At 36.7% G+C, this 57,671-nt stretch carries 56 protein-coding genes and 2 pseudogenes (2 of these 58 cut by a window edge); 11 read left to right on the top strand and 47 right to left on the bottom strand.

What is annotated here, in order from left to right; translation table 11 throughout:
- Positions 1-199, bottom strand: the 5' portion of a protein-coding gene (locus LDX58_RS04150; protein ID WP_227935595.1) for a glycosyl hydrolase family 18 protein. It extends 1,094 nt beyond the left edge of the window; 199 of the gene's 1,293 nt are visible here — the first part of the coding sequence; it begins with the start codon at positions 197-199; its stop codon lies beyond the left edge, outside the window.
- 157 nt (positions 200-356) lie between these two features.
- Between LDX58_RS04150 and LDX58_RS26375 the strand changes: the two genes are divergently transcribed.
- Positions 357-1,268: a CAP domain-containing protein gene (locus LDX58_RS26375; RefSeq protein ID WP_308017448.1), complete on the top strand. Its 912-nt coding sequence runs from the start codon at positions 357-359 to the stop codon at positions 1,266-1,268.
- Positions 1,269-1,382: 114 nt separating this feature from the next.
- On the opposite strand, the gene hpf is transcribed toward LDX58_RS26375, so the two are convergent.
- Both hpf and LDX58_RS04135 read right to left on the bottom strand, forming a co-directional pair.
- Positions 1,383-1,940, bottom strand: a complete 558-nt coding sequence (gene hpf / locus LDX58_RS04140) for a ribosome hibernation-promoting factor, HPF/YfiA family (protein ID WP_227935594.1) — start codon at positions 1,938-1,940, stop codon at positions 1,383-1,385.
- A 193-nt stretch (positions 1,941-2,133) separates the two neighbouring features.
- Complete coding sequence (locus tag LDX58_RS04135; protein WP_227935593.1) at positions 2,134-3,189, bottom strand: TRAP transporter substrate-binding protein; 1,056 nt, start codon at positions 3,187-3,189, stop codon at positions 2,134-2,136.
- A gap of 596 nt (positions 3,190-3,785) precedes the next feature.
- Between LDX58_RS04135 and LDX58_RS04130 the strand changes: the two genes are divergently transcribed.
- From LDX58_RS04130 to LDX58_RS04105, 6 genes are all read left to right on the top strand, one after another.
- Positions 3,786-5,357 (top strand): spore germination protein, encoded by a 1,572-nt coding sequence (locus tag LDX58_RS04130; RefSeq protein WP_227935592.1) that lies wholly within the window; start codon positions 3,786-3,788, stop codon positions 5,355-5,357.
- Complete coding sequence (locus LDX58_RS04125) at positions 5,350-6,453, top strand: GerAB/ArcD/ProY family transporter (protein WP_227935591.1); 1,104 nt, start codon at positions 5,350-5,352, stop codon at positions 6,451-6,453. Before LDX58_RS04130 ends, LDX58_RS04125 begins: the two co-directional genes overlap by 8 nt.
- Positions 6,450-7,598 carry a Ger(x)C family spore germination protein gene (locus tag LDX58_RS04120; protein WP_227935590.1) on the top strand — a complete coding sequence of 383 codons (1,149 nt, stop codon included), beginning with the start codon at positions 6,450-6,452 and terminating at the stop codon, positions 7,596-7,598. The genes LDX58_RS04125 and LDX58_RS04120 overlap by 4 nt, the downstream gene beginning before the upstream one ends.
- Before the next feature lie 12 nt (positions 7,599-7,610).
- A complete protein-coding gene (locus LDX58_RS04115; protein WP_227935589.1) occupies positions 7,611-7,835 on the top strand; it encodes a hypothetical protein in 225 nt (74 codons plus the stop codon).
- Between the two features lie 349 nt (positions 7,836-8,184).
- The gene (locus LDX58_RS04110) at positions 8,185-8,742 is read left to right on the top strand and encodes a tyrosine-type recombinase/integrase (RefSeq protein ID WP_227935588.1); all 558 of its coding nucleotides are present in this window, start codon (positions 8,185-8,187) and stop codon (positions 8,740-8,742) included.
- Positions 8,743-8,786: 44 nt separating this feature from the next.
- The gene (locus LDX58_RS04105) at positions 8,787-10,292 is read left to right on the top strand and encodes a potassium/proton antiporter (protein WP_227935587.1); all 1,506 of its coding nucleotides are present in this window, start codon (positions 8,787-8,789) and stop codon (positions 10,290-10,292) included.
- Between the two features lie 111 nt (positions 10,293-10,403).
- Here the strand turns inward: LDX58_RS04105 and LDX58_RS04100 are convergent, their stop codons facing one another.
- From LDX58_RS04100 to LDX58_RS04055, 11 genes are all read right to left on the bottom strand, one after another.
- Entirely contained in the window at positions 10,404-11,558 is a 1,155-nt protein-coding gene (locus tag LDX58_RS04100; RefSeq protein WP_227935586.1) for a F510_1955 family glycosylhydrolase, read from the bottom strand.
- A gap of 393 nt (positions 11,559-11,951) precedes the next feature.
- On the bottom strand, positions 11,952-12,098 hold the full coding sequence (locus LDX58_RS04095) for a hypothetical protein (RefSeq protein ID WP_227935585.1): 147 nt from the start codon (positions 12,096-12,098) through the stop codon (positions 11,952-11,954).
- Between the two features lie 189 nt (positions 12,099-12,287).
- The gene (locus LDX58_RS04090) at positions 12,288-12,833 is read right to left on the bottom strand and encodes an Hsp20 family protein (RefSeq protein WP_227935584.1); all 546 of its coding nucleotides are present in this window, start codon (positions 12,831-12,833) and stop codon (positions 12,288-12,290) included.
- Positions 12,834-13,323: 490 nt separating this feature from the next.
- Positions 13,324-14,712 carry a sensor histidine kinase gene (locus LDX58_RS04085; protein ID WP_227935583.1) on the bottom strand — a complete coding sequence of 463 codons (1,389 nt, stop codon included), beginning with the start codon at positions 14,710-14,712 and terminating at the stop codon, positions 13,324-13,326.
- The gene (locus tag LDX58_RS26370) at positions 14,712-15,407 is read right to left on the bottom strand and encodes a response regulator transcription factor (protein WP_227935582.1); all 696 of its coding nucleotides are present in this window, start codon (positions 15,405-15,407) and stop codon (positions 14,712-14,714) included. The genes LDX58_RS04085 and LDX58_RS26370 overlap by 1 nt, the downstream gene beginning before the upstream one ends.
- 206 nt (positions 15,408-15,613) lie before the next feature.
- Positions 15,614-16,939 (bottom strand): cell wall-binding repeat-containing protein, encoded by a 1,326-nt coding sequence (locus tag LDX58_RS04075; RefSeq protein WP_227935977.1) that lies wholly within the window; start codon positions 16,937-16,939, stop codon positions 15,614-15,616.
- A gap of 523 nt (positions 16,940-17,462) precedes the next feature.
- Complete coding sequence (locus LDX58_RS04070; protein WP_227935976.1) at positions 17,463-19,910, bottom strand: heavy metal translocating P-type ATPase; 2,448 nt, start codon at positions 19,908-19,910, stop codon at positions 17,463-17,465.
- 672 nt (positions 19,911-20,582) lie between these two features.
- Positions 20,583-20,705, bottom strand: a complete 123-nt coding sequence (locus LDX58_RS25810) for a hypothetical protein (RefSeq protein ID WP_265416562.1) — start codon at positions 20,703-20,705, stop codon at positions 20,583-20,585.
- 273 nt (positions 20,706-20,978) lie between these two features.
- Entirely contained in the window at positions 20,979-21,794 is an 816-nt protein-coding gene (locus tag LDX58_RS04065) for a ZIP family metal transporter (RefSeq protein ID WP_227935581.1), read from the bottom strand.
- A gap of 582 nt (positions 21,795-22,376) precedes the next feature.
- On the bottom strand, positions 22,377-24,521 hold the full coding sequence (locus LDX58_RS04060) for a heavy metal translocating P-type ATPase (protein WP_227935580.1): 2,145 nt from the start codon (positions 24,519-24,521) through the stop codon (positions 22,377-22,379).
- Entirely contained in the window at positions 24,514-24,897 is a 384-nt protein-coding gene (locus tag LDX58_RS04055; protein ID WP_227935579.1) for an ArsR/SmtB family transcription factor, read from the bottom strand. The genes LDX58_RS04060 and LDX58_RS04055 overlap by 8 nt, the downstream gene beginning before the upstream one ends.
- A 520-nt stretch (positions 24,898-25,417) precedes the next feature.
- Here LDX58_RS04055 and LDX58_RS04050 point away from each other — a divergent pair.
- Positions 25,418-25,684 (top strand): Fic family protein, encoded by a 267-nt coding sequence (locus LDX58_RS04050; RefSeq protein ID WP_227935578.1) that lies wholly within the window; start codon positions 25,418-25,420, stop codon positions 25,682-25,684.
- A 15-nt stretch (positions 25,685-25,699) separates the two neighbouring features.
- Positions 25,700-25,798 (top strand): DUF6241 domain-containing protein, encoded by a 99-nt coding sequence (locus tag LDX58_RS26605; RefSeq protein ID WP_227935577.1) that lies wholly within the window; start codon positions 25,700-25,702, stop codon positions 25,796-25,798.
- 164 nt (positions 25,799-25,962) lie between these two features.
- On the opposite strand, the gene LDX58_RS04040 is transcribed toward LDX58_RS26605, so the two are convergent.
- The 28 genes and pseudogenes from LDX58_RS04040 to nikA form a co-directional block, all read right to left on the bottom strand.
- The gene (locus LDX58_RS04040) at positions 25,963-26,112 is read right to left on the bottom strand and encodes a sporulation histidine kinase inhibitor Sda (protein ID WP_227935576.1); all 150 of its coding nucleotides are present in this window, start codon (positions 26,110-26,112) and stop codon (positions 25,963-25,965) included.
- Between the two features lie 430 nt (positions 26,113-26,542).
- On the bottom strand, positions 26,543-27,277 hold the full coding sequence (gene nagB / locus LDX58_RS04035) for a glucosamine-6-phosphate deaminase (RefSeq protein WP_227935575.1): 735 nt from the start codon (positions 27,275-27,277) through the stop codon (positions 26,543-26,545).
- Positions 27,274-28,473, bottom strand: coding sequence for an N-acetylglucosamine-6-phosphate deacetylase (nagA, locus tag LDX58_RS04030; RefSeq protein WP_227935574.1), 1,200 nt, complete (start codon positions 28,471-28,473; stop codon positions 27,274-27,276). Before nagA ends, nagB begins: the two co-directional genes overlap by 4 nt.
- A gap of 138 nt (positions 28,474-28,611) precedes the next feature.
- Entirely contained in the window at positions 28,612-29,478 is an 867-nt protein-coding gene (locus LDX58_RS04025; RefSeq protein WP_227935573.1) for an N-acetylneuraminate lyase, read from the bottom strand.
- A 15-nt stretch (positions 29,479-29,493) separates the two neighbouring features.
- Positions 29,494-30,198, bottom strand: a complete 705-nt coding sequence (locus LDX58_RS04020; protein WP_227935572.1) for an N-acetylmannosamine-6-phosphate 2-epimerase — start codon at positions 30,196-30,198, stop codon at positions 29,494-29,496.
- A 176-nt stretch (positions 30,199-30,374) separates the two neighbouring features.
- Entirely contained in the window at positions 30,375-31,220 is an 846-nt protein-coding gene (locus LDX58_RS04015; RefSeq protein WP_308017446.1) for a MurR/RpiR family transcriptional regulator, read from the bottom strand.
- Positions 31,221-31,247: 27 nt separating this feature from the next.
- Positions 31,248-32,144, bottom strand: a complete 897-nt coding sequence (locus tag LDX58_RS04010) for an ROK family protein (protein ID WP_227935571.1) — start codon at positions 32,142-32,144, stop codon at positions 31,248-31,250.
- Between the two features lie 69 nt (positions 32,145-32,213).
- Entirely contained in the window at positions 32,214-33,494 is a 1,281-nt protein-coding gene (locus tag LDX58_RS04005) for a TRAP transporter large permease (RefSeq protein ID WP_227935570.1), read from the bottom strand.
- On the bottom strand, positions 33,495-33,965 hold the full coding sequence (locus tag LDX58_RS04000; RefSeq protein WP_227935569.1) for a TRAP transporter small permease: 471 nt from the start codon (positions 33,963-33,965) through the stop codon (positions 33,495-33,497).
- A gap of 23 nt (positions 33,966-33,988) precedes the next feature.
- Complete coding sequence (locus tag LDX58_RS03995; RefSeq protein WP_227935568.1) at positions 33,989-35,008, bottom strand: sialic acid TRAP transporter substrate-binding protein SiaP; 1,020 nt, start codon at positions 35,006-35,008, stop codon at positions 33,989-33,991.
- Between the two features lie 621 nt (positions 35,009-35,629).
- On the bottom strand, positions 35,630-35,875 hold the full coding sequence (locus LDX58_RS03990; protein ID WP_227935567.1) for a transcriptional regulator GutM: 246 nt from the start codon (positions 35,873-35,875) through the stop codon (positions 35,630-35,632).
- 91 nt (positions 35,876-35,966) lie between these two features.
- Positions 35,967-36,668: pseudogene (locus tag LDX58_RS26365) on the bottom strand (sugar-binding domain-containing protein).
- Positions 36,669-36,676: 8 nt separating this feature from the next.
- Positions 36,677-36,901: a sigma factor-like helix-turn-helix DNA-binding protein gene (locus LDX58_RS03980; RefSeq protein WP_227935566.1), complete on the bottom strand. Its 225-nt coding sequence runs from the start codon at positions 36,899-36,901 to the stop codon at positions 36,677-36,679.
- 380 nt (positions 36,902-37,281) lie between these two features.
- The gene (locus LDX58_RS03975) at positions 37,282-38,115 is read right to left on the bottom strand and encodes a MetQ/NlpA family ABC transporter substrate-binding protein (protein WP_227935565.1); all 834 of its coding nucleotides are present in this window, start codon (positions 38,113-38,115) and stop codon (positions 37,282-37,284) included.
- 22 nt (positions 38,116-38,137) lie between these two features.
- Positions 38,138-38,803: a methionine ABC transporter permease gene (locus LDX58_RS03970; RefSeq protein WP_227935564.1), complete on the bottom strand. Its 666-nt coding sequence runs from the start codon at positions 38,801-38,803 to the stop codon at positions 38,138-38,140.
- A complete protein-coding gene (locus LDX58_RS03965) occupies positions 38,793-39,806 on the bottom strand; it encodes a methionine ABC transporter ATP-binding protein (protein ID WP_227935563.1) in 1,014 nt (337 codons plus the stop codon). The genes LDX58_RS03970 and LDX58_RS03965 overlap by 11 nt, the downstream gene beginning before the upstream one ends.
- Positions 39,807-40,393: 587 nt before the next feature.
- Positions 40,394-40,489 (bottom strand): annotated as a pseudogene (locus LDX58_RS03960) (hypothetical protein); the annotation flags it as partial.
- Positions 40,490-40,730: 241 nt separating this feature from the next.
- The gene (locus LDX58_RS03955; protein ID WP_227935562.1) at positions 40,731-40,898 is read right to left on the bottom strand and encodes a hypothetical protein; all 168 of its coding nucleotides are present in this window, start codon (positions 40,896-40,898) and stop codon (positions 40,731-40,733) included.
- 740 nt (positions 40,899-41,638) lie between these two features.
- Positions 41,639-42,577: a metal ABC transporter substrate-binding protein gene (locus tag LDX58_RS03950; RefSeq protein ID WP_227935561.1), complete on the bottom strand. Its 939-nt coding sequence runs from the start codon at positions 42,575-42,577 to the stop codon at positions 41,639-41,641.
- 37 nt (positions 42,578-42,614) lie between these two features.
- On the bottom strand, positions 42,615-43,481 hold the full coding sequence (locus tag LDX58_RS03945) for a metal ABC transporter permease (protein WP_227935560.1): 867 nt from the start codon (positions 43,479-43,481) through the stop codon (positions 42,615-42,617).
- Positions 43,478-44,227, bottom strand: a complete 750-nt coding sequence (locus LDX58_RS03940) for a metal ABC transporter ATP-binding protein (RefSeq protein ID WP_372459092.1) — start codon at positions 44,225-44,227, stop codon at positions 43,478-43,480. The genes LDX58_RS03945 and LDX58_RS03940 overlap by 4 nt, the downstream gene beginning before the upstream one ends.
- Before the next feature lie 493 nt (positions 44,228-44,720).
- Complete coding sequence (locus LDX58_RS03935) at positions 44,721-46,067, bottom strand: MATE family efflux transporter (protein WP_227935558.1); 1,347 nt, start codon at positions 46,065-46,067, stop codon at positions 44,721-44,723.
- Positions 46,068-46,194: 127 nt separating this feature from the next.
- Positions 46,195-46,701, bottom strand: coding sequence for a GNAT family N-acetyltransferase (locus LDX58_RS03930; RefSeq protein ID WP_227935557.1), 507 nt, complete (start codon positions 46,699-46,701; stop codon positions 46,195-46,197).
- Positions 46,702-46,882: 181 nt separating this feature from the next.
- Positions 46,883-47,653 (bottom strand): ABC transporter ATP-binding protein, encoded by a 771-nt coding sequence (locus tag LDX58_RS03925; protein WP_227935556.1) that lies wholly within the window; start codon positions 47,651-47,653, stop codon positions 46,883-46,885.
- Positions 47,650-48,468: an ABC transporter ATP-binding protein gene (locus tag LDX58_RS03920; protein ID WP_227935555.1), complete on the bottom strand. Its 819-nt coding sequence runs from the start codon at positions 48,466-48,468 to the stop codon at positions 47,650-47,652. Before LDX58_RS03920 ends, LDX58_RS03925 begins: the two co-directional genes overlap by 4 nt.
- Positions 48,465-49,313 carry a nickel transporter permease gene (nikC, locus tag LDX58_RS03915; RefSeq protein ID WP_308017444.1) on the bottom strand — a complete coding sequence of 283 codons (849 nt, stop codon included), beginning with the start codon at positions 49,311-49,313 and terminating at the stop codon, positions 48,465-48,467. The genes LDX58_RS03920 and nikC overlap by 4 nt, the downstream gene beginning before the upstream one ends.
- The gene (gene nikB / locus LDX58_RS03910) at positions 49,313-50,263 is read right to left on the bottom strand and encodes a nickel ABC transporter permease (protein WP_227935554.1); all 951 of its coding nucleotides are present in this window, start codon (positions 50,261-50,263) and stop codon (positions 49,313-49,315) included. The genes nikC and nikB overlap by 1 nt, the downstream gene beginning before the upstream one ends.
- 79 nt (positions 50,264-50,342) lie before the next feature.
- Positions 50,343-51,905: a nickel ABC transporter substrate-binding protein gene (nikA, locus tag LDX58_RS03905; protein WP_227935553.1), complete on the bottom strand. Its 1,563-nt coding sequence runs from the start codon at positions 51,903-51,905 to the stop codon at positions 50,343-50,345.
- A gap of 216 nt (positions 51,906-52,121) precedes the next feature.
- Here nikA and rpsN point away from each other — a divergent pair, with 216 nt between their 5' ends.
- Both rpsN and LDX58_RS03895 read left to right on the top strand, forming a co-directional pair.
- Positions 52,122-52,391 (top strand): 30S ribosomal protein S14, encoded by a 270-nt coding sequence (rpsN, locus tag LDX58_RS03900; protein WP_227935552.1) that lies wholly within the window; start codon positions 52,122-52,124, stop codon positions 52,389-52,391.
- A gap of 16 nt (positions 52,392-52,407) precedes the next feature.
- Positions 52,408-53,445, top strand: a complete 1,038-nt coding sequence (locus LDX58_RS03895) for a GTP-binding protein (protein WP_227935551.1) — start codon at positions 52,408-52,410, stop codon at positions 53,443-53,445.
- Positions 53,446-53,562: 117 nt separating this feature from the next.
- On the opposite strand, the gene LDX58_RS03890 is transcribed toward LDX58_RS03895, so the two are convergent.
- From LDX58_RS03890 to LDX58_RS03870, 5 genes are all read right to left on the bottom strand, one after another.
- Positions 53,563-54,351: a TIGR03943 family putative permease subunit gene (locus tag LDX58_RS03890; protein ID WP_227935550.1), complete on the bottom strand. Its 789-nt coding sequence runs from the start codon at positions 54,349-54,351 to the stop codon at positions 53,563-53,565.
- 39 nt (positions 54,352-54,390) lie between these two features.
- Positions 54,391-55,386 carry a permease gene (locus LDX58_RS03885; protein ID WP_372459091.1) on the bottom strand — a complete coding sequence of 332 codons (996 nt, stop codon included), beginning with the start codon at positions 55,384-55,386 and terminating at the stop codon, positions 54,391-54,393.
- Between the two features lie 145 nt (positions 55,387-55,531).
- Entirely contained in the window at positions 55,532-56,506 is a 975-nt protein-coding gene (locus LDX58_RS03880) for a CobW family GTP-binding protein (protein WP_227935549.1), read from the bottom strand.
- Positions 56,507-56,627: 121 nt separating this feature from the next.
- Positions 56,628-57,035, bottom strand: a complete 408-nt coding sequence (gene dcd / locus LDX58_RS03875; RefSeq protein ID WP_308017460.1) for a dCTP deaminase — start codon at positions 57,033-57,035, stop codon at positions 56,628-56,630.
- Positions 57,036-57,179: 144 nt separating this feature from the next.
- Positions 57,180-57,671, bottom strand: partial view of a GTP-binding protein gene (locus tag LDX58_RS03870; RefSeq protein ID WP_227935548.1) — the 3' end only. It continues 708 nt past the right edge of the window; 492 of the gene's 1,200 nt are visible here — the last part of the coding sequence; its start codon lies beyond the right edge, outside the window; it ends in the stop codon at positions 57,180-57,182.

The following is a 57,671-nucleotide window of genomic DNA, read 5'->3' as shown; positions in this document are numbered from 1 at the left end:
TCTCGCTCACCTGACGTAAATTTTCTCCTTGAGCAAGCCAGTGTAATCGGCCTGCTATTGGAATAACAATTGCCTGCCCAACGACTAGTTGATCAGGATTAGGCAACTGATTAGCCTCAATAATGCCTTGATAAGGAACTCCATAAGTTTGAGCGATCCCCCATAGCGATTCCCCTTGTGCGACAACATGAATTTGCAAAAACTCGTCCTCCTCTTATTGACTTTTTATCCTTACAACAGTATTCAACTAAAGGTAAGGGAGTGCCTGACCTATGTAAAAAGATTAAATTTTTTTGTATGTTTTGAAACGAAATGAACAAGAATAAGAAAAAATGATTTCAAAAAGGAGCATCTATATGACAAATAAAAATATTACGTTTATGTTGATGATTTTATTTCTACTGTTAATTGTTGGTTGTAACAATGATAACAATGCTATGGAACAAGCAAATGTTGGAGAAGGGCAAATTTCAAGTGATTTCACAACCAACTCTAGCGAAGAATTCCCTCACACAAAACCAATTACCGTACAACATGCCAAATATGATTTCGAGGTTGTTCAATCCGCTCAGTTAACACGAAATGAAATCGAACGATTATTGCCACCAGAAATTATTAATCACCTTCCTCAAGGAATCGAACAGTTCTCTCCCGAAGAAGTTGCTCGACAACTACCAGAGGGCGTAACGCAACTAACACCAGAGGAAATTTCTCAAAAACTAAGAGCTGGTACTCCAGTGCAACAACAACCAGGCGCTCCTGCTGAAACGCCTACACAGCAACAGCCTGAAGTAACAGAGCAACCGCAACAACCTGCTCCTAAACAGCAACAACCTGAACCTCAGCCACATAAAGAAGAAAAACCTGCTCAGCCTGAAGAAACTGCGGATATAAGTGACATAGAGGCACAAGTAATTGAATTAACAAATGTAGAAAGAAGAAACAATGGCTTATCAGATTTACAAGCAGATGCTTCTTTAAGTAATGTTGCAAGGGCAAAATCAAATGATATGCAGCAAAATAACTACTTCTCGCACACAAGTCCAACCTACGGATCTCCCTTTGACATGATCCGTGATTTCGATATATCATATAATTCAGCTGGTGAAAACATTGCTCAAGGACAACGTTCAGCTCAAGAAGTTGTTCAAGCATGGATGGATAGTGAAGGGCATCGCGCTAACATTCTTAATGGAGATTTCACGCATATTGGTGTGGGATACCAACAAAATGGTCATTACTGGACGCAAATGTTTATTAGTAAATAATTTTCTATTGCTCAGGAAATAATTTGTCGAGCTTAATCGAAAGTCCTAGTCCTAAATGAAAAGTCAGCTCCCAAAGGAGCTGACTTTTCTATGAGTAAAGAGTATACTTAACGATTATTCTGTTTCAATAACAGCATATTTCCCATCATTTCTTTGATAGACAATATTAGTCAGAGACGTTTCAGCCTCAGTATAAACAAAGAACTGATGACCCAACATATTCATTTGCAAAATCGCTTCCTCAGCATCCATCGGTTTCAAATAAAACCGTTTCGTTCTCACAATATGATCAGTATTTTCTTCTGCTAGTGTTTCCGCTTCAGGTTCCATAATCATAATGGCATTAGCGGTATTCTTTCTCACAGCTTTTTCTTGACGAGGTTTGCGATTTACTTTTGTTTTATATTTACGAACTTGGCGTTCTAATTTATCAATAATTAAATCAATCGTAGCATACATGTTCTCATGCTGTTCTTCGGCACGAAGGAGTAAGGTTTTTAATGGAATAGTGATTTCTACTTTCGTATTTCTTTCATACACTTTTAATTTCACTTGTACTTCGGCATGAATAGAATCATCAAAATACTTGTCTAGTTTTTCAACCTTTTTAATAATGTATTTCCTGATTGCATCTGTAACTTGTAAATTTTCACCACGAATGTTAAATCTCATAAAAGATCTCCTCCTGAATCCTTACAAACTTTATTTGAACAGTTCTGAATACCTCTTACTGTTCCTATTTTTAGAATACTATTTAATTTCATTCACTTCTGTGATTAACATAACATCACATTTAACAATGATTCCTCTAAAGAAATAAAAAGTCTCAACTATCATAAATAATAGTTGAGACTTTTTATTGAAATTAATTACTATTTTGAATTCTCTCGATATAATCACCAAAGCGCTCTTCATGCTTTTCATAAACGGGTTGCACTTTCGCACGAAATGCTTCGATATCAACCTCGTCCATAGTAATGATCTGAACGCCATTATCGAGCAGATTTTGTTTTTGTTCCGCCTCTAACTCTTGAGATATATCTCTTTGGATTTGAGCATATTCCTTTCCAAGACTTACAATAACCTCTTGTACGTTTTCAGGCAATGATTCCAAAAGATCTTCATTGATGACAAGTGTTGCTGAAGAATAATAGAGTCCTGTCTCTGATAAATACTCAGTCTGCTCATACACATTTGTACTCCAAATCACCCCATATGAAAAATCCGATCCATCAATAACTCCTTGTTGCAAAGCTCCATACACTTCGGGAAATGCCATCGGAGTTGCGTTTGTTCCTAAAGCACTGTAAGTGTCTAGTAAAATTTCGCTCTCAATGGTTCGCATCTTTAATCCCTTTAGATCATTAGGCGATTGAATCGGATGTTTGCTATTAGCTATATGACGCTGCCCATTTTCCCAAAATGCAATTCCTTTAAAACCGGCATCCGACATCTTTTCTAATATTTCCTGACCTACTTCACCATCTAATGTTTTATAAACATGTTCTAAATCTCTAAATAAAAAAGGAAATTCAAGAGCAGTTACTTCTGGAACAAAGTTACTGACTACCCCAGTTGTGACGAGACTCATATCCAAAGTTCCTAATTGGATTCCTTCTAATAACTCTCTTTCCCCTCCCAAAGTCCCATTACCGAAGATCTCAAATTGAACTTGTCCATTAGTTGCTTCTTCAACGGCATCAGCATATGCTTCAAACCCTAACGCATAAGCTTCTCCATCTGGAGCGATATGACCTACTTTTATGGTGACGACTTCCTCACTCACTTTTGTTGATGTACCGTTATTTTCTTGGTCTGATGCTTTACTTTTAGTTGTGACTTCCTCTTGTCCCCCACATGCTGTTAGCCATAAAAGACAAATTCCTATAGATAGGATAGTTAATACCTTATTCATTTGCATCTTACTTCCCCCTAAAACTTTTTTCTACCTGTTTCACTTTAATGCATAAAAGCGTTTAAGTATTGACGTATTTTTATATTGTATACTATATTTACATGATTTTCAAAAAAAATATATTTTTTTGATAGTTGCAGTGAAGAAAGATTAAAAAATCCTATAAGCACTGGGCTCTTTAAGGAAGAAAAACTTTAAAATGAAGTAGTACATGAAGGAATAAGTCTCAATATTCCCCTTAAGGAAGAAGTTAGATCAAATATTTGCATCAGCTTCTTCCTTACCTTCTATCATTGTCAATGTTCCTCCAGCGTGTAATCTTCTGTTTTCTAGTAACTGTCTAGTTTTATTGACAAAAAACATAATTTCCACTTTATAATTCTACTTCTTATAAAAATTTAATTTCGTCCCTATTAGACTAACCACCTACGTTTTTTTAGTATATAACATTCCACAATATAAGCGCGATTACCAAATGACTGATTCATAAAACAGAAATCTGGGCAAAATCTGTATATTTCTAGTAATTAATGGACCAACTAAGAATGGAATTAGCCTAGAGAAGTACTATCGTATAGAAACGTTAGTAGGAGGGGGAAATTATGTTTTTTCGTCGGCACAAATTTATAGAAAAACAGCGCCAAAAAGAGGAACAAATGAAAAGTCAATTCGATAATCTCTCTCCCATACTAACTGAAAATTTAGAAACACTCCGTTTAATATATAGTGATTGTTCAGATGTCGTTTTTCGCCCTTTTTCTATTGGTGAACAATTTGAAGCGTATATCATCTATGTTGAAGGTTTATCCAACATTGAGGAACTGGATACAAATGTTCTTGGCCCCCTTATGCGGGAATCTGCAGATGCAGATAATGATAAAGATTTGAACTTTAGTGAATTAGTGACCAAAAAAATTTCTGTTTCAAAGATACAAGAAGTTCACACTTTTGCCGACTGTATTGAGCACCTAGCAAACGGGTTTCCAGTCATGCTAGTAGAAGGAGAAAACAGTGGATTTGCTTTAGGGTTGGCCAAATGGGAAAAGCGTTCCATAGAAGAACCTGCTACTGAATCTGTGGTACGAGGGCCAAGAGAAGGGTTTGTCGAAACATTAGGCGTAAATACGTCACTGCTGCGAAGAAAACTAAAAAGCCCTCATTTCAAACTAAAGTCAATGAAAGTCGGCCGTTACACACAAACAGAGATTAGCCTCGCTTATATTGAAGGAATTACAGATAAGACTCTTATTAAAGAAGTTGAAGAGCGTATACAGAAAATTGACATCGACGGGATCCTAGAATCTGAGTATATTGAGGAACTGATTGAGGATAACTCTTATTCTCCTTTCCCGCAATTGATGACAACGGAGCGACCAGATGTGGCTGTTTCAAGCTTACTTGAAGGACGTGTTGTCATCCTTGTCGATGGCACACCTTTTGTGTTAATCGCTCCGACTACTTTATTTTCTCTTCTACAATCTAGTGAAGATTATTATAAGCGGTTTATGGTTGGTTCAGTCATTCGCTGGTTACGGTATGTCCTTGTATTTATTTCACTTGTTTTTCCTTCACTTTATGTATCCGTCTTGAGTTATCATCAGGAAATGGTTCCGACTAATCTTATCGTGAGTATTGCTGCTTCCCGGGAAGGGATTCCTTTTCCAGCACTCGTCGAAGCGTTGCTAATGGAATTCACTTTTGAAGCGATCCGTGAAGCAGGGATTAGACTACCTAAGCAGGTGGGTGCTGCGGTAAGCATTGTGGGAGCACTCGTTATTGGTCAAGCTGCGATTGAGGCTGGTTTGACATCAGCCCCAATGGTTATGGTGGTGGCTCTTACAGGTATTGCTTCCTTTACGATTCCTAACTATGATTTTGGATTTGCGATCAGATTATTACGCTTTCCTTTAACGATTCTTGGCGGAATATTAGGACTACTTGGAGTTATGTTTGGTTTGCTTTTTATTATTATCCATCTCTGTAAATTACGTTCCTTTGGTGAGCCTTATCTGTCTCCTCTCGCGCCAATGGGAAGAGGATTGAGAGATGTACTTGTAAGGGAACCTTTATGGAAAATGAACACACGTCCTCATTTAAGCGGAGTATATAACAAATACCGGCAAGCACCTCATCAGAAGCCAGAACCAAAACGCGGAGGTGAAACAAGTGATTGAAAAAGGAAAAATATCTGCCCGACAAATGGCTATTGTCATGTATTTAACGATGTTGGCGACTAGTATTCTTTTTGCCCCGGCTATAACGAATAGAGAAGCAGGACGTGATATGTGGATTTCACCAATTTGGTCCTCTATCGTACTGTTTCTCATGCTCTACGTTGTTATGAAGCTCTATCAACTATACCCGAAAGGATCGATCATTGAACAAGGCAAACTTATTTTTGGCTCGGTACTTGGGAGAGTCCTTACCTTGCCGATTTTGCTTCATTTTTTCCATGCAAATAGTCTTATCACTTGGTCATATGGGGAGTTCTTGAGTGCTACCGTTCTTCCACAAACACCACTAGTTGTTATCATTGGAGGAATGGTTTTTTTGTGTGGGTTTGCTATAAATGGAGGGCTAGAGGTATTGACAAGGGTAGGAGAAGTGGTCATTCCTATTTTCTTAGTATTTATTATCGTGATGATTATCCTTCTCCTACCTGATATTGATGTTATGCAGATGCAGCCTATTTTCGGGAAAGGGATTGTTCCATCAATCAAGGGGGCTATTCCTCTTTTAACTTGGTTCAGTCAATTTTTTGTCCTCTCCTTTCTCTTGCCGTTTATTTCTGACCAAAAAAACAGTAAAAAATGGGGTGTCATTTCGATAGTAATGATCACAATGACAATGGTTGCAACGAATTTCATTGTTCTGCTCGTGTTTGGCAACGTAGTAGATAGTTTTACCTTTCCATTAATGAGTGTTGTTCGATATATTGCTGTTGCTGATTTCCTCTCCCATCTTGAGTCAATTGTTATGGCCATTTGGGTCGCTAGTGCGTTTATGAAAATAGGTATATTTTATTATGTAGTTGTATTGGGAACTGCTGAGTGGCTTAACCTTTCAGACTATCGTCTCCTCGTTTGGCCAATTGGTTTTCTGTTAGTAGTATTGACCATTTGGCAAGTGCCTAATGTGACCGAATACTATGCTTATATAGAATCATCAGAGCCCTTTTTAAGTCTCATTTTCAATACGCTGATTCCAATGTTCTTTCTATTTGTTGCTTACATACTAAGTAAAAGGAATAGAAAGGAGACCGAGGGGTGAAGAAGGTTCTATTAATTTTCCTTATTTTTGCGAGTAGCTTTGTTTTTCCTGGTTGTTGGGACCGACATGAAATTAATGATATTGCTCTTATCACGGGAGTGGCTTTAGATAAAAAGGAAAATAATTCAATTGAAGTTACGGTAGAAATCATTAGTCCGGGGATGGAGGCTGGAGCGACAGGCGGAGAAGGCGGTGGTGTTGGGAAAACAGTGACTAGGAGTGGAGTGGGAGTAAACATCGCTGAGGCATTAGAAAAGCTTCAAGAAAGACTTCCACGAAAAGTATTCTGGGGTCACTCGGAAGTATTTGTTATCGGAGAAGAACTAGCCAAAGAAGGGATTTCCGATGAAATCGAGTACTTTCTTCGACACCGAGAGCCACGAGTTAGAGCATACGTATTTGTCGCAAAAAATCGTGCAAAGGAAGTAATGGCATTACTTCCTCCTATTGAACCTACTTCAGCAGAAGTACTACGTGAAATGGCCATTTATGAGACATTTTTTAGTGTTACGTTATTAGAATTGATGCAAATGTTACAAAGTGACTCAGGAGTAGCTAATCTTTCAATGATACAAGTATTACCACCAGCAGAGGGAGGAAGCGACTTGGAGACGATTGCGTATATTTCTGGATCGGCTATCCTAAAAGAGGATAAAATGATTGGAACGCTAGATGATAGAGTTACAAGAGGTGTCAACTGGATAAAAGATGAGATCGAACATGGCAATATTTCCATTAAACCAAAAGAAGGAGAAGGATATATATCTGGGGCAATCCTTGAAGCCAATACGGAGCTCATCCCGGAAAAGGCAAATGGCCCGTGGAAAATGACCATTAAATCAGATGTTGTGCTTGAAGTGACTATTAACGAAACTAGTTTAGATCTGGGGATCCCTGAAGATATGGAAATCGCACAGAAAGAGGTCAACGAGCATTTGGAGCAACGAATGAAAGAAGCAGTTGAGGAGGTTCAAAAAGGAATGAAAGCAGATATTTTTGATTTTGCGAGGGTGATTGAAACAACATATCCTAAGGAATGGGAGAAAATGAAAGGAGATTGGGAGGAAATATTTCCAACTGTTCAGGTTACATTCGATATCAATACGGATATTATTAGAAGAGGTCAAGTCCAAGGGTTTAAGTGAGGTGGATAAGAAATGGAATGGCTTTACACAGTAGGTATCATCGTTGTCTTATCTCTGATCGTTTACTTTCAGTGGCCAATAATCAATCCAGACCAGAAAAAAGAAAAAATGACGTTTATGACACTACTCATTATTAGTTTGTTCCTGGCTGTCTTTCTTGTGTTCTTCCCAGATACGACAAGTCCAATGCAAGTATTAGAAAAGATCTTTAGGCCTTTAGGTAAGTTACTAAGTTAAACATTTTGAACCTTGTCAGTCGCTATAACACCAAAACCGTTAGTTTGACCAACCTTAAACAAAAGCCTCCATTCATAGTTAAAATGGCCATCAGAAAAACAAAGCTACACTGCTTTGTTTTTCTGATGAAACAGCCTTACTATCATGCCTATTAGAAAACTTGGTCTCCTTTCCTGTTCAGCCTCCTCGAATTATTGCTAATTCTTTCTTTTCACTTACATAACAGTAACTATGTAGAACCCACATTTACTTATAGTGATTATAATTATCTGAATTAAATATCAAATCCTATACGTTACATAAATCTATGTTATAATAGCTATATGTAACTCTATCAGGAGGTTGTATGATGGAATTTGTAGAGCCTATTCGTCAAGTTGAGAAAATTCTCATGATGAAACGCTATTTACGAAAACGTTCGAAACGGGACTTTTTACTATTCGTTCTTGGAATTAACACCGGTTTACGTATTAGTCAAATGTTAGAACTTTTGTACAGTGATGTCATAGACGAGAGTTCTCCCCGTGATTTCCTAGTCATTAACAACAAATCTCAAACGGAAAAAATTCATTTAAATAAAAATGTGAAACAAGCCATTCATAGTTATGTAAAACAAATGAATTACAGTAAGGACGATTATTTGTTCTTATCTTCGAATAAAAAAGGACCTATCACTCGACAGCAGGCTTATCGAATCATAAATCAGGCTGCCTTAGAAGCTGGCATTTTCGATAAGGTTGGTACGCATACATTACGGAAAACATTTGGCTATCACGGGTATAAACAAGGAGTAGCTATTTCTCTCTTACAACGACGTTTTAATCATGAAACACGTGGAGCTACTTTACGCTATATTGGAATTAGTGATGAGAAAAGTGAACCACCTCAAATAAATGTGAATCTTTAAGAAAGTAATTAGTAAAATAGAAAGGAAAAGGAGAGGATCACCTTATGCTGGATGGGATATTTAATACGGATTACTTTATTTTAATGGCTGCCCTCCTTTTAATTGCAGGTGTAGTGACAGCAAAATTCTCAACACGTCTTGGCGTACCAGCCCTTGTATTATTTATGTTGGTTGGGATGGTAGCTGGTAGTGATGGTATTGGTTTTATTTATTTTGATAATGCTAAATACGCTCAGTTAGTCGGTATATTAGCACTAGTGATTATCTTATTTGAGGGTGGTTTGCAAACAAAGTGGTCCTCCGTAAAACCTGTCACGGTCCCGGCATTATCACTTGCTACATTTGGTGTGTTAATTACATCATCTGTCGTCGCAGTTGCTGCTAAATTTATTTTAGATGTCACATGGCTAGAAGGATTTTTATTTGGTGCCATAGTTGGTTCAACAGATGCAGCTGCTGTCTTTGCTGTACTAAAAGGGGTAAATCTTCGTGAACGGCTTGGCTCTACATTAGAAGCAGAATCAGGAACGAACGACCCGATGGCTGTTTTCTTAACGATCTCTTTTATACAGTTACTACTGACAGACCAGCCTAATTATTTTCTTCTCGTTGGCTCATTTTTTTGGCAAATGGGGATGGGACTTTTGATCGGGTTAGTGCTTGGAAAAATCGCTACCTATGCCATTAATCGAATAAACCTGGATTCGAGTGGCTTATATCCTATTTTTGCAATGGCTTTTGCCTTATTAACCTATAGTGTAACTGGCCTAATCGGAGCAAGTGGCTTACTTGCAGTTTATGTAGCAGCACTTGTATTAGGAAATGCAGATTTGACTTACCGCCACTCGATCTTTCGTTTTAATGAAGGATTTGCATGGATGATGCAAATCTTAATGTTTGTCATTCTTGGATTGCTCGTATTCCCGGTACAGTTGTTCCAATTAGATATCATTGTAAAAGGCTTAATACTTTCCTTTATCTTAATCCTTATTGCCAGACCGATTGCCGTGTTCTTATCAACGATTGGAATGAAATTTGATTTAAGGGAAAAGATTTTTCTATCATGGGCCGGTTTACGAGGAGCGGTTCCAATTGTTTTAGCTACGTTTCCCATGATCTCTGGTCTTGCCAATAGCCAGTTATTTTTCAATGTTGTCTTTTTCGTTGTGTTAACTTCAGCTTTAATACAAGGGTCTACGATTACTCTTATTGCTGAAAAACTTAAATTAACCGGTACGAAAAAGGATACTCCCATTCATTCATTAGAACTTGTTTCCATCGGCAAAGCAAATGCAGAAGTTATTGAAGTCGAAATAAATGAAGATAATGCGTTAGTCTATCAATCTTTAGCTGAAATAATGTTTCCAAAAGACGTTCTAGTAAATGCCATTATCAGGAATGGTGATCTAATTACGCCTTATGGAGAAACAAGAATTCAAGCTGGCGACATGCTGTATATCCTTGTATCAAAACAAAGTAAAAAAGAATTGAAACGAATGCTTGATCAAAAGCATTCTTTAGATACCCATTTACAAGATGTTGCAAAATAATGATTAAGCCCATACGCAGATGGGTATGGGCTTAATTAAGCTTGCAGGAATTAGAAAACGCTCGGATTCTAGATCCAAGCGTATTTCTGTTAGAATTTAGTTGAGTTGCTCTTATTTTGCAGTCCCCTGATCAACAATCTCCATCCACGTTTCACCGCTATCTTTCGTAATAAATATATCTTTATTAAAAGTGGCAAAAACATATTCGTTCGCTTCTTGTGGATTTTGCCTTACATAAGCAATAACATCATCACTATTTAATTGAGGGATGTTTAGATCCGTTTGTTTTGTACCATCTAAACTAATAGACAATAACTTTCCTGGTACAGTGACCAATAGAGAATTACTGTGATCAAAAGATACTGCCACAGCACTCACATTTTCAAGTAAAGACTCAAATGAATTTCCATAGTCCGTAGATAAAAACACTCCACTATCTGTGCCAATCGCTACTACTCCATTTTCGGTTGGGTGAGCAGCTAGCGTAGAAGCTTGTCCAACTAACCCTTCTAGTTTACTTTGATTCCACGTCTTCGTTTCATCCGTTGAATAATAAAAACCTGGTTTATCCATTCTTGAGTTTGGTGCTGGATTAAATACATAGATGTCTTTTGTCTTATATCCGACAGTCATGCCGTGGAAATCTATTTCTTCGTATAAGTCTAGGATTTCTAAAGTCTTCCCTTTGTCTATACTCTTTACGATCCCAAATGGATCTGCCATTTTTGAGCCAGGAGCTGGGTGCCCACTGCTATAGAAGCCATCTTCCACCATCGAAAAGCCCATATAATCATGAAGCTCACCTTCTGTTTGATTAGACCACATACCCTCAGAGTAGATCTTTAATCCATCATGAGCAGGAACATAAATCTCTTGTCCATCAGCAGTATAATCTAACCCGTGGATATGCATAAAAGTAACTGCATCTTCAGTACTCTCGTTATTCTGCATAAATCCAAGAATAACGGCTGCTAATAACGGAATAACACTAATGAAAAGCACTGATTTTGATAATGTATTTAATCTATTTCTCTTAACACTTTCTTCTTTCTTTTTCATGTTTAAACTATTCATTTTCTTTTTCAAAAAGTACCACACGGCAATAAGCGCGGCGAATAAAACTATCGATGAAATGAGTCCATTTTTCAGCATTGAATTTAATAAAAGCTCTTGTTGATGTTCATCTTCCGTTCCGTGCGCTAAAACATTAATAGGAATATTTAACAAAGTTAAAAGCGCACCAATGCTGTATAGTAATTGTTTCATTTCTTCTTCCTCCTATAAATTAGTCATCATCATTTTTCTTCCAAATAAATAAACAATAAGTATGTGGGGCTACAACAATAGAATTCCTGCCCACATGCAGATGTTACCTTACCATTATTGCACACTAAATGGTATGTCAACACTAAATCAAATTTATAAGACGAGTGATCCGCACCAATGTTTTGTGAATACCTAAAAGATATTGCAGCTTTTCTTCCCTCCCTCTATTTTACTTATTATCTATCTAACTATACAAAACAAATATGATGAAAGTGTGAAAATAAGGAACTTAAAATTAACGAAGGAAAGCGGCCTTAGTAAAGTTACCATTTAGCAATTATTTAGAACGAAGAAACCCTTTAATTCAAATAGAATTAAAGGGTTGATTTCCTATTATTCGTTTTGTCCTTCTTCAATTTCTTCAGTTTGTTCCGACGGTTCTTCATCTAAATCAGGTTCTTCTGAATCGATGGCACTGCAACCTATAACCATACTAAAAGATAGGAGAGCTGTAGACACCTTAAGAAGATTTTTATTCATTCTTTATCCCTCCACTTTTATTTGACTACTTAGATCGCTTATATAGTGGTAGAATAAGGCATTAAAATACTTGGGGTAATCTACTATTGGTAATATTAAATGATCATAGAGAATTTTTTTGTTCTGAGCTCAAATCCTTTTGGGGCATTTCTTTCTTATGTTAACAGATTAGGAATAACACTCCTCCTTTTATAAGTCAAACGGGATCTCCAGTTCGTTTTTACTTTTACTACGCTGATTCCAACTATCCTTCGCTTTTTCAAACGTATAGGTTAGTATGCCGTTATCGTAACTTGACGAATAATCAGATGTGTTCACAGGCTTCTCAAGAAAAATTTCTCTTTCATAAATTTGCTGGGGCAACTCACTTTTTATTAATGATTCTCCTCCAGCTGGTTTTATAGAAGATGATTTAATTTTAAGTAAAAGTACTTGACCATTTTGGAAAACTATTTTGGCATGACTTAACCTAGATAAACCTGGTACAACAATGGACAGATAAATAGATTCACTACTTTCCCAAATTTCAATTGGAAGTATTTGTTTTGTTGCTTCTTTCTTTTGATTTTCATTAAATCCGTTAAAAGTTCCCCAAAAATCATCGGTCATGACTGAATTGTACTGCTTCACCATATTCTTAATCTGATGCAAATACTCGGGAGAAAATTGAGTTCCGTGCACTTGATTAAATGGAAATCCAGCCTTTTTTTGATTGAAAAAGTCCATTGGATTCATGATACTTCCCCTTTCTAACCTGTTATTTATTTAGTTTATTCAGGTTGATGCCCAGGAGTTCGTAGGTTTTCGTATCCAGTGTACTTCTTTAGAAATCTAATTACCGCCCCCCACTTCCATGAATAAAAGATATATTATGTGGCATACAGCTTATTAGATATGGATGGTGATAAAGTGTCAATTGGACATTTTCATTCACTATCCAAAAATACAGAGGTAAATCAGTTGAACTTAGAAATCATATGGAAAGTCTTTTAAAGAGATTGAAGGTAGAAGAGACCGAGGGTTGTGTTTTCTTCCTCGGCCTTTTCGTAAAGTTTCTCTTTGTGTAATTCGTTCTTTCGATTTGGTTAGTAAATGAGAATTTCCATAAAAGTTTACTATTGCGTTCAACTCTTCCTCAGAAAGTCCTTAGAGGATGAGTCTGACTGTAAAAAAAACTTTTCGCCAAAGAAAATAGCCATAATTACTATAGCTGAAATCACAATAATTAGTATATCCGTGGTAGCATAATTGTAAAAATTGTTCCTACATTTACTGTACTACTAATATTAATAGTTCCACCATGATGTTCAATGATTTGCTTTGTAATAGCTAACCCCAGCCCACTACCTCCACTCATTGAAGAGCGGGATTTATCAACTCGATAAAATCGATCCCATATATAAGGAAGAGCTTCTTCTGGAATTCCTTCACCATTGTCCTCGATTTCGATCTTTATATCGTTTAGCTGTTTAGTTATTCTAATCTTAATCTGACCAAACGGTTTTGTATGACGAACCCCATTATTCAAAAGGTTTAATAAAGCTCGTTCAAACAGATCGATATTAACGTTCGCTACAATTTCAGATTGTGATGATGAAACAAGTAAATCTATTTTTCTCTTATCTGAGGCTGATTTTACTTTTTTAGTGACAGTACGAATGAAGTCAACTAGGTCAATTCCCTGCATAGTCATCGTGACTTTTCCTTCTTCCAGCTTCATAAGCTGAAAGAGGTCTATCACTAGTCTTTCCATTCTAGTCGCTTCTAGATAGATGACAGCTGATTGATCTTTGATTAGTTCAGGATCTAACTCTTTATCTTTTAATAGAGCTGAATATGCTTTAATATACGTCAACGGGGTACGAAGGTCATGGGAAATGTTTGTTAAAAACTGTTGTCTACTATCACGGTATTCCTTAAGCTGTCTTGCCATTGAGGTGATATCCTTCATTAGATCTGCCAGTTCATCTTTTCCTTTGCTTATCAATTCAACATCAAAATCTCCTTTTGCAATTCTCTTTGTTAAATTTCGTGCATTGGTTAAAGGTAATGTGATCTTTTTTGAAAAGAAAATGATGAGAATCCCTGAAAATAAAAGTGTGATCATTCCCATTACGGTTGCAATGACGAAAAGCTTCCATCTGGCTTCCTCAAAACTTCCAGTATCTTGGTCAATAAACAAATACCCTGCTACTTCCTCATCTTCCATAAACGGTTCAAAAGACCAGATATGTGGAATGTGATGAACCATTGTTTCAATAAAGTCCGTTCTTCTCGTTTTGAATTCTGTAGCCTCCATCAACCAGTCGCGGTAACGCTCAAGCATGTCACGAGATATCTGCTGATTACTTGCTTGTACATTGAACTCTGTGTCATAAATAATAAATGAATTCTCTCGTTCTTTCTGTTCCATTATAACCACGTGCCAAAACGTTTCTGGGTTCATGTGTGCCTCAATGACCTCACGATGAGCTTCAAGTCGATATTCAATGTCTTTTTGAAGTTGATCTTTATAAAAAGACTTTGAAAGAAAATAAAATGACGTTCCCATTGCGATAATAATTAAAACTGTTGACAAAAAAAACAAAGATGCCAATTTAGTAGATAATTTCATTATTTTACTTCCTCATGCTGTGGTGTTCGGTAACCAACACCCCAAACCGTTTCAATTACTGGGTTCTTAACACCTGCTTGTTTCAACTTCTCCCGAATATTCTTAATATGAGCATCGACGTTTCGATAGTCTTTGTCATCAAAATCCTCCCATTCTAAAGAAAAAAGAAGCTCTCTCGTATACACTCTTCCTGGTTGGGCAAAAAGGCGTGAGAATAATTGATATTCTTTTTTCGTAAAAGTAATTATTTTTCTGTTGTATGTAACTGTGTGATTAAGTTGATCAAGAGTTAGGCCGTACATACTCCTAATCTTCGTTTTATCGACTAAAGGTTGGACCCGTCGTAAGACAGAATTAACTCTTGCAACAAGCTCCTTTGGTTCAAACGGTTTTGTGATGTAATCATACGCACCAAGATTTAACCCTTCGACAATAGAGTCTGTTTCTCCAACTGCCGAAAGTATGATAACTGGGACAGCAACATTACTCTGATTTAGGATCTTTAGTACTTGAAATCCGTCCATTTCAGGCATCATAATATCAAGTAGCATCAGATCAAAGTGCTTCTCCTCAAGCAAGTTGATTGCATCCTGCCCCGAGGATGCTGTATTCACATCAAAATCTGAGGATTTTATACAAAAGGAAATTAACGCTTGCATTTGTCTCTCATCATCTACAATAAGAATTTTTTTCACACTTACACCTCATTAATTAATACATACTAAGTAACATAGGAAGATCAATCGTTACTTTTTATGTGATAGATCCACTTGTATTATTTTTAGATAAATACGTGTCCAATGTCAACATCAACAATCCAAAAAGGCCTAACTAGAATGTTCGTTATTTGCACCTTTTAAGAAGAAAGAAGGTTAGCTCTATGCTAACCTTCCTCACTTAATTAATGTCCACCATGGTCATCTCCACCTAGTGATACAATTTCCATCTTTTCATCTAAGATGCCTTGTGTAGCGAATGATACATGGTTGAAAGATCCAACTACATATCCGTGGTTATATGGACCCTCCGTCGGTTCTTCAATGAATGCAGGTTTTACGCTAGCCATGTATTCATATAATTCGCTTGTTACTTCCCCTTCATCTAGCCAAATTAATGGTGCATGCTTACCTAAATGAGCAAAAGGAGCAGCAGCGATGGCCAGTTCAGGTGTTCCTGTAGAAGAAAATACGAAGCCGTGTCCTGGATTAGTAATCCCCCAACCAAAGCCTGTTTCAGCGTCTTTAAAAGAGGCAAACTCGATTGATTGAGCAACTGGATCCTTACCTTCAATACGATGTACAGTTCCATAAGTCTCTAGTTCATCGGCAACATCTTCAGAAATAACTTCTTCTGGGCCGATAATATATATCGTTACACCATCATCTCTACTTTTTAAAGCATCGATCGTTTCTTGAGGAATTCCTTCATTATTCACATACAACAGTGATTCATTCATATGGGTAATCCAGTTTGCTACCGTTATCGTATATTCTTTAGCGTTTTCTTCCGAAGAGCCAATGATGACATTCGGTTGAATCCCTGAAATTGTCTCTGAAAAGCGTTCTTCTACCTTTTTAGCGAAGTCAGCAGGATTTTCACCCTTTATTTGTTCAACGTTATAGTCGTCTAGTTTGTTCAGTTCTTTGTCATCAATATCACCTAAAACAAGAACTTGTACGCCTTCATTATTCCCTTTTGGTTGAAGACGGCTAAGTTCAGTTAACACATCGTCTGAAATCTCCTTTTCCCAATAAAGCATTGGACCATCATTCGGGTGATGCACTAATGTTAAGGAAGCCAATGCATATTGCCATTGATTTAAAGGTGCAAGAATAATCGTTCCAGGTTGGTTTGTTTCATGCGTCGCAGGCCATACCGTTTGAGAAGCTTGGATCGATAGAGCAACGGGGTCATCCTCATTTAAGCGAGTGACATTTTTTGTATTTGTTACGCTTAATCCGATTGTTGCATTTTCGTTTAACGATTCAGGAGGAGTTGCAGCAATCTGTTCTAAATGCACTCTATTCTCTTGCTTATCCATCTCCACCTCACCTGATTCATATTCGCCATGATGATCTTCACCATCCTTTCCATCACCGTGGTCCATCCCCTCTCCATTTCCATGATGAACCTCTTCCGTGTTGTCTGAATCCTCTGGAGAACATGCAGTAAGAACTAGACTCAACACGAGAAAGCTTATTAATAAGAAGCGCTTGTTTACGATCATCGCCTTCAATGAAAATCAATCCTCTCTTTTACTTTTTTACTTTTCTTCTGGAATATTATCACTTGTTTATGAAAAAAGTATGAAGATTCATTAAGTTCACATTTGCGTCCCTTTTCCTTCTTTCAAAGAAGAAGTAACATCTCTATCATTAATAAGAAATCTCACTTCTAGAGCTTGTTCAAAAAGGGAAGACCACCCTTTTTGAACCTTTAGTATCCTCTCTCCTAATGGGAGTTGCAATGGCTTCACTCACTGCGCGTCTATCCGAGAAAACCACTCGGATCGACTTAAAACATTGCAGTGGCTTCGCTCATTGCTTCGAGCTTGTTCAAAAAGGGAAGACCGCCCTTTTTGAACCTTTAGTATCCTCTCTCCTAATGCGGAGTTGCAATGGCTTCACTCACTGCGCGTCTATCCGAGAAAACCACTCGAATCGACTTAAAACATTGCAGTAGCTTCGCTCATTGCTTCGAGCTTGTTCAAAAAGGGAAGACCACCCTTTTTGAACAAGCTCTTCTAATCATTAAATAGTCGATTTAAATTTTCTAAGTCTTAACGTGTTTAAAATAACAGATACCGAGCTAAATGCCATTGCAGCACCCGCTATCATCGGGTTTAAAAGGATCCCGAATAACGGATAAAGTAGACCAGCTGCCACTGGAATAAGGACAATATTATAACCGAATGCCCATCCAAGGTTTTGCCAAATCATTCTCATTGTTGCTTTTGATAATTGTAAGGCCGTCACTACACTTTTAATATCGCCACGTATCAACGTAATATCCGCTGTTTCCATCGCTATGTCAGTTCCTGTTCCTATTGCAATACCTACGTCTGCTTGAGCAAGTGCTGGAGCATCATTAATTCCATCTCCCACCATTGCAACAACTTTTCCTGATAATTGTAACTTCTTCACTTCTTCTGCCTTGTGTTCAGGCAATACCTCAGCAATGTAATGTTCAATACCTGCTTCTTCTGCAATCGCTTTAGCTGTTCGCTCGTGATCTCCTGTTAACATGATCACTTCAATCCCCATTGATTGTAATGCTTTTATTGCTACAGTCGTTTCTTTTTTTAACGTATCTGCAACGGCAATCACACCAGCAAATTGTCCATCTACTCCCACATACATAGGGGTTTTTCCTTGATCAGCTAAGGCAATCGCCTTTTTTTCATATGTTTTAAGATCAATATTGTATTTATTCATTAATTTAATATTACCAATTAAGACTTCTCTATTATTTAATTTAGCTAATAACCCATGACCGACAATTGCTTCAAAAGAGTCCGGAGCATCAATCGTGAGTTCTTTTTCTTTTGCCGCTTCAACAATCGCTTCTCCAAGCGGATGCTCTGATACCGTTTCCACTGAAGCAGCTACTTGTAACAACTGTTCCTCAGTAAACGTTTCAGTCGGTAGCAAATCAGTCAGCTTAGGCTTACCCTCTGTAATCGTACCTGTTTTATCTAATACAACCGTTTTAATTTTATGGGCACGCTCTAAACTTGTTGCGTTTTTAATAAGGATGCCATTTTCAGCACCCTTTTCTGTTCCAACCATGATCGCAGTTGGTGTTGCTAAACCTAATGCACAAGGACAAGCTATAATAAGAATGGCAATAAATGTTGTTAAAGCGAAGATAAGACTAGGGTCTGGTCCGACAAAAAACCAAATAACAAAGGAAATGACGGCAGTCAAAAGGACGGCAGGAACAAAATAAGCAGAAATTACATCAACTATACGTTGGATCGGAGCTTTTGATCCTTGGGCTTCATTCACCATTCGTATAATTTGAGCGAGTGCTGTCTCTTTCCCTACTTTTGTAGCACGAAAACGAAAACTGCCTGATTTATTAATGGTTGCACCAATGACTTCATCACCCGTTGTTTTTTCAACTGGAATGGATTCACCCGTTAACATCGATTCATCTATTGTTGATCTTCCCTTAATTACTACTCCATCTACAGGGATTCGCTCCCCAGGTCGAACTATGATTTCATCATCGATTTTAACTTCATCTACTGCTACTTCAAGCTCGGTCCCATCTCTAACGACTCTCGCTGTTTTAGCTTGCAGGCTTAACAACTTCTTGATCGCTGTTGAGGTTTGACCTTTAGCCTTCGCTTCGAAATAGCGCCCGAGGAGGATAAGTGTCGTAATAACTGTCGTCACATCATAATAGAGTTGATATGGAAATCCCATATCTGTTAGTTGAGTCGGAAATAACGTCATCGCTCCACTATACAGCCACGCTGCACTTGTTCCCATTGCTACAAGCACGTTCATATCAGCTGAACCATTTTTCAAAACCTTGTAGCTATTCTTATAAAATCTCCAACCAGGCACAAGTTGTATGTAGCTCGTTAAAATAAGTAAAAAAAACGGGTTAGATAAAAAAGAGGGTACCCATGCTCCCCAACCGTGCATCATATGTGGGATACTCCCCAATAAAACAACTGAAGACAAAATAGCTGCAATGGTAAAGTCTTTTAACAGTTTTTTTGTTTCTTCCTCTTGATCGTTTGTTACTTCTTGATCACTTTCATTGATAATAGAAGCTTCATACCCTATTTTTTCAATTCTCCTGATAACTTCTTCTGGCTGTAAGATTCCTTTTTCACCTTCAACTTGAGCTTGATTGGCTGCCAAGTTAACCGTAACGGAACGAACGCCTTCCGCTTTTGAGATGGTCTTTTCTACCCGATTGACACATGAAGCACAGGTCATCCCTTTAACAGAAAACAATACTTTACTGTGGTCGTCCTCATCCATTCGTTTTGCTTCATACCCAGCTTGCTCAATTGCTTCTGTAATTTGTTCTGAGGTTACCGAACTGTCCTCGACTTCAACTTGAGCTTGGTTTGATGCTAAATTCACTGAAACAGATGCTACGCCTTCTATCTTAGAGATTTTTTTCTCAACCCTGTTCACACAAGAAGCACAGGTCATTCCTTTTATCGCAAAAATCATTTTATTACTCAATTTTGTTCCCCCTCCTTTTATCCTTTTTTGCTATTATTCTTTACATTATCAAAGAAATGTGAAGAAATTATGTGAATCACATCATAGTAAAACATATTTTTCCAACAGCATGAAATTGTCCTGAATGGCAAATGAGGCCGGACTACCATGAGTACGACCTTTCTTCGCTCGGCGTTTCATTCTTACTGAATTAACTCCATCTAATTTTCCTAAAAGCGCCTTTTATTGCGCTGACACAGTAACATTTAATGTTATCTTTCCCATTATTAATACCTCCCTAAGAAGTTTTTAAACCTTATCAAACTTTCTTTATTTTAGAGCTTATTCAAAAAGGGTGGTCTTCCCTTTTTGAACAAGCTCTAAGCAATGAGCGAAGCCACTGCCATGTTTTAAGTCGGTCCGAGTGGTTTTCTCGGATAGATGCGCAGTGAGTGAAGCCATTGCAACTCCGCATTAGGAGAAAGATACTAAAGGTTCAAAAAGGGTGGTTTTGGCTTTTTGAACAAGCTCTTTTAGTCAGAATTGTCTGCTGTAAATGGGCTACGATTTATGAGTTTATAATGAAATAAGTTCTACTCATGCTTTTATATGTGCGGATCAATAATGTAGAAAACTGTTTGATTAAATTCGGAAGGAAGCCATGATCAAATCATTCCAGCTTTATTTTTTTTCTTTATTACCTACTTCATCCTTACGTCCATTACAAAGAGGACTTACTTTATCACCAGTCTTAATTTCAGCCACCCGACTTCGGTCTGTCCAATTTCTTAATAGCTTATCCAATCATAAGTATCCCTTCTTAATTTTGATTACATAAAAACAGACCACGGAGGTCGCCTGCTTATGTTCGTATTACATTACCATTTTACGGCACTCTTTTGCACACTTACAGCAGAAAATAGCCTATTCTTGGCAATGAGCGTCTTGGAATTTTGCACACATACTGTCTCGTGACATCCATTGAGTTGTGTTTTTAAAAGAATTACTAACCGCTGTCCAAACAGATACCATTATCTTCACTTAACTTTTCATTTATTACAACTTTTTTGATGTTTTTTACCCAAGTGCTACATCAAGTATCATCATTATTGTAAAACCTATCATTAAACTTATAGATGCTAGATCACCATTACCCTTCTCATGTGACCCAGGAATTACTTCCTCAGCAACAACAAAGATCATTGCACCTGCCGCAAAGCTCAATGCATAAGGGAGAAGAGGTTCCATAAAAACCACTGCCATGGCTCCAATCACTGCAGCAATTGGCTCAACCATTCCAGAAAATTGACCATAGACGAAACTCTTACGTCGTGACATTCCATCCCTTCTTAAAGGCATTGAGACAGCAACGCCTTCAGGAAAATTTTGAATACCAATCCCAATCGCAAGGGTAATAGCCCCCATCAATGTGGCAGAAGGAAATCCTGCCGCCACAGCACCAAAAGCTACTCCAATAGCTAGCCCTTCCGGTATATTGTGTAAAGTAATAGCAAGCACGAGGAGAGTGCTTCGCTTTTTCTGTTTCGATTGAATTCCCTCTGCTTTCTCCACCGGAGAATTAGGATGAAGATGGGGCAATAGTTTATCTGCTAAGTATAAGAAAAGACCTCCTAGTAGGAATCCAACAGCAGCGGGAATCCAACTAGGTATGCCATCACTTTCTGCCATTTCTAATGCAGGAGCAAGGAGTGACCAAAAACTCGCAGCAATCATTACTCCACCCGCAAAACCCAACATACTGTCTAGAAATTTTTGATTAACATTTTTTGTAGTAAAAACTAATGCAGCGCCAAGTGCTGTCATTCCCCAAGTAAATAGAGTACCAATAAGTGCCTGAACCACAGGATCAAAACTCATGAAAATTTCGATCATCTTTTATCCCCCCATTAAATTGGATTTTAAGACTACAGCTAAAAGTTTGCTCTAGGAAACTTCCCTCTTACTATATGGAATAATGTTACAGAATGTGCCATTCACCTAGAACAATGTGCAATTTGTCTAACAAAATATAGGGCTTTTTATTATTTGAATACTTGATCGAAAACTCTAATAATAGCTTGGCACTTATGTAATTTCACCTAAAGTCTAAAAAAATTGAAAAAAAGGGGAAAACAGGCATTCAATCAGGTGTGCTCCTACTTTTTTGTCATTTATAATATAGCATTATTATTTGAACTACATCACAAGAAAATTCCCGGTCTATTTTCGTACTGCACGAGCACTCCTTTTACCTTTCTTTCTATGTATTGTGTATCTTCCCCTAGTTCCTGAAATAGTGCTACTTTTTTAACTTACTCCAATAAATAGACCTTTAAAACACCATGTGTGTGATTGGTAATTCTAAATGCTCTGCTAGCTTTGTAAATACAGCTATTTCATCTTGTAGGATATCCGTCTGGATCATCTTTTAATGCAGAAAAGAGAGTTTAGATTATCCTAAACTCTCTTTGATATTTATTTATCCTTCAATCGTAAAAGCCGTAATCCATTAAGTGTGACAAGTAAAGTTGCCCCCATATCCGCTAAGATGGCAATCCAAAGAGTTAACCAACCCGGAATTACTAACAATAAGGCTAGTAGTTTAATTCCTAAGGAAAAGGTAATATTTTGCTTAATAATGTTCAAAGCTTTTCGACTGAGCTTAACCGTGTACGGAAGTTTTGTTAAATCATCACCCATTAACGCCACATCTGCTGTTTCTAACGCAGTATCTGTACCTGCTCCCCCCATCGCAATCCCGACAGTAGAAGCTGCTAAAGCTGGAGCATCATTCACTCCATCCCCAACCATGGCGACATTTCCATATTCAGAGCGTAATTTTTTAATATAGCCTAGTTTATCTTGCGGCATGAGTTCCGCCTGAACATCCGTTACTCCTACATGACTACCAATTGCCGTAGCCGTTCTTTTATTATCACCCGTGAGCATAATTGTTTTTCTAATCCCTAAGTCATGTAATTTCTTAATGACTTCTTGGCTTGTTTCTCTCACCTCGTCGGCTACTGCAATGATCGCTAAAATCTCATTTTCTGCTCCAATAATCATGACGGTTTTCCCTTGTTCTTGAAGGATTTGAACGTCCTCTTCCACTTGAGAAGATAGTTCACCGTTTAGTAATTCGGTAAATAAAGAAGGGCTACCAATGTAAAACTCTGTTCGGTTCACTGTCCCTTTTATGCCTTGACCTGTTATGGAAGAGAAATCATCTATCGCAAGATCCATGTATGGGACCTTTTCTTGCTCAGCTTTTATCATAATCGCTGAAGCAAGAGGATGTTGTGAACGGTATTCTAAAGCAGCAATGATCGATAGTAATTCCTGCTCGTTTGCTTTTTCCTGATAGGTGATAAAGTTAGTTACAACCGGTTTACCTTTTGTTAAAGTACCTGTTTTATCAAAGGCAATTGCTTTTAAGGCACCGGCTTCTTCTAAATAAATTCCACCTTTAATCAATATCCCATTTTTGGCGGCATTTCCAATGGCTGTAACAATTGCTACAGGTGTCGATATGACGAGGGCACAAGGGCATCCGACAACAAGAACCGCTAAACCTTGATACACCCATAACTCCCAACTTGCTTGTAATAATAGTGGTGGTAATATAGCTACAAGAGCTGCCATCAACATAATTGCCGGTGTATAATATTTTGCGAATTTATCTACAAATGCTTGGGAAGGGGCACGCTCTCCTTGCGCTTCCTCGACAAGATGAATGATTTTAGCAATGGTTGTATCGTCTACGTGTTTTGTTACCTCCACTTCAAGTAACCCTTCTTCGTTTAATGTTCCTGCAAATATGTCATCATTTACCAGCTTTTCAACAGGCACTGACTCCCCTGTTATTGCTGCTTGGTTGACCGATGAGTGTCCTTTTCTCACTATGCCATCCATGGCAATTTTCTGACCAGGTTTCACGATCATGATATCACCAATTTCAATCTCATCGACTTTAATCATCATTTCCTGACCATCTCTTCTAATAAGTGCTTCTTTTGGAGCAATGTCCATTAAAGAACGAATCGACTGCCTTGCTTTATCCATTGAAAATCGCTCAAGTGCTTCGCTGATCGCAAATAGAATGACCACAATAGCTCCTTCTGTCCATTCACCAATAATTGCAGCACCGATCACTGCAACCGTCATTAATGTTTTCATATCAAATTGCAGTCGGAATAAATTTTTAAAACCAACTTTAAAGAGCGAAAACCCACCGGTTACGATAGAAGCAACAAATAAGAGAATAGAGAAAATATGTCCTTCTCCATATATCGATTGCGAAATATATCCAAAGATAACAAATAGAGATGCCGCGATGACATTAAGATATTTTAGAACAAATGGTTCCTTTTTTTCTTTAAATCCATCCAGGTCATTCTCCGGTAACACTTTTATACTTTCAAAAGCTCCTGCTTTTTCTAAATCCTTTATCGTTGTCTCACCTACAACCGTTAGCTTGGAAGCTCCAAAGTTCACTTTTGCATCTAAAACACCATCCAGGTGTTTCACGTTCTTTTCGAACGTGGTTGCACAGCCTGCTCAAGTAAAACCTTTAACCCGGTAGACCTTTTTTTCTGTTTCTAATGCTTTTGCTTCAGTCACGACCCTTCACCTCCTTGCTATGAATGACAGCTGTTTGTACGAGCATTCTGACATGTTCATCTTCTAAAGAGTAAAATACCAATTTCCCTTCTTTTCGACTCTTAGCAATTCCTAAGTTTCGAAGATGGCGTAAATGATGAGAGACCGTCGCCATTGTCGCACCAATAATATTAGCGACATCACAAACACATAACTCACCTTCTTGCAATAAGGAATAGGCAATTTTCAACCTCGTTTCATCGGATAACGCCTTAAATATGCTTGCGACTGGAGCGAAATTTTCCGCTTCTACAATGGATGATATGCGCTTTACTTTTTCTTCGTCATAACAAAAAATTTCACATGTATCATGTTCTTGCTTTACCTTTTGGCTCACACCGTCACCCTCATTCAAATAATCATTTGATTATAGTCTATGTTTCTTTTCTGAATATGTCAATATTATATTCAAATGAGTGTTTAATTGATATCAAAACCAGGCACCGTTTTTAGAAATGAAGAACAATAAGCAAAATGTTGAAGGTAACGATCCTTCTAAGCATTAATTTCTAAAATATAAAAATTAGTATAACCGCTAGAATAACACCTAGCCGTAATTACCCTTTTCTAGAAAATACACATGGATGAAACAAAGATAAAAATAGAAATGGACAACTGACAACTTTACTCGATATCGTTTTCAGTATTTTAAAAAACTATTAATAATTCTCAAGTTTAATCATAAAGTTTACGTAGTAATTTCTATGTGCAACTTTAAAACAATAGTTATCATTTCCGTTTACTACATTAAAAGGGGAGAATATATGTTGAATAAAAGAGTAAATTCATCATCAAACACTTGATAGAAAAGCTATAGACGATGCATGGAAGCTATTTTTGATGAAAAAGAAGGTAGAATGGCTCGCTTACTAACCTTGCTGACTCTTTATCATTCTGGTTTTGAAGTCGGTAGATATATTAGTTTAGAAAAAGTGACCGAAGAAAGGAAGGAGAGTTATTATGAAACACAACAACGATCTTCTATCGGTTGGCACGAGAATAACAACGATATATTTCCTTGGATTAATTACATCTTAGGTACAATCGTAAAAGTCTATAAAGAGTTAGAAATCATTTTGCAGTACGATAAATCGATGTACATGGAATTACTTAACTATCAGTAGTTTTCTTGGGGACCCTTGGCCGTCGACTGCTTTTTCAGTCAGGAGGATGTTGACCATAACAAAATTTGGAGTATCCAAAATGGATATATCGGAGAAGCCACTGGATTGCTGTAACCGTCCAGTAGAAATCCACAGTGTTTCACATATAAGATTCAACAGTTTTCAAAAATTAAGACTCAACACTTACTAAAGTAATTCTAATTAACTCTAGAAAACTATATTACTTAAGTCTGTAATCAAATGGTGATCACAGACTTTTTTTCAAATTAGACTCAAGGCTATTTCTTATATTGATATTTTCTTAGTTCGTTATCTATCCCTCTCCTGTTTATTTCCATAATTAGCAACATTATGAAGTCTTGGTCAATATTTAATTCAACTGCCTTATGGTATGCATCTATCAATAAGTCATTTTTAAGCTTGAACATTTTCTTTTACTCCAATCTTAATTATCAATCTTGTCCCCTCTTCAGTGCAGACCACAAATTTTATAAGTTACCTAACTGATACATCAAAATGTCACGGTTAAATTAATTTAAAACTTTTGCTAATGTATTTACTAGAAGCACATAACAGAAGAAACTGTTACGGAAAGATCCAATAGGTAATTACTTTTCTCAATTAACCTGCCCTGACCGTCCCGCATTTCAACAACTTGTGATACTGTATTTTCATGGTCGTAATTAGTGAAGGTAATTTTAAATTTGTTAGGAAAATGGGAAATTCAGACAACCAATAGTGTACCTGGTATACATATAGATGTATACTTTCTGTAATATATATTCTTTCAATAATTCTTTAAGAGCGTGTTCGAGTCTGTTCAAAAAGGGAAAAAACCTCCCTTTTTGAACAGACTCCTTAATGAACTTTACTTTCTGCAATTGCAGCTTTATCTACAATAACTGTAACAGCAGGATGGTTTCTCAAAATAGAAGCTGGGAAACCTTCATGAATTTCTCCGAACATCAAGTTAGCAAGAGCTTCTTTCTTACTCTCACCTGAAATTAGAAGCAGAATTTCTTTACTTTTCATAATCGTTGCTATTCCCATCGTAATGGCTCTTGTAGGAACTTCCTCTAAATTGTTAAAAAACCTTGCGTTTGCTTCTCTTGTAGATGTTGCTAATTCAACGATATGTGTTTTTGAGTCAAACGAAGTTCCTGGTTCATTAAATCCAATATGACCATTGCTGCCAATCCCAAGAATTTGAATGTCCACACCCCCAGAGCGTTCAATCAATTGTTCATAATCTAAAGCTTCCCTTTCAACATCATCCACATCTCCACGAGGAATGTTTGTCTTGGATTTATCAATATTAATATGATTAAAGAATATATCATTCATATAGTAGCGGTAACTATTAGGGTTAGTTTGCGCAAGTCCAACATATTCATCTAAATTAAACGTCTTTACTTTTTGGTAAGAAGTATGATTTTCCTTATAATCTTCTATTAGATTTTTATATAGTCCTAAAGGTGTTCCTCCAGTAGAAAGTCCAAGCGTTAAACTTGGAAGCTTTCGAACTCTATTACTAATGTAATCAGCTGCTTGTTTGCTCATTTCTTGATAATCATTTACTTCGATAATCTTCATATCGTTAATCCTCCTTGATCAAAAGCACGTTCCCCTCTGCAAAAGGTCATAATAACCTCTAAACTTTCATCTAAAATCACAATGTCAGCATCTTTTCCTTCTGCAAGACTTCCTTTTTTATCAAATATATTTATTTGTTTTGCGGGATTAGCAGAAGCCATTACAATAGCATCTTCAAGTGAACATCCCGTAAACGTCTGTATATTTTTTACGGCTTCTCCTAGTTTTAAAATACTGCCCGCAAGTGTGCCGTCTTCTAAAACAGCCTTTCCTTCCTTGACAGTTACTTCTTGACCCCCAAGATCATACTGGCCATTAGCCAACCATTTTGCTCGCATTGAATCTGTTATTAAAATTAAACCTTCTTTTCCTTTTTGTTGGAATGCAAGCTTCACCATTTCTGGTCGTACATGAATCCCGTCGACAATTATCTCAGCTTTTAATTCACCATGTAAAAAGGCAGCTCCCACTACTCCTGGCTCACGATGATGAATTCCCCTCATCTGATTGAAAAGGTGAGTAACTTGATTTGCTCCAGCGTTAATCGCTTCGATCACTTGTTCATAGGTTGCATCACTATGACCAATTGAAGAAATGATGGCATTATCTCTTAAATAACGAATCATCTCCATACCACGAGATTGCTCAGGAGCTAAGGTGACCAACCTAATATTGTGTCCGGATAATTCAATCCACTTTTTTAAATTCTCTACATTAGGATCAACAATATACTCTAACGGTTGTGCTCCTGCTTTTGTGGGGTTAACAAACGGACCCTCTAAATGGATTCCAATTACCTCAGCCTTTCCAGGTGGTTGTTGAGTCTGTATAAATTCATTAACATTTACTAAAGCTTCCTCAATCGCCTTGGTATTCTGAGTAATCGTTGTTGCTAAAAAGCTAGTGGTTCCTTCTCTAGGGAGTGCCTTTGCCATTTGATGTAAGGCATCCTTTGTTGCGTCCATTGTATCGGCACTATTAACACCGTGAATATGAATATCAATAAACCCAGGAATGACTTTATAGTGGGAGGGAATATCAACTACTTCAAATCCTTCCTCCATTGTTAAGTGATTCACTGCTCCCAGCTCTATAATTTTTTGGTCTTTTATTTTCATGTAACCATTTAAAATTATTTTGTCTTCTGTATACAATTGACCGCCCTTAATTAAAATAGGATTTCCATTTGAAATCATGAAAATACTTCCTCTCTAAACAGTCTATTTCCACAAGCTTATTAAAATAAATTAAAGAAAAAGGCCGTGTCAAAAGCGAACAAGCACACTTTTTTCCAACAGCCTAAAGATTTCTTGAAATTAGTAAAAGGTTATTGATTACAAGTATTTATTTGATAGTTCTTTTGCAAATGCCGTCTTTTCCTCAGAAAGGACTTTCATCGGCTGGCGGCAATATCCAGCGTCAACACCTTTATCTTTTAAAATTTCTTTAATCGTTTGATAAAGTCCATTATCAAGAATATCTGAAATCAGATCATTGGTAACATGCTGAATTTCTCTCGCTTCTTCGACTTTTCCTTCTTTCGCAAGGTCATAGATTTGTTTTGCTCTTTGACCGTTGACATTGAACGTACTACCGATTGCCCCATCAATACCAAGAACCGAAGCAGAAAGAAGCATTTCATCAAATCCAGCATAAATAAGCTTATTAGGGAATGTTTTTCTCATTCTCTCAAGTAAATAAAAGTCTCCTGCAGTAAATTTAACCCCAATAATTTTTTCGTTTTCAAATAGCTCAGCAAACTGGTCCAGGCTTATGTTGACACCGGTTAAAAAAGGAATTGAATAAATAATCATTTTGTTATCAACAGCATTAATGATGCTGTTATAATAATGCTTGATTTCTTCAAAATCGAACTTGTAGTAAAAAGGAGTCACAGCTGAAAGAGCTCCGTATCCTAGCTCCGTTGCATATTTAGCAAGATCGATTGACTCTCTTAAATTAATAGAACCTACTTGAGCGATTAATTGGGTTTCTTCTTTCGCTTCATCCTTAACAATGCGGAAAACTTCTTTCTTTTCTTCAGTAGAAAGCATAAAGTTCTCACCTGTACTCCCATTGACATAAAGCCCATCAACTTTACAAACATCCAGATTGTATCTGATTATTTCTCTTAAACCCTTTTCATTTATATTTCCATCTTGATCAAATGACACCATTAACGCTGTGATGATTCCATTCATTACTATATCTCTCCTTTATTGCGATGATTTCGCATAGTTTAAGCTGTTTACGAAGTGTTTAGTAATCTCCATTGGTCTAGTAATAGCAGAACCAACGATACAACCATGTGCTCCTGAAATGATCGCTTTTTCTGTTTCCTCAGTAGTTTTATATCCACCTTCAGCCATGACAGGTATATCCAATTTATCAGAGAGTGCTTTTAACAGCTCGATATTAGGCAGTTCAACGTCTTTCGTATAACTTGTGTATCCAGAAAGGGTGGTCGCAACTAAATCAAATCCAAGTTCAGCTGCTATTATTCCTTCTTCATAAGTTGAAATATCAGCCATTAAAATGACATCTGGATACTTTTCTTTTATTTCCGTAAAAAAACTCTTTAATGTTTGTTGATTAGGTCTTAAACGATCGGTGGCATCTAGCGCAATAATTTCTGCACCAGCACGAACGACTTCATCTACTTCTTTTATCGTTGCTGTAATAAACACATCACTATCTTCAAAATCTCTTTTTACAATCCCAATAACCGGAAGATCTACCTCTTTTTTTATAGCAACGATATCTTCGTAGCTATTAGCTCTTATGCCTACTGCTCCCCCCATTTTAGCTGCAAGCGCCATTTTAGACATAATGTATGAACTATGCAATGGTTCTTCAACTAAAGCTTGGCAAGAAACAACAAGGCCTCCTTTCAATTTTGCAAATAGTGTCTTCTTATTCATTGCTATTCTCTCCTAATTTAACACCTTTATAATTGGTGTTTTCTATTGGACACATTGTTAGGTTTAATGAATATTTCATAATACAATAACCCTCAGACTGGTCCTTCTCTATTTAATCTTCCAAAGTACAAATTTAAGCGTACAGTTCCATCTCCACTAATGTATAAGGAGACCTTCTAATAAAGTTTACTAGCTATTTTTTCGGTAATTTTCATCTTAATTGCTTTAGCTTCTTCATAATTTTTTATCGTTAAACCAGTGCATATTAGATCAATTAAATATAATTGAGATATTTTAGACACCAGTGATCCACTATCTAGAGGACTTTCTTTAGCTGAAGATAATAACACCAAATCAGCAAACTTCGTTAAGGGTGACTTAGCATAATTTGATAAAGCTATAACCGTCGCTTTGTTTTCTTTTGATATTTTCACTGCATCAACAATGTCTTTAGTACTCCCTGTTAGACTAATCGCAATGACCACAGAGTTCTCCGTCATGGAAGATGCTCGCATAATTTGAACATGAGAGTCTGTTACCACATTCGTTTGTTTACCAATACGCATTAATCGATTCTGCATATCTAACCCCGCTATACCAGAAGAACCTATACCAAAGATAACCACATCGCTAGAAGCATCGATCGTATCAATTACAGCTTTTAGTTCTTCTGAATGTACGATCTCAGACGAATCATTAATAGCTTCTATTATATTGTTCTTTATTTTTTCTATATAGGTTTCCTCACCATCATGCTGTGTCGCTTTTGATACCTCTTGAGCTAACATGAATTTAAAATCCTGGAAACCTTTAAACTCTAGTTTTCTAAAGAATCGTAAGACAGTTGCTTCTGCTACACCGCATGCCTCAGACAATTCTGTTAAAGAGTGATATATAACACTTTGACTATTATCCCGGATGTAATGGTATATTTTATTTTCTGATTTGGTAAAAGTATGCTTTAATTGTTCCATGATTATGGAAGGCTTGGTTCCACTCATTTCACCCATATGATTTGCCAATTTTATTTCACCTCATCTCTTATATATTTATTCCATCAAGAAGATTTTAGCTGCCCCTAATAGATTTGCCTTATTTCCATTCATCGCCATCTTGATTTCTAAGTTTCTTGCATGATTTGGCATAATCTTCGGATAAACGGAATCCTTAATTGAATTTAGTAAAAAGTCTCCTTGCGCGGATATTCCTCCACCTAATACGATTAGTCTAGGATTAAGGAAGTGTATCATTGTCTTCAATCCAGTAGTAAGGTCATCAAGCCATTGATCATAACAAGCTAAAGCTTTCATATCACCTGATTTAAGTAATTGAAAAAAATCGATTAACTGTAACGTCTCACCAAATTCAGTAGATACGAGTTTTTCCAAGGCTTGGCTTGATGCATATTGTTCGTAGCATCCCGCACTGCCGCATGTACAAGCCTGGCCTTTAGGATACAGCGTGATATGGCCAACCTCTCCCGCTGAAAAACTTTGACCCGTGTAGAGTTTTCCGTTCAAAAACAAAGCCCCACCTATGCCTGTACCGATGGTTAAACAAAGAAAGTCCTCCACACCTTGCGCAGATCCCTTCCAATGTTCACCAATAGCTGTACAATTCACATCATTCTCAACTTTCACTGGTAACTCAGTTTGAATCTGAACAATTTCAACTATATTTAAACCGGTATAATTTGGAATAGTATCTGTTGCATGCACAACAATGCCATTTACATTATCAATTTGACCTGCTGTACTTATCGAAATTCCATTTATATCCCATTTTCGTTTTAGCTCTTTGGAGATTGAAACAACCTTTTGAATGATAGTCTCTCCGCCTAAATGAGCTTCTGTAGGGGTGGACGCATCATATAATATTTCCCCTTCAACACTTACAATGCCATATTTAATAGATGTTCCTCCGATATCAAAACAGGCTAAAAACATATTTATTTCTCCTATCACTAAAGTAAGATACAAAGAGAAAGGCTCTATATCGAGCTTTCTCTCTGTGACTTAAGGACTTAAAAGATTTGGTAAGAATAATACAATCTGCGGGAAAATAGTTATTAATACCAATGAAATTACTAAAGGGATTATGAAAGGAATAACTCCTCTCGTAATAACTTCAACAGGTATATTACCTACTCGTGATACTACAAATAGTGCCATCCCCATTGGTGGTGTTAATATTCCAATCATCAAGTTAAGAATAACTATAATACCGAAGTGGACTGGGTCAATACCTGCACTGACTATAACAGGAACCAATATCGGAATTAATAATATTAATAACGCTAGAGACTCGATGAACATTCCTAAGAAGATTAATAATACATTTATTAACATTAATAACAAAATAGCATTATCAGAGATCGATAAGAAAAACGTTGCTACAGTTTGTGCTACTTGCTCATATGCGATCATTTGACCAAAAAATTCTACTCCCATAATCATTAGAACGGCAACACCAGTTAATTTCATTGAATCTACCACATTCACAAAAAACTTTTTCAGCGTAAGCTCTTTGTATACGAAAAAACCTAGGACCATCGCATACAATGTTGCAATTACTGCCGCCTCTGTTGGTGTAAAAAACCCAGAGAATATCCCACCGATAATAATCACAGGCGTCAGCAATGCCCATATTGCTTTTTTGAAATAAACCCATCGTTCTTGAGGAGTTGCCTTTTTTGCTTTAGGATACCCTCTTTTCTTAGCGAAAGTATAAGCTACTACCATTAAAGAAACTGTCATTATTAATCCTGGAAGTACACCTGCAAGAAACAATCTAGCAATCGATTGATCCGAGATCACCCCGTAAATGATTAACGGAATACTTGGTGGAATAATTGGACCGATAATAGCTGATGCAGCAGTCAGTCCCCCAGCATAATCATCGTCATATTTTTCGTCTCGCATTGATTTAATTTCTAATTGACCAAGTCCACCCGCATCTGCTAATGCAGAACCAGACATCCCGGAAAACATGAGACTTGCCATGATATTCACATGGCCAAGTCCTCCTGTATGATGACCTACCAATGATTTTGCAAACGCAAAAATACGATGTGTAATCCCCGAAGAGTTCATCAATGTCCCTGTTAAGATGAAGAATGGGACCGCCAATAATGCAAAACTATCAATACTGTCAATCAACTTAGCCCCTGCGAAATAGACTAACGACCAATCAGCCAAGGCGAAATAAGAGAATGCAGCGACAATTAGTGTAAATCCAACTGGCATTCCAAGAAATAACAGTAATAACCAACCGATGAATATGATTGCTACATCCATCTATTTCACCTCACTTTTACTACTTCTAAATTCTTTTACGTTTCGTTCGATTAATCTGTATATCATTAAAATCGAAAACAAAGGCAACGCCATATACATATAGACGTAAGAGATATCCAGCGAAACAATTTGTACCGGTACTTTACGCATAGACAATTCATAACCGATATAACCCATAAAAATAATCGCGACAAGGATGATGAATTGAAATACATAGTTGATTATTGTTTGTACTGTAGTTGGAAATTTCTTCACGAAATAATCAATAAAGACATGACCATTCTCTTTAATTCCAACCGAAACAGCTAAATAGGCTACATAAATAAAGATGAATTTAGCTAATCCTTCTGACCATGTTAACGGGTTATCAAATACCTGACGAGAAAATATCTGAATGGTTAATACGATTAACATCATGATAAACAGCATTCCACCAATAGTTTCCTCTAAGTTCGCAAAAAACTTTTTCATCATTTTCACCTAATTTTTTGTGATTAATTATTCGCGTTTTGAATTTCCTCCAAATATGCCTCCGCTGTTTCACCAATCTTTTCAAGGTACTTTGGATAAGCTTCTGATACAGCCGTTTTAAACTCCTCTAAATCTGGTTCACTGACTGTCATTCCAGCTTCCTTGAATTTAGCAATCAAACTTGCTTCTTCATCTGTAAATAACTGTGTGTGATAATCAGCAGCTTGTTTAATACCATCTTCTAAAATAACTTGTAAATCTTCAGGTAATTCTTCCCATGTTTGTTTACTAACAACATAGTTTACATCATTGACTACGTGATTGGTTAATGCTAAATAATCTTGAACTTCATAAAACTTCTGTGCATCAATCGTTGATAATGGATTTTCTTGACCATCAACAGCATTCGTTTGGAGTGCTAAATATACTTCCGTAAAAGCCATTGGTGTAGCTGATGCCCCAGTATAATTAGCATAATCCAATAATGTATCCGCTTCAGGAACTCGTAATTTTAAACCTTTCATATCACTTAAAGTTTCAATTGCACGATTTGAAGTTGTTTGACGAGTACCATTATAAGCATTAGCTACAATTTTCCAATTATGCTCATTTAATAATTCTTCTTGTAAGCCTTTTCCGTATTCTGTATCATAAAGTACCTTTTGAATATGATCATATCCATCTACTACATAAGGCAATCCAAGTAATGAAGCTCGTGGCACCCAAATTCCAAAGCGGCCAGTTTCAGCAAGTGTAATATCTAACGATCCTTCACCAACCTGATCAAGCATGGCTCTGTCATCACCTAATTGAGCACTAGGATAAATTTTCAAAGTCAACCTTCCATCACTTTCAGTATTAACATATTCTGCAAGTTGCTCTGCAGCTTTGAATTCATTTTGTTGATTACCTGCTACCATTCCGAATTTTAATTCAAAGCTTTCTTCCGATTTTCCTTCTGAAGGACTCCCCTCATTTGAACAACCAATAAGCCCCAAAACAACAACTAGCAAAATACCAAAGTGAAGTAACCCCTTTTTCATCTTTAACCTCTCCTTTTTTGAGCGTTTTTTGGTACAGAAATGTCGAGCATGTTATCGCATTTTCTACAACCACAAGTTTAATGAAACTGTCAAAATGAGTTATTTAGTTACCTTTTCTTTTATCATTAACGAACAAGCGCTATACAACTCTATTAAATAGTTATCAATAACTTTATTTTCATTGATATACCTGCTAACTCAAATTGACAGTTGTTTTTCATTTCCTTTGCGACTTTTGAAAAAGCGCTTTCAATAACACAAGTTCATTGTATTATTTTGATTGTTAGATGTCAACATTTTATTTAAAATTGAATGCCAGTTGTCATATTGTGACTTTTTAATCTAAATTAACATTTTCAGTAATAGCTTATTTTAGCTATCTACATAGCTTAAAAGCGTTATATCTCCCTAGTTCATACAACACAGTTGTTTTCGATAATACGTATACAAGTTGCAAGTTCTCATATTCTTCCCAAAAAATAAAAAACCACAGCATGACCACTGTGGCAACCAATATTTATTTTCAAAACTTAGGTATTAAGCTAAAAAACGTCTTCCATAATAATCGGGATGGTGAAGAATGCTAAGCAACGCTATCAGATTGATGGAAGAGTGGTTTCATTAATAGAACTCTATCGATTGCGTCGCCCATTCATGGAAAAAAAGGTCTTCTCCGTTGATCACAGCGACTATGGCAATAAGGATGACTGTACTAGCTTTAAAGAGTCCTCTCTTTCTTCCAATAGCAACTCTTTCTTTTTGTCTTAAAAAGCTGAAATATTTATTAAAGTTTTTAATTTGGAAAAAGCCTAGAAAGCTCTGAACAAGCCATACTATCCCAACTAAAATTATTAAGTAGATAAACATCTTAGTCTGACCTCCCTATCTCAATGTAGTAGAGCAATAGCTTCCGAGTAATGTTTACGTTTTCATATATCTCAAAAAAATCATACTCGTTTCAAAAGTTCTTCTGCCGTTTTTCATTGGTAATTAGTACATTGACGTACTTTCCTCTTAAAGCTCCTAAAATAGATGGAACTTTATTTTCAGATTCAGCAACTCCAATTGAATACTCAAGTTCTTTTAACCTTTCTAATTCAATTGCTACAGTTCTTTCTGCCACTTCTGACTCTATTACGTGACCATTAATATCATAAAATCTCGAACATATATCACCAACTGTATTTAGGTTGTTAAGTTCGTCTATTTCTTTATCTCCATAATCCTGTCCAAATCATATTTAATGAAGCGAGCGGAGCACCAATTCCAACTACTGCAATATTTAAGTTGTTCCACATATCCAGTATTTTTTTAAAGAAATTAGAAGTAACAATATCGTTTTTGGTTTCTTTTTTTCAACAACTGCAGCAGCGTTAACAAAATGAGATGAGCCACCAAATGTATTTGCGACATTATAAACAATTGTATTTACATGATATTTACTATCTAATGTTCCAGGACCTCCAACTAACGGGACAAAATCTACCTTTCTTGCCTTGTATTCCACAGGTTGATCAATCATGCTTCCCATGGTTCTCCCCCATGCAAAACCAATTGTATCTTCATCTTTAAAAATTCGATTCAACAGCTCTAATGTTGCATAACCAAGCGTAGTTTTTCTTTTCTCATCTAAATCGGAATTATTATTTGGAACTACAATTACGTCCTTTAGTTGAAAAGTTGTTTGATTTTTGTCTCTAACTCGAACGTTTCATACGATGTGCTATCTACATGGATTTGTACAATGCCTTCTCTCCTTGCTTTTTTCAGCATTCTTCCAATTGTTGTACGATATATTCCAAGTTCGTTAGATATTTCATTTTGAGTCATATCTTCTTCGTAATACATTTGTGCAACTTTTACAAGTAAACGTCTTTCCTCCCAGCTAGACATCATCAAACCTCCAATCTAACCTTTTTATTTTATTATTCCTGCACTTCCGCACAACAGCAAGTACGTGTCATCTGTGCTTGTGTTTGGTATAGACTTATCTGATATTTGAGTCAATACATTTTTATAATTTACCCTTTTTACCTGTAATTCAAAAAGGAGAAGGCGAATTTGCAAAGGCGATCGCGTACTCGTTTAAAGGCAAGATGATATAGAGTTCGGAGAAAGTGCAGTTGTTGCTATTAATGGAGAAGTGCATGTCTAAGGCGTGTCAATAAAACAGAAACTGGAGAAATAATTCTTTATCCCTATAATGAACAGCAAATCTTGTAATTAAACGAAAACAACGCCGAATAATCGACGTTGTTTTTCTCAAATTCATATTATTTACTTTCCATCCATTCAGGTTTACCAAACCCTTTGAATTGTTCATCAATTGTTTTTTCAAATTCTTCTGATTCAATTGCCTCTTGTATATCTTTTACCCAGCTTGTTTCTAAATCTTTTGTATTAACAACAACTCGGTTTCGGTATTGATCAGGCATATTTTCTAATTGAATTGCGTCTAACAAATTCATTTTTGCAGCAATCGCAAAGTTTCCTGGAACCGCTGATAAATCGACACTGTCAACTGCACGTGGAAGTTGGGCAGCTTCAATGGGTTGGAATTTTAATTTTTTTACATTATTTTCTACATCTTTTTCAGAGACAGTTAAAGGATCTAAAGAAGAATCGATTGTAATCAAACCTGCATCTTGTAAGATTAGAAATGCTCTTGCAGCGTTTGTCGGGTCATTTGGAATGGCGATTGTACTGCCTTCTGTTATATCATCAAATGATTCAAATGTAGCTGAGTAAATTCCCATTGGTGCTGTAGGAACAGAAACTACCTCAGATAATTCTAGCTCATGCTCTGTTGCAAAGCTTTCTAGGTAAATTTTGTGTTGAAATAGATTGGCATCAATGTCTTCTTGAGACAGAGCTAAGTTTGGTTGCATATAGTCACTAAATTCTACAAGCTCGATTGTATACCCTTTAGCTTCCAAAATAGGTTTAATTGCTTTTGTTACCATGTCACTATAAGGTCCTGCAGTTGCACCAAATGTTAGTTCTTTTTTCTCTTCAGTTTCCTGATTATCAGTTGCTGAAGAAGCATCTTCCCCACCACAGGCTGCTAATAAACCAATAAGTGCACATAATAAAAATAATTTTTTCATTTCTTTTTACCCCCTAAAATAATTAACGTTTGTCTAAAATTCTAGCCATTTTATCCCCTGCAAATTGGATGATTTGAACTAAACAGATTAAAATGATAACAGTAGAAAGCATAACTGTATTATCATAACGATAGTAACCAAATCGGATAGCTAAGTCACCAATACCGCCACCACCAACTATACCAGCCATTGCTGAATAAGCAATTAAACTTATAGTTGTAATAGTAACTCCCTGTATGATACTTGGACGTGCTTCAAGTAGAAGAACCTCTTTAATAATCATCCAAGGACTTGCTCCTACTGCAACAGATGCTTCAATCACCCCCTTATCAATTTCTCTTAAAGAATTTTCTACGATTCTCGCAAAAAACGGGATTGCTGCTACCGATAATGAAACAGAGGCAGCTGTTGGCCCTATCGTTGAACCTGTAATGATCTTTGTTAATGGCAATAATGCAACTAGTAAAATAATAAATGGAATAGAACGGACCATATTGACAACAAATCCAACCGTTGTTTTTATAAAATTATTTTCTAATAAAAGTCCACGGTCCGTTACAAATAGAATAACTCCTAAAGGTAGGCCTACAATGATAGCGACAGCCAATGAAATGGCCACCATATAGATCGTTTCAAAAAAAGCTTTATTAAGATCCGGTAATAATGTTAACAGTGAATCAATTAACATATTGAATCACCTCCAATTGCTGTGTTCTTCTTTTTATATACTCAATCGCTTTTTGTACTTCCTCTTCGTCTCCTGATACTTCCATCATGAAAATTCCAAGTGGCTTTTCTTTGATATACTCAATTTTCCCATGAAGAATATTTCCTTTTACCTTATATTGCTGTAATACGTCTGAAACGACGGACTCTTCTGCGATCTCTCCTTTAAAATGAATTTTAATAATCGTGCCTTTTCGATTGTTTATTAAATGCTCTGGTAAATCGAATTGAAGAACAGTATTAATAAAAGATTTCGTTAAAGGTTGAGTAGGGTCTGCAAAAATGTCATATACTGGTCCCTCTTCTACAACTCTACCATCCTGCATAACTGCCAATCGATCGCAAATCTCTTTAACAACCTCCATTTCGTGGGTAATCAAAACAATGGTTAATCCTAGCTCATGATTAATCTTCTTTAACAAAGTTAAAATTGATTTCGTTGTACTTGGGTCTAAAGCAGATGTCGCTTCATCACAAAGGAGGACAGAAGGTTCATTTGCTAAAGCTCTAGCTATACCAACTCGTTGTTTTTGACCACCACTCAATTGAGAAGGAAACACTTCTTTTTTATCTGAGAGACCCACCATTTCTAATAATTCATCTACTCTATGTGAAATTTCATGTTTTGATTTACTTGCAGCTTTTAAGGCAAACGCAACATTTTCAAACACTGTTTTCGAACTAATTAGATGAAAATGCTGAAAAATCATTCCCACTTTTAACCTCGCTTGCCGTAGTTCTTTGTTATTTAATGTGGTTAAATCAATTCCATCGATAAGAACTCTTCCAGTAGTAGGTTTTTCTAATAGGTTCAAACACCTTATTAGAGAACTTTTACCTGCACCACTATACCCGACAATCCCGTATATTTCTCCTTTTTGTATTGTTAATGAAACATTATCAACACCAATTACTTTCCCCTTTTTAGTGTTATATTCTTTCACTAGTTCTCTTACCTCAATCATACAAGTCACCTCTAATGAATATCGTATTTTTTGCGATATTAAAAGCCTCTTTCATTCAGAAAGAGGCTTCGAATTCAAATCTAACCAACTTATTCTATCAGAATGATTCACCCTTAGCAGAAAGTGGTACCTTTTCTAATTTAGAGGTTATCGACCTCAAAGGGCCTTTCCCTTAGTCTCTGAAGTTATTGCTTTTATAATTAAATACGCTTCAATACCCTCCTAAAAGATAGAACAATTTTTTGATTTACCTTAGTTAACAATTAATCCAGCAATCGAAATCTTCCAGAAAAGAACTGTTAGAAGAAACTATTTTTATATTCTATTTTAGTATATCATATTTTTTAAATTTATTTATTGAGAGATAATGACAGCAATTAGATAGTTTAGTAATTAAAAACATGTTCCCCCTCTATATATTCAGCTATAATACCACTAACGTTTTAAAACAACAAATAATTAAAAAAATTAGGATTTTTCAATTGTAAAGTTTAGCCCTAAAATAAACAGTTTACCAACATTTTGGCAGAGAACATTGAAAATGAACTTGAAAAACTAGAGGAAGAATTTCTTTGGTTAGTAGCTACTCAATCATTGTCGGATATATTTAATTGGTGAACTTCTGATAAACGACTGCCAGTAGCATAAAGAACCTCGATAAAAGCGCGTTGTCTAATCGTCTGACAGGCTTCTCTGAGAAATTACCTCTTATTTAAATGATTAGTTTTTTTGAATATGTTTTAAAACAAAAACACATATTAAGAAAAAAGTGGTGAGTAAATGTTCAATTTTCAAACATCGTCTGCTCGTAGCGAGTAGCATCTTATCAAGTGTATTTAGTTTTGTTGTGATTACATTGACGATTTATCATCATTTCGCTATCAAACGGATGTTAAATAACGTCAATGAAAAGAAGCGCTCCATTCAAGAGCACTTCTTCCTTATTTCCTCAATCATCTTTTCTTCCTCAATGAATTCCTTCATTTTGATGTTGATCCACGTAGAAACTTTAATGCCTTTCTTGCCAGCATACTTACAAAATTCTTTATATACCTCTTCTTCTAAGGTGATGTTGTGTCGAGTTGTAGCCAATAATACCATCCCAAAAATGACATGGTAATATTGGCTAACAGATACAACTTTTTATCAATACACACTAATAAATACTAATAGAGCGTGTTCAAAAAGGTACTCTATAAGACTTCCAATGGCTCCGTTCGCTACTCGTCTTACTATGAGAAACCCACTCATAGTAAGTCTTTTAAAGATGTAGCGACTACGCTTATTGCTTCGAGTCTGTTCAAAAAGGGAAAAAACCTCCCTTTTTGAACAGACTCTATTAGTTTTCACTCTAGCCTATGAACTTAGATCAAATGTATTTTGGGCAAAATGTTTTTTTCGAGCCATTGATGAATACGCCCAATCATACAGTTTAGATGAACAGTACAAGAGTAATGACACGGAATGTATTTGATTTCAAGTAATATCAAACACATTCATGGCATCCCGGTCATCAAAGTTGCAGGATAGTACTTTTTCAGCGAGGTAGCTAATTACACCATTTTTTTACTGCAGAGAACACTTTTTGATGTGCTACATAGTTAATTACTGTAACTCATTAAAGTGGTGTTAACGAATGACAGCAGCAGGTTATGCAGGCGGCCGATTCCATGTTGGTTGAAAGCATGTTTGGCCTCACCTGTTCCCAATGGAGTTTAAATAAAAATAACCCCGGTCCAATACCAAGGTCATTTTCTAGTTGCTTAGTTCTTTTCTATTAATCTCCCATTTCATCGGGTATTTTTCATGTAATCTCCTTGAGCAATATAAAGTTACTCCTTATTCAAGCCATCAATAATCACTTTGATATTAGATTCCATCATTTTTAAATAGGTATCCCCATCAGTTCCCTCTTCTCCTAAAGAATCGGTATAAACCGTTCCCACAATAGGTACACCAGTTTCCTCAGATACGGTTTCCATACTCCGGCGATCAATACTAGTTTCAACAAAAAGAGCAGTAACATTTTTATCACGAATAAGATCGATTACGTCACGTATTTCTTGTGGCGAGCCTTGATTTTCGGAATTGATTTCCCAAATGTACCCCGTCTCGATACCATAAGCCTCCCCAAAATATTTAAAAGCACCCTCACTCGTAATCAGAAAACGTTTATCTTCGTCGATAGACGCTATTTCTGCAATTGCTCTTTCATGCAATTGTTTCAGCTGATTAATATATGTTTCAGCATTTTCCGTGTAAAAGTTTTCATTCTCAGGATCTACTTTAATTAGTGCATCGCGGATATTTTCAGCATAAGTCATTCCATTGCGTAAATCGAGCCAAGCATGTGGATCACTTTCTTCATCTAACCCATTAGACTCTAACAATATTGGCTCTACTCCTTCACTAACACGATAAACGGGGGCTTCTTCATCGCCTTTTCCTGCTACCTCAATTAGTTTTCTGAACCAACTATTTCCTTCTTCCAAGTTTAATCCATTATAAAATACAACATCTGCATCCGTTGTTTTCTTCACATCATCCGGTAAAGGATCATATTCGTGCGGATTGCCACCGATAGGAGCTAAGTTATAAATTTCCGCTTCCTCACCTGCTATATTTTTGGCAATATCATAGATGATGGAATAGGTCGTGACAACTTTCAATTGCCCTGCTTCACCTTGTTCTTGACTAGTTTGTTCACTCCCACACGCTCCAAGTAAAAAAAGTAAAAGGAATGTGATACTAAATAATAATTGGTTTCTCATAATTTCTCTCCTTCTTAAATGTTTTTTAACTTTCTATTTATAAAAGCAAGGCTTTCTTTTTTCGAGTGCGTATAGCCCTCCATAAAAGCCCTTGTTTTGGTGAAAAGAAAAAAGCCATTGCGAACATCAAGCTCGCTACAACAACAATAGCCGGGCCTGAAGCTAAATTATACGTAAAACTATAATAAAGCCCTATAATTGATGCAATAACACCAAACCCTGCTGATAGAAAGACCATAAACCATAACCGATTGGTCATCAGATAAGCTGTTGCTGCAGGCGTAATTAACATTGCAACTACAAGAACGATTCCAACCGTTTGTAAAGAGGCAACCGTTGACATCGTCAATAATGTCATTAAAAGATAATGGATGAAATTATTAGGTAATCCATAAGCAGCTGCCATCGTAGGATCAAATGTAGTTACAAGTAATTCTTTGAAAAATAAGTAGACACAAAGTAACACAATGACTGTCACGATAAATGTCATCCACACCTCTGATACTGGGACGGCAAGCACGTTTCCGAATAAGATATGATACAAATCAGCACTACTCTGCATGAGCGTAATCAGGATAATCCCGATCGCAAATGCAGCTGTAAACATAATCCCGATCGATGTATCATTTTTAATTCTACTATTCTGACTAATATATCCAATCGAAATCGCCACAACTAATCCCGTCAGTACTGCACCATAAAAGATATTAATTCCTAGCATATAAGAAACCGCAACTCCTGGAAGGACAGCGTGAGAAATCGCATCCCCCATCAAAGACATTCCCCTTAGAATGATAAAACATCCGATTACCCCACAAACAATTCCAACAAGAATAGACGTAATCAATGCTCTTTGTAAAAACTCATATTGTAAAATAGACTCATAGAAAGCAATCATATTCATGATACCGTCATCCCCATTTCCTCTAAAAAGGACAATTGTCCCTGGTAGGCTTTCGTAATTACCTCTGGTCGACATACTTCAGCCACGGACCCATACTTGACTAGTTCCTTATTAAGTAACAACAACTCATCAAAGTATGCTCCTGCTTTGCTTAGGTCATGATGGACAACTAACACGGTTTTCCCTTGATTTCGCTGTTCACGCAAAATGTTAATTATGGTTTCCTCACTTGACACATCAATCCCGACAAAAGGTTCGTCAAGAAAAAACAATTCCGGCTTTTGCGCTAATGCCCTGGCAACAAAAACTCTCTGCTGCTGTCCCCCTGACAACTCGCCAATTTGACGTTGGCTGAACTCTTCCATCCCAACTTTCCTTAAACATTCATAGGCCCACTCTCTTTCACGTTTCTTTGGACGATTAAACAAACCAAGCTTTGGATATGTCCCAATAACAACTGTATCAATTACTGTAATCGGGAAGTCCCAGTCAATATTGCTACGTTGAGGAACATAAGCAATTTTTTTCCTCATCTCCTGAATTGGCCTGCCTGCAATTTTTATTTCTCCCTTATCTAATGGAATCAAATTTAATAACGACTTCAATAAAGTTGACTTTCCTGCTCCATTTGGACCAATGATTCCAACAATTTGCCCTGCTTTTGTAGAAAATGATATATTTTTTACTGCTTCATTTCCGTGATAGGAAACATATAAATTTCGAACTAATAATATTTCATCCAACATCTTTCACTCCCTTAAGATTTTTAATTAATTAGCATAAAGCTCGCAAACTTTCCTTAAGGCAACTTTTTAATAAAAAAGAAAATGTTCGTTTTGAACACCTAAATCATGATATGCAATTGCATTCATAAAATAATCTTGTACTAATGAATTTATTTTTCCCTAAGGCAACTTTAATTACATTATATGCATTCTACTTTTAAATTACAACCTAAAAATCATTTGTTGAAAAATTAAATCTACACCCTAAGACAGCAAAAAGAGTCGAAACGCTGTTACTATGCATTTCGACTCTTAATCGATCCTTATTCTCTTTTAAAAATAAACACCCTAGCAATAGAAAATTAACGTTCTACAGGAATACTAACGAATTGCATTAATAGCCTTTTGAACGATTTCTTCGTCTGCATGCGAACTCCTTAAGTCCATTTGAATATAACTCTACAATAGAAAAACGAATAATCCCCCAGAACTATTATCAGTCTATATATTAAAGTCAACTAAATTTTGTTCTAGTTAATTTCGATACATATAACGATAAAAAGAAGGAACGTGCCAGACTAAATGATACAAAAGCGAACCAAATCCCATGATTATGGTAGTTAGGTACGAACAACCAAACAGCTAGTAAAAATACGATTAATGCTAGGATCATAGAATCTCTAATCGATTTGGCCTCTGTAGCACCTGAAAAAATTCCGTCTAATTGCAATCCCCAAAACCCAACAATAGGAAAAACCATCATCCAGATTAATAGTTCGATTGCTTCCTCTCTTACTTCCGTGATGGTTGTAAATACTGCGACAATATTTCCTCCAAATAAAAGGATAAATAAAAATAATATGATTGCTGCAATGAAGCCCCAGTGTGCCGATAAGGAAAATACACGTTTATAAAGGGATGGATTTCTCCCTCCAATTGCCCGTCCGACAATGATACTCGATGCATTAGCAAATCCGCCAAGCAAATAAGCCATAATGTAATGGATTTGCAGTAGAATCGCATTGGCAGCTAATGTTACTTCACCCATACTTGCACCCTTGGACGTAAAGATCACGGTCATCGTAAGTAAACATACTGTTCGCAGGAATAAATCTCGATTGACTTTCAACATTTTTATTAGAGGTTCCGATTCTATTAACATTGGAAGTTTTATCTGAGCTATTTTCACTCTATTTGTACGGAAAATGAGCCATGCGCCGAACAAGACAGCACTGATTTCTGCTATGAGTGTCGCATAAGCAACCCCACTAACCCCCATCCCCAAACCTAAAACAAAAACTATATCTAAAATGATATTTAAAACATTCATTAAAATTTGGGTCGCCAAGGCTAATCGTACATTCCCCATTCCCATAAGCCAACCAATCATCACATAGCTTAGTAGAATAAATGGAGCCCCCCAAATACGAATAGAAAAATAGGTTGCTGCAAATGTCGATACCGCTTCGCTTCCTCCAATTAAAGATAAAGAAATTTGTAGAATAGGCTGCTGTAAAATGATGAACAACAAGCCAAATAACACCGCCAAAATCATCGGGCGTAGAAAGGATAATTGCATTTCTTTTTGATTATTTGCTCCTTCTGCTTGTGCAGTAAAGCCACTTGTACTAACCCTGAGAAAACCAAGCAGCCAGTACATTGTATTAAAAATAACAGCCCCAATCGCCACTCCACCAATCGAAGCTGGGTCAGGAATTCGCCCCACAACTGCTGTATCAACTGCTCCCAATATCGGAGTTGAGATACCGGAAATAACAAGTGGTATTGCTAGTGCTAAGTACTGCCTATGACTTAAAGTCAAAGCACCTTTCATTTCTATAGAAGCGGTTGCTGCCTTCATCCTTATCTCCTTTTACGATTCTTACGTTCAATTCTAGACTACTGTTCGTATTGCTAGTAAAACACTCTTTCACTCGCAGATCGTTCACATTCAAGTAGCTACCTCGCATATCTCTAATTTGCTCTCTTTACAAAAGCTGATTAACCTCTTGCTCCATGTGTACAGTTTGAAAACTTCCCTGCTCATCAAGTATTATTTGAAAACCTTTCTTCCTCCAAAAAGTTAAACCACCAGGTAAAAAACGATGAGTATGGAGATACATGGTCTTATAATTTTTTTGTTTACAATAGTCAACCGTTCTCTCAAAAAGTAAGGAACCTATACCTTGTTGTCTTACTTGATGATCTACATAACACTTTATAATTTCACAAGTTGTCGCTAACAGATAACGATCTTTCAAGGAAACAATGCGCCCATCATAAGGTCTAACAGCAATGGTTCCCACTACTTTATCATTCAAGAATGCTGCCATAATAGTTGCATCATGTCGATTGATAAACAACTTCTCCATGTCATCAAGATCATTTCTAGATGCCTTACTTAATGGAAAAGGATAGACCTCCTGCATCGTTGCAAGTATAAAGGTTGAGACTGCATTGATGTCTTCTGTTCTTACTTCTCGAATGTTAATCATAAGTTCTCCTTCATTTTTCGCAAATATGATTTATATTACTGTATCAATTCATTACATTATAAGAGTTTAACACAAGATTAATAGAAACCATTACGCGTATCATTAACATTTAAAGGAAAGGAATATTTCTCAATAAAAAAATTTTTTTGGTAGGTCATCTTCACACTCACTGATTGTTCTGTTACTCGATTGAAGCTGCTTTAATCAAGGCTTTTGTATAGGGATGACGATCCTTATGATAAAGTTCTGCCAGCTGAAACTGATCGACAATGGAACCATCCCTAAGAACAATCACTTTTTCACATAAAAATGTAACAGCCCTTATATCATGAGAGATAAAAAGAATCGTCATGTTCGTTTTTTTCTGAAGATCCTTCAAAAGACGCAAAATTTGAACTTGAACCGTAACATCTAAGCTTGCTGTAGGTTCGTCACAAACAAGAAGGGATGGTTCAATGCTTAAAGCTCTAGCGATACTCACTCGCTGTTTTTGTCCTCCACTTAATTCTCCTGGATAGCGATCGGCCATTTGTTTGTCTAACCCCACTAATGCTAAAAGCTCTTCTGCCATTTCTTTTCTTGAAAGTCCTTCTGTCGTTAGAAAAGAAGGGGTAATTTCCTTAAAGTTATCTAGAGGTTCTAATACACTTTTCCATATCGGCAGCTTTGGGTTCAGCGTACTAGTCGAATCTTGGAAGATCATTTGAACACTCTTTCGGTATTGGCGTAACAGGGCTCTTTTCTTCGGAGCTATCGGTTTCCCATTAAACGTAAGATTGCCTTCATTATATGGTTCTAATCCTAAAAGCACTCTTGCTAAAGTACTTTTCCCACTACCACTTTCGCCTACTATCCCTAGGCATTCTCCCGCTTTCACACGAAAAGATATGTTATCCAAAGCAGGAATGCCCTTAGAAAACCGTTTTGATAGACACTCTACAATTAGACTCATATCGAAACCACTCTTTCATTTCGTACGGATTGTTCTTCAGGTAGGGAAAGCAAACAAGAGCATAGTTTTTTTGTATATGGATGCTTATGATGACAGCGAATCTGTTCGGGTAAACCTTCTTCAACGATTTCACCTTGATGCATCACATACATGCGATCCGTTCGCTTATAAGCTTGTGCTAGATCATGAGTAATCATCAGGACAGCACAACCGGTTTCCTGCCGAATTTGATCAATATAACTTAAGACTTTCTCTCCATTCATTACGTCTAAAGCCGTTGTGATCTCATCACATATAAGCAAGGATGGTTTTAATGCTAAAGCCATCGCAATGGCCGCACGCTGAACCTGACCACCACTTAATTGAAACGGATAACTATGATAAACTCGTTCTGAATCTAGACCCATTTCTTCAAGTACTTGATAAGCGATATTCTTTGCTTCTTTTTTTCGAACTACAAAATGGGTACGAATCGTCTCAATCATTTGCTTTCCAATCTTAATAAAGGGGGTAAAACTCCCACGGTAGTCTTGAAAAATCATGCCTATTTCTTTCCCCAGAAATTTCCGGTGTTGTTTTGATGGGACCTTTATTAAATCGTTGTTCTTATATAAGATACGTCCACTTACATTCATTCCTACAGGAAGAAGAGCCATGATGGCTTTCGCTGTTAAGCTTTTCCCGCTTCCACTTTCTCCAATTAAGCCAACAATTTCACCCTTTTTCACTTCTATATTCACATTTTTCAAAAGCGACTTTTCTCCGACTCTGCTCTCTAACTGTAAATCTTGTATCGATATAAGAGGCTCGCTCATAAATAATCCCTCCCTTTACGGATATCAAAATAACTTTTTAACCCATCTCCTAGTAAGTTACAGCATAAAACAGTTAACATGATTGCAAGCCCTGGATAGATCATCAGTGAAGGGATCACTTGAAAGTACCCTCGTCCATCGTTAAGCATTGCTCCCCATTCCGGGATAGGCGGTTGTGCCCCAAGACCAATATATGACATCGCTGATATTAGTAAGATCACTTTACCCACATCAATCGCAGCCATGACAATTATGTCTGGCATCACTTGTGGTAACAAATGCATTCGGATTGTTTTATAGGAACTAGAATGAGATACTTTTGAAACTAAAACATACTCTTTTTCTTTTTCCGCAAGGACTAACCCTCGGACCACGCGAGCATAAACTATCCACCTTACTAAAACAATGGCAATGATAATATTCGTTAAGCTAGGGCCTAACATACCAGCTATTGCTATAGCTAAAATAAAATCAGGAAAAGCTAGAATTCCATCTATGATTCTCATAAAAAAAGCATCTATTTTCCCGCCAATGTAACCAGAAATAAGACCGATAGGCACGCCTATAAATATAGCCATTAGTATGGCAAACAGCCCGAGTCCAATCGTTAATTTGGCGCCATATGCTATTCTTGAAAAAACATCCCGACCTAATTGATCCGTTCCAAGCCAATGATCAGAAGATGCCCCTAGCAATCTGTTTCCCATATCAATTTGAAAGGGATCATGATAAACGAGGCTCCCCCCAAGAAACGTGATACCTGCAAGAAGCATAGCAAGGAACATACCAATAGCTAAACTAGGATTCTGAAAAAGTCGCACCGTTCTAATTAACACTACTTCCACTACACTAGCTCCTTTCCTTGCTTGATTTGAGGGTTAATAACCAAATACAATAAATCTACGATAAGATTTGTTATTACTACTAGGAAACCTACTATAAGGATATATCCTTGGATGACTGGGTAATCACGTTGCATTACGGCATTCACAATCAGTTCCCCCATTCCTGGCCAGGAAAAAAGAATCTCAATAACGGTTATTCCTCCGAGTAGACTGCCAATGCTTAATCCAAACATCGTGACTAGCGGGATCAGACTTCCTCTTAGGGCATGAAAAAGAAGAATCCGACTTTTTAGCAGCCCCCTTGCTTTTGCAGCTTCAATGTACGAGCTTTGCAACGTAGAAATGAGCCTTTCTCGCAAAAGCCTAATATACATAGGAGCCATGGCGACACCAAGAGTTATAGAAGGCAAAACAAAGTGAGCGAACGTACCTTTGCCCATTACTGGTAAGAGGTTCAGTTTTAGCGAGAAAAAATAGATTAGTAATAACCCAAGCCAAAAGCTCGGAATTGAAGCTCCCACAAGAGCTATCCATCTACTTAAATAATCAGGCCAACGATCTTCATATACAGCTCCTAACGTCCCTAGTGGAACTGAAATGAGAAAGAGTACAATCAAGCCTCCTATCGATAAAGTAATTGTCGCTGGCAATCTGCTTAAAATCATATCGAGCACAGGCCTTTTAGCGATGATAGATTCTCCTAGATCAAATTGTGCAACACTCCAAATCCACCGACTATATTGCACTAAGACTGGTTGATCAAATCCATATTCTTTCATTAACCTTTCCTCTTCAGCTGTCGTTGCGATCACATCATCTACCTTTAAAATAGCTCTGATAGGATCACCCGGTGTCAATTTCATTAATAAAAAAGTCACAAAAGAAAGGATTAAAACCATTATGACTAATTGGACCATCCTGGAACCAATTATAGACAAAACTTTCTGCATATTACACACCTCCCAAACATCGATTGATAAAAAGCTAACAAGAAAAGTGAAAGTATCTTAAGACACTTTCACCTTTCTACTATTCTACATCCATTTTATTTGTAATTAAGTAGTATTCTTCAGATCCTGGTCTCCAGTTCTTTACTCGTTCATTGACTCCTACAATAATATGAGGATATAAAATAAACGATTGTGGAACCTCATCCTGAATGATAGCCACAGCTTGCTTTTGCAGATCAACACGCTCTTTTAAATCAGCTGTCACATTTAGTTGTTTCGTTATTTCATTTACTTCAGGAATATCGATTTGTCCTGGATTTAAAGAACCATCTGGTAAATAGGCAACATTTAAGAAATAGCCGCCATCTCCTCGAGGTGCCGTTAATATAGAGTACGTCACTAGATCCCATTCTTCCTGTTGATCCCATAAATAACTATCAATGTTCTCAACCGTTACAATATTAATCTCAATTCCTAGACTTGCAGCTTCTGCTTGCAAGTATTGTGCCATTAATGGAAGTTCTGGTCGTCCCTGAAAAGTTGCCAATGTTAACTCAAGGACCTCTCCCTCTTTTTCTAACTTCCCATCCTCATTCATCGCGTATCCTGCTTCCTTCAGTAAAACCTCAGCTTGTTCTGGATCATAGCTTTCTGGCTCTTCTTCACTTGCGAATGCAAAATCAGGATTGAACGGCCCATTGGCAGCCGTTGCATGCCCATTCATAATCTCACTTACTGTTACAGGACGATTAACAAGGAAATCTAGTGCCTTTCGAACTCTTACATCTTGTAATGCTGGCTTTGCCTGATTATATAGAAGAAAATGAACACGTAAGCTTGAAATTGATTCAACGCGAAGGTTTTCACTATTTTCGATTGGACCTAACGCCTCAGGAGGCAAATGATAAGCAATCTCTGCTTCACCTGATTGAAGAGCAAGTGCTCGAACATTCCCATCAGAGTTAAACTTTATTGTCACCTCATCAATATTCGCCACTCCGTCCCAGTAATCTTCGTATCTTTCCAGCTTAATCTCTGCTTCCGCTGTAAAGTCAACCACTTGGAAAGGACCTGTTGCGATTGGTTGTTCACTAGTATTTTCTACATCCGCCTTTATAATAGAAGTATTTGTATGTACTAGCTCAGAAAGAAATGCTGGATACTCTTCTGTAGTTATAAAGGTAATTTGTTGTCCGTTTGCTTCCATAGATTCAATTTTTAAGTTAGTTGCAATCGCATCATTTACATTCATTACACGCTCAAACGAAGCTTTTACAGCCTCCCCATCAACGGGAGTTCCGTCGTGGAATGTAACACCATTTTGAATGTTAAATGTCCATGATCTCTCATCGTTTTGCTCCCATGATTCAGCTAACCATGGCTGGATTTGTAAGTCTTCATCAATTTTTACTAATGTCTCTGCAATACCTGCACGAACACCCATCCAGTCCTGATGAGGATCGATCGTTTTAGAGGCAAAGCTGAATAACAGTGTTAAAGACTTATCTTCTATCTCTGAAGACTCAGTTGTACTTTCTTCCTGCATTTTAGATGTAGAACCTTCACTTTGATTATTACAACCTGTCATTAAAATGAGAACAAAGACAAAAAGCATTTGAATAATGGCATTCTTTTTTATCATGAATTATATTACTCCTTTTTCCGAAAAGTCATCGCAAATCGAAATAGTTATTATTTGCACTTATAAACTATACTTAAAACTATTAGCAATCGTCAATAACAAATCGTAATATTTACGAATTATTTTTTGTGAAAACTTTACTTCATAGATGATTTCCTCTATCATATAAATCGTAATGATTTTGATTATCAAACGATTAGAAAGGTGGTTGTCATAATGGCAAAAAAGTCAAAGGTTGCAAAGGAAAAGCAAAGACAGGAGCTTGTTGCACGCTATGCTGAAAGAAGAAGAGAACTAAAAGAAAAGGGTGATTATATAGCGCTCAGTAAGCTTCCGCGGGATTCTGCACCTAGCCGATTAACAAGAAGATGCGAGCTGACGGGCCGGCCACGTGGTGTTCTACGTAAATTTAAGCTCTCAAGGATTGCTTTTAGAGAGTTGGCTCATAAAGGTCAGGTACCGGGTGTGAAAAAATCAAGTTGGTAAAAGGGATGTGTGAAGATTGGAAAAACAAAAACCTCTAACAGTCGTAACAGGCTTCTCTTTAAAAGACAAATGTGATGTAATTAGAAGAATGCAAGGAAATAAGCAAACCAACATTAGGGTGATTCTCTTTCGCCCTACAGATGTTAAGTTAGTCATCCATTCAGAAGATCCCTTTCCTCTTACACACTTTATTAGTGAAGCTGTTCATCATGTAGAGATAAATACAATACCCAATCTGATCACTGCACTAGAAGAGGAATCTTGTAACCATCATTTTGACGAGATTATTTTAGATATTTATCCAATCTCACATCAACATTCTCTCTTTGAAAGTTTAACTTCTCAAAATGGAAACCAAAATTGGTTCATCAAGTCCCATATTCATGTTATTGATGCACGGGACTTTTGGTTTTCTTATTACTCTGAACATGGGATCACTATATGTGAATTTGATTCTAACCTTACACTAGAGTATACAATTGGTGAAACACTCATTAATCAGTTAGAGCTAGCTGAAATGATTTTTTTGTCGAATACAGAACAGCTTTCACATGAACGACTAGGTGAATTAATGGTGTTCATACAAAATTTACAACCGCAAGCTTTAGTAAGTAACTTGAACGATATGAACTGGAGAAACGAGGATAAAAAGACTGCTTTTGACATGAAAGCAGCCTACAACCTCTATGCTGATCAAACCAATCTTTTCAGTTCGAGAAGTAACATGAAAGTTATAGGACAATATGGTATTGAAACTTTTGTATATCAGAGTTTTCTGCCAGTGGACTTTAGTCGTTTAGAACAATTTTTCACTAAACTTCCCAGTGAAGTCTTTCGCATGAAAGGGAGATGTTATAATCCCTTTACGCAAGAACTCCATTCCATTTCCCAAGTCGGCTCCTCAATACAAGTTGACACAACTAACATATATTCTGCAAAATCGACGAATGCGTTAACTGAGTTGCTGTTCATTGGTTCTGAATTGAATCACGAAGAAATTGAAACGATGCTAAATGACTGTTTACAAATTAAATATGACAGGATAGCTTATTAGAGGTTGTTCAAAAAGGTTGTTTTTTTAGGCCGCTGAAAAAGGTACGGTTTTCACCTTTTTTCAGTGGTCTCTCTTTTTTTACCTTTTTGACAACCTCTTTCAACACTCACGATTACGTTATGGATACACATAGGGATCGATAGGAGATTGAATTTCTTCCCAACTGCTAACGGTAATAATCGGAATGAGCTTGCTATCACTCTTTTTAATATTCAATTCTCCTTTTACACGGATCCATGTATTCTCTTGAATCCCAAAAGAGACTCCTTTTTCAATAACTAGTCCGGCTGCATGAGCATCTGCAACACAATGGGTTACAAGAAATCTAGTAATAACAGTCAGTTTATTAGAAAGAGAGTCATCCTCTAGTATAAAGCCCTCTACTATAATTGGCTTTCCTACAAAATTTTTGGGATAGCTAGTAACTGCACTTATGTAGCTTGCAAAATTTTCATTATCAAATTCGAGTACAGGTTGCTTTAACATTTTCTCAACGCTTTTATCTATTTGATGATCAAGTAGTTCATGCTCTTCTAGGTGACCATGAACATGAGTTGAGTAGCTAATCCCTCGCTTAAGCGCTTCTGCTGCACCGAAATCTTTATACGGAAGAAGAAACCCTGTCAGTAATGGCATGATGATTAAACCGTAAGCCAACAGCGTTTTTACCGTTATTCCTCCCTCATTATCTTCATGACTACATCCCCAAGGTCCACACTCACTATGATCGTACTCAGAAGATGTAAAAACACGAGGCACTTGTATAAAAAATAAAAATAAAAAGATAACGGAAGCTATTTGACTGAAGTAGAGATAATTAGGGTTTATAAATCGAATAATCTCCCCAGTCTCATGCAAAATGAAAATAAATACAGCAAACAGTAATAAAATGATTGCCTTAACCATTTGTCTCACTTGAATATGTATGATCGCGACTCCCTCCTCTTATATCCATGGATGAACGAAAAGTAAGATTCCAAGCACAGTACCGGTAATGATGATCATAAGAACCATAACAAAGCGTATGTTAAACACAGCCATCATCATGATCGTATTTTTCAAATCTAGCATTGGTCCATAAATTAAGAATCCAAGTAGTGATGTTTGTGGAAAAAGATGACGGAATGAAGCAGCAATAAATGCATCTGCCTCTGAACACAACGACAATAAATAAGCAAGCCCCATCATAATAAGTGTCGAAGCTACGATCCCCTCTCCTAAACCAAGAATCGACTTAGTCGAAATGTACGTTTGAACAAATGCTGCTAAAATAGCACCCATGATTAAAAACTTACCCATATCAAAAAACTCATCGATTGCATGCTCAAGCATGGACTTTAAACGTTTTCCGATTGGTTGCTTATGGACTGTTGAACGTTCATTTGTCATACCTTTACTTCTTTTTAATTGATTGCTCTTAAAAAGAACAGAGATGAATCCTGCAATGATGACCGCTATTGCTAGTCCCAAACCCATTCTTAACATAGCCATTCTAAGATCTTCACCAAAAGCCATATAAGTTGAGAAAACGACGATTGGATTAATTAATGGACCTGTAAGAAGAAAACCTACTCCAGCAAAAAGAGGAACTCCTTTGGCGATTAAACGACGAACGATAGGAACAATCCCACATTCACAAGCTGGGAATAAAGCTCCTATGAAGCAACTTGTTAGAACAGCTAATAATTTATTTTTTGGAATTAGCTTCTTAAGATGTTCTTCTGTTACAAATACTTGAATAATACCCGCGATAAAAACACCTATTAATACAAAAGGAATGGCTTCAATTAAAATACTAAGAAATATCATGTTAAACGTTAACAATGATTCTGGAAACAATGGATTGCTTATTGTAAACCGATCATTAAATGATATGACTAAGACTGCCATTCCAAGCAGCATAAAGCCAACGATCTCTGTGAAATTCTTTTGTATCCGCATAAGCTTTAACAGTCCTCCAACTTTTTTGTTTACCTATTCATATGCGGACAAGAGGTCTTCATGAACGTAAATAATAATTATTACGATTTACTCACAAAAACGAAAACAAAGCAACTGTATCAGAAGCTGCTTTGTTCGTTAGTCTTTAAAATGTACTTGTTTTCTGAACAAGGTTTCTCCATTCCTTGTTGATTTCATCTTCATTTAGATCCATACCGATCAAGACTAAGTAATGGTCTCCGTTATAAGTCGAACGTTCCCAACTTACTCGTTTCATAACATGTTGCATAAGATATGTACCGTCTTCAAGATTTAAATAGCCTTTTGCTCGCAGAAGGTTGGTTTTCCACTTTTTTAAGAACTTTTCAATTTCTAACGAATTTGTAGTAGAGGAAAGTGACAATGTAATGCTTTTAATTTTGGAATAGGAGTTATGGGTATGCTCTTGATGATGATGACCTTCTTGTTTAGGACTTTTTATTCTTACTTTAACCCTTACCGAAGAAGATTTTAAGTGGGTAAATAGAGAAGCTAATTCGACGTTACTAAATGTTGAAAACGAAACCTTAGACGTTGGATTTTGTTTAATTAGAAGTTTATTTATCTTTTGCTTTTTTGATTCAGAAACTAGATCAGTTTTATTAACGATTAGTAGATCAGCAACCTCTATTTGTCTTCTCGTCGTTCTTACAAGCTCACGATCTGATTCAAACACATTATTATAAGAGAGGATATGTTCCGCGTCAATTAATGTAATAACTTTTTCTAAATATACTTGATTGATTAGCTCCGGCTCCGTTAAAGAATCCGCTACCTCTTCTGGATTTGCAACACCAGTCAATTCAATGAAGATTACATCAGGTTTTAAACTAAGCAATTTTTCCATAGATTGAACGACTTCACTTTTTTTATTGCAGCAAATGCATCCATCTAATAACTTTTCGATCATTTGACTTTTACCCAACAGAATTCTACCATCTGTATCCGTCTTTCCAATTTCATTCATTAAAACAGCCGTTTTAAGATCTCGGTCTACAGACTCCTTTAAGAGACGCTCTAACAGAGTCGTCTTACCACTCCCTAAAAATCCACTTAAAACAAACACAGGTATTTTAGACAATTTTATTCCCCCTATCATTTACTCTTCTAATCTTATTGGCCCTAAACCGTAATTATTCTTATTTGCGTGTTGTTTTTGTAAAAAAATAGAACTCGTTGCATCGAGTTCCATTTTCCAAACGTCACATAATATCTTTAAATATTTCGCTTGATGTTACTCCTCTTTGATTAAGGTATTTGCCTTTGTAAGGTTCAGCTTCTTCGTTGACCTCAGCAAAAACAAGCTGACAGATCCTAAGCCCCACTGTTAATTCTATTGGTAGACGATTCGCATTAAAGAGCTCTAGGGTGATTTCCCCTTTAAACCCTGGATCAACCCACCCTGCGTTTTGAATAAATAATCCAAGCCTTCCTATTGAACTCCTTCCTTCCACAAAAGCAGTAACATTATTAGGTAAGCTAATCGTTTCGACTGTCGTTGCTAAGATAAAAGTTTGAGGTGGCAGAATCATTTTCTCATTGCTCGGTGTAATTCTTCGATAAGCAACAGGCTCATTAAGAGTGATCAAACTTTCATTGTAATCATCAATCGTTACAAAATGACTCCCTAGTCGTAAGTCAACAGAAGCTGGCTGAATCTACTCATTCGTAAGAGGAGAGATTTCAAGCTCTTTGTTATTTTTTTTGATAAAATACTTTTTCCAGACAAAATCAATTCTAATCCCTACTTCCCCTTATACCTTTTGCAAATTCCACTCAAACGGATCCTCCAACGATTTCCAATCTGTTGTGAATTCAGTATCCGTTAAGAGACAACCATCCAGTTCCTTCGTTATTTCATCTTTATCTAGATCCGTTCCTATGAAAACCAGTTTGGTATGCCTGTCACCAAATTCTACATCCCAATCTTCAAGCAAATGAGGATTATCCTTTAGTATTTTCTTTTGCTCAGCGGACGGAAGACTTGCTACCCAGTAAGAAATAGGTTCAATTGTAACCGAAGGCCCTGCTTGTGACATTAATAGTGCTAGGTTATTTCTTGTTGAACACCATGCAATTCCTTTTGCCCTGACAATATTACTAGGCATTGAATCGACCCAATTTTGAAAACGAATCGAGTGAAATGGTTCTCTTCTCATGTACACAAAAGAGGAAATCCCATACTCTTCTGTCTCAGGTGTATGTTGTTCATGTCCCTGGGTTAACTCACGAATCCATCCTGCTGA

The sequence above is a fragment of the Alkalihalobacillus deserti genome (assembly GCF_020734105.1).
GTDB lineage: Bacteria > Bacillota > Bacilli > Bacillales > Bacillaceae_D > Halalkalibacter > Halalkalibacter deserti.
Note: the sequence above shows the minus strand (reverse complement) of the source record. Positions and strands in the feature narration are given on the sequence as shown.

Bases quoted from the DNA above. Each gene is read 5' to 3' on its own strand.
- LDX58_RS26375 (WP_308017448.1), top strand. From the start codon at position 357: ATGACAAATAAAAATATTACGTTTATGTTGATGATTTTATTTCTACTG.
- hpf (WP_227935594.1), bottom strand. From the start codon at position 1,940: ATGAGATTTAACATTCGTGGTGAAAATTTACAAGTTACAGATGCAATC.
- LDX58_RS04135 (WP_227935593.1), bottom strand. From the start codon at position 3,189: ATGCAAATGAATAAGGTATTAACTATCCTATCTATAGGAATTTGTCTT.
- LDX58_RS04130 (WP_227935592.1), top strand. From the start codon at position 3,786: ATGTTTTTTCGTCGGCACAAATTTATAGAAAAACAGCGCCAAAAAGAG.
- LDX58_RS04115 (WP_227935589.1), top strand. From the start codon at position 7,611: ATGGAATGGCTTTACACAGTAGGTATCATCGTTGTCTTATCTCTGATC.
- LDX58_RS04110 (WP_227935588.1), top strand. From the start codon at position 8,185: ATGGAATTTGTAGAGCCTATTCGTCAAGTTGAGAAAATTCTCATGATG.
- LDX58_RS04105 (WP_227935587.1), top strand. From the start codon at position 8,787: ATGCTGGATGGGATATTTAATACGGATTACTTTATTTTAATGGCTGCC.
- LDX58_RS04100 (WP_227935586.1), bottom strand. From the start codon at position 11,558: ATGAAACAATTACTATACAGCATTGGTGCGCTTTTAACTTTGTTAAAT.
- LDX58_RS04095 (WP_227935585.1), bottom strand. From the start codon at position 12,098: ATGAATAAAAATCTTCTTAAGGTGTCTACAGCTCTCCTATCTTTTAGT.
- LDX58_RS04090 (WP_227935584.1), bottom strand. From the start codon at position 12,833: ATGAATCCAATGGACTTTTTCAATCAAAAAAAGGCTGGATTTCCATTT.
- LDX58_RS04085 (WP_227935583.1), bottom strand. From the start codon at position 14,712: ATGAAATTATCTACTAAATTGGCATCTTTGTTTTTTTTGTCAACAGTT.
- LDX58_RS04075 (WP_227935977.1), bottom strand. From the start codon at position 16,939: ATGATCGTAAACAAGCGCTTCTTATTAATAAGCTTTCTCGTGTTGAGT.
- LDX58_RS04070 (WP_227935976.1), bottom strand. From the start codon at position 19,910: ATGATTTTTGCGATAAAAGGAATGACCTGTGCTTCTTGTGTGAACAGG.
- LDX58_RS04065 (WP_227935581.1), bottom strand. From the start codon at position 21,794: ATGATCGAAATTTTCATGAGTTTTGATCCTGTGGTTCAGGCACTTATT.
- LDX58_RS04050 (WP_227935578.1), top strand. From the start codon at position 25,418: ATGGCTCGCTTACTAACCTTGCTGACTCTTTATCATTCTGGTTTTGAA.
- LDX58_RS04040 (WP_227935576.1), bottom strand. From the start codon at position 26,112: ATGTTCAAGCTTAAAAATGACTTATTGATAGATGCATACCATAAGGCA.
- nagB (WP_227935575.1), bottom strand. From the start codon at position 27,277: ATGAAGATTATCGAAGTAAATGATTATCAAGAAATGAGCAAACAAGCA.
- nagA (WP_227935574.1), bottom strand. From the start codon at position 28,473: ATGATTTCAAATGGAAATCCTATTTTAATTAAGGGCGGTCAATTGTAT.
- LDX58_RS04025 (WP_227935573.1), bottom strand. From the start codon at position 29,478: ATGAATGGAATCATCACAGCGTTAATGGTGTCATTTGATCAAGATGGA.
- LDX58_RS04020 (WP_227935572.1), bottom strand. From the start codon at position 30,198: ATGAATAAGAAGACACTATTTGCAAAATTGAAAGGAGGCCTTGTTGTT.
- LDX58_RS04010 (WP_227935571.1), bottom strand. From the start codon at position 32,144: ATGTTTTTAGCCTGTTTTGATATCGGAGGAACATCTATTAAATATGGC.
- LDX58_RS04005 (WP_227935570.1), bottom strand. From the start codon at position 33,494: ATGGATGTAGCAATCATATTCATCGGTTGGTTATTACTGTTATTTCTT.
- LDX58_RS04000 (WP_227935569.1), bottom strand. From the start codon at position 33,965: ATGAAAAAGTTTTTTGCGAACTTAGAGGAAACTATTGGTGGAATGCTG.
- LDX58_RS03995 (WP_227935568.1), bottom strand. From the start codon at position 35,008: ATGAAAAAGGGGTTACTTCACTTTGGTATTTTGCTAGTTGTTGTTTTG.
- LDX58_RS03990 (WP_227935567.1), bottom strand. From the start codon at position 35,875: ATGTTTATCTACTTAATAATTTTAGTTGGGATAGTATGGCTTGTTCAG.
- LDX58_RS03980 (WP_227935566.1), bottom strand. From the start codon at position 36,901: ATGTCTAGCTGGGAGGAAAGACGTTTACTTGTAAAAGTTGCACAAATG.
- LDX58_RS03975 (WP_227935565.1), bottom strand. From the start codon at position 38,115: ATGAAAAAATTATTTTTATTATGTGCACTTATTGGTTTATTAGCAGCC.
- LDX58_RS03970 (WP_227935564.1), bottom strand. From the start codon at position 38,803: ATGTTAATTGATTCACTGTTAACATTATTACCGGATCTTAATAAAGCT.
- LDX58_RS03965 (WP_227935563.1), bottom strand. From the start codon at position 39,806: ATGATTGAGGTAAGAGAACTAGTGAAAGAATATAACACTAAAAAGGGG.
- LDX58_RS03950 (WP_227935561.1), bottom strand. From the start codon at position 42,577: ATGAGAAACCAATTATTATTTAGTATCACATTCCTTTTACTTTTTTTA.
- LDX58_RS03945 (WP_227935560.1), bottom strand. From the start codon at position 43,481: ATGAATATGATTGCTTTCTATGAGTCTATTTTACAATATGAGTTTTTA.
- LDX58_RS03940 (WP_372459092.1), bottom strand. From the start codon at position 44,227: ATGTTGGATGAAATATTATTAGTTCGAAATTTATATGTTTCCTATCAC.
- LDX58_RS03935 (WP_227935558.1), bottom strand. From the start codon at position 46,067: ATGAAGGCAGCAACCGCTTCTATAGAAATGAAAGGTGCTTTGACTTTA.
- LDX58_RS03930 (WP_227935557.1), bottom strand. From the start codon at position 46,701: ATGATTAACATTCGAGAAGTAAGAACAGAAGACATCAATGCAGTCTCA.
- LDX58_RS03925 (WP_227935556.1), bottom strand. From the start codon at position 47,653: ATGAGTCTAATTGTAGAGTGTCTATCAAAACGGTTTTCTAAGGGCATT.
- LDX58_RS03920 (WP_227935555.1), bottom strand. From the start codon at position 48,468: ATGAGCGAGCCTCTTATATCGATACAAGATTTACAGTTAGAGAGCAGA.
- nikB (WP_227935554.1), bottom strand. From the start codon at position 50,263: ATGCAGAAAGTTTTGTCTATAATTGGTTCCAGGATGGTCCAATTAGTC.
- nikA (WP_227935553.1), bottom strand. From the start codon at position 51,905: ATGATAAAAAAGAATGCCATTATTCAAATGCTTTTTGTCTTTGTTCTC.
- rpsN (WP_227935552.1), top strand. From the start codon at position 52,122: ATGGCAAAAAAGTCAAAGGTTGCAAAGGAAAAGCAAAGACAGGAGCTT.
- LDX58_RS03890 (WP_227935550.1), bottom strand. From the start codon at position 54,351: ATGGTTAAGGCAATCATTTTATTACTGTTTGCTGTATTTATTTTCATT.
- LDX58_RS03885 (WP_372459091.1), bottom strand. From the start codon at position 55,386: ATGCGGATACAAAAGAATTTCACAGAGATCGTTGGCTTTATGCTGCTT.